The organism is Pyrococcus kukulkanii (assembly GCF_041647995.1).
Taxonomy (GTDB): Archaea; Methanobacteriota_B; Thermococci; order Thermococcales; family Thermococcaceae; genus Pyrococcus.
Genome location: NZ_JARRIB010000002.1, coordinates 1 through 55,702, shown reverse-complemented (window position 1 = coordinate 55,702; position 55,702 = coordinate 1). Strand labels below are relative to the sequence as shown.

Annotated in this window: 58 protein-coding genes and 5 pseudogenes (1 of these 63 cut by a window edge); 40 read left to right on the top strand and 23 right to left on the bottom strand. The window is 44.1% G+C overall.

Annotated elements, in window-relative coordinates:
* Both P8X24_RS04320 and P8X24_RS04315 read left to right on the top strand, forming a co-directional pair.
* Positions 1-465 carry the end of an NAD(P)-dependent malic enzyme gene (locus P8X24_RS04320; protein WP_372914250.1) on the top strand. The gene continues 840 nt to the left of window position 1, outside the view, so only the last 465 of its 1,305 coding nucleotides appear in the window; the start codon falls outside the window, past its left edge; its stop codon occupies positions 463-465.
* Between the two features lie 62 nt (positions 466-527).
* Positions 528-779: a hypothetical protein gene (locus tag P8X24_RS04315; protein ID WP_372914249.1), complete on the top strand. Its 252-nt coding sequence runs from the start codon at positions 528-530 to the stop codon at positions 777-779.
* Here P8X24_RS04315 and arcC read toward each other — a convergent pair.
* On the bottom strand, positions 776-1,720 hold the full coding sequence (arcC, locus tag P8X24_RS04310) for a carbamate kinase (protein WP_372914248.1): 945 nt from the start codon (positions 1,718-1,720) through the stop codon (positions 776-778). The two genes, P8X24_RS04315 and arcC, sit on opposite strands and share 4 nt — an antisense overlap.
* Positions 1,721-2,364: 644 nt before the next feature.
* Here arcC and P8X24_RS04305 point away from each other — a divergent pair.
* The 8 genes and pseudogenes from P8X24_RS04305 to P8X24_RS04270 form a co-directional block, all read left to right on the top strand.
* A complete protein-coding gene (locus tag P8X24_RS04305; RefSeq protein ID WP_372914247.1) occupies positions 2,365-2,742 on the top strand; it encodes a hypothetical protein in 378 nt (125 codons plus the stop codon).
* Between the two features lie 15 nt (positions 2,743-2,757).
* Positions 2,758-3,201 (top strand): hypothetical protein, encoded by a 444-nt coding sequence (locus P8X24_RS04300; RefSeq protein WP_372914246.1) that lies wholly within the window; start codon positions 2,758-2,760, stop codon positions 3,199-3,201.
* A gap of 12 nt (positions 3,202-3,213) precedes the next feature.
* On the top strand, positions 3,214-4,902 hold the full coding sequence (locus tag P8X24_RS04295) for a hypothetical protein (RefSeq protein WP_372914245.1): 1,689 nt from the start codon (positions 3,214-3,216) through the stop codon (positions 4,900-4,902).
* Positions 4,899-5,654, top strand: a complete 756-nt coding sequence (locus tag P8X24_RS04290) for a hypothetical protein (RefSeq protein WP_372914244.1) — start codon at positions 4,899-4,901, stop codon at positions 5,652-5,654. Before P8X24_RS04295 ends, P8X24_RS04290 begins: the two co-directional genes overlap by 4 nt.
* Positions 5,651-6,100: a hypothetical protein gene (locus tag P8X24_RS04285; protein ID WP_372914243.1), complete on the top strand. Its 450-nt coding sequence runs from the start codon at positions 5,651-5,653 to the stop codon at positions 6,098-6,100. Before P8X24_RS04290 ends, P8X24_RS04285 begins: the two co-directional genes overlap by 4 nt.
* Positions 6,084-6,776: an ATP-binding cassette domain-containing protein gene (locus P8X24_RS04280; protein WP_372914242.1), complete on the top strand. Its 693-nt coding sequence runs from the start codon at positions 6,084-6,086 to the stop codon at positions 6,774-6,776. The genes P8X24_RS04285 and P8X24_RS04280 overlap by 17 nt, the downstream gene beginning before the upstream one ends.
* A 205-nt stretch (positions 6,777-6,981) precedes the next feature.
* Positions 6,982-7,224: pseudogene (locus P8X24_RS04275) on the top strand (alpha-glycosidase); the annotation flags it as partial.
* A gap of 7 nt (positions 7,225-7,231) precedes the next feature.
* A pseudogene (locus tag P8X24_RS04270) lies at positions 7,232-7,327 on the top strand (universal stress protein); the annotation flags it as partial.
* A 9-nt stretch (positions 7,328-7,336) separates the two neighbouring features.
* Here the strand turns inward: P8X24_RS04270 and P8X24_RS04265 are convergent.
* From P8X24_RS04265 to trm10, 5 genes are all read right to left on the bottom strand, one after another.
* Positions 7,337-8,224 carry a dihydrodipicolinate synthase family protein gene (locus P8X24_RS04265; RefSeq protein ID WP_372842022.1) on the bottom strand — a complete coding sequence of 296 codons (888 nt, stop codon included), beginning with the start codon at positions 8,222-8,224 and terminating at the stop codon, positions 7,337-7,339.
* Between the two features lie 34 nt (positions 8,225-8,258).
* On the bottom strand, positions 8,259-10,424 hold the full coding sequence (locus tag P8X24_RS04260) for an ATP-dependent DNA helicase (protein ID WP_372914241.1): 2,166 nt from the start codon (positions 10,422-10,424) through the stop codon (positions 8,259-8,261).
* 36 nt (positions 10,425-10,460) lie between these two features.
* On the bottom strand, positions 10,461-11,531 hold the full coding sequence (locus tag P8X24_RS04255; RefSeq protein WP_372914240.1) for an AAA family ATPase: 1,071 nt from the start codon (positions 11,529-11,531) through the stop codon (positions 10,461-10,463).
* 107 nt (positions 11,532-11,638) lie between these two features.
* Positions 11,639-12,898, bottom strand: a complete 1,260-nt coding sequence (locus P8X24_RS04250; RefSeq protein ID WP_372914239.1) for an ATP-binding protein — start codon at positions 12,896-12,898, stop codon at positions 11,639-11,641.
* Positions 12,899-12,976: 78 nt separating this feature from the next.
* On the bottom strand, positions 12,977-14,086 hold the full coding sequence (gene trm10 / locus P8X24_RS04245) for a tRNA (guanine(9)-/adenine(9)-N1)-methyltransferase (RefSeq protein WP_372914238.1): 1,110 nt from the start codon (positions 14,084-14,086) through the stop codon (positions 12,977-12,979).
* Between the two features lie 86 nt (positions 14,087-14,172).
* Between trm10 and P8X24_RS04240 the strand changes: the two genes are divergently transcribed.
* The 3 genes from P8X24_RS04240 to P8X24_RS04230 are packed head-to-tail and all read left to right on the top strand — an operon-like array spanning position 14,173 to position 16,539.
* Positions 14,173-15,168 (top strand): AAA family ATPase, encoded by a 996-nt coding sequence (locus P8X24_RS04240; protein ID WP_372914237.1) that lies wholly within the window; start codon positions 14,173-14,175, stop codon positions 15,166-15,168.
* A gap of 3 nt (positions 15,169-15,171) precedes the next feature.
* A complete protein-coding gene (locus P8X24_RS04235) occupies positions 15,172-15,897 on the top strand; it encodes a DUF3226 domain-containing protein (RefSeq protein ID WP_068321395.1) in 726 nt (241 codons plus the stop codon).
* A 9-nt stretch (positions 15,898-15,906) separates the two neighbouring features.
* Positions 15,907-16,539 (top strand): M48 family metallopeptidase, encoded by a 633-nt coding sequence (locus tag P8X24_RS04230; RefSeq protein WP_372914236.1) that lies wholly within the window; start codon positions 15,907-15,909, stop codon positions 16,537-16,539.
* Here the strand turns inward: P8X24_RS04230 and P8X24_RS04225 are convergent.
* The 5 genes from P8X24_RS04225 to P8X24_RS04205 are packed head-to-tail and all read right to left on the bottom strand — an operon-like array spanning position 16,514 to position 20,669.
* Positions 16,514-16,927 carry a secondary thiamine-phosphate synthase enzyme YjbQ gene (locus tag P8X24_RS04225; protein ID WP_372914235.1) on the bottom strand — a complete coding sequence of 138 codons (414 nt, stop codon included), beginning with the start codon at positions 16,925-16,927 and terminating at the stop codon, positions 16,514-16,516. The two genes, P8X24_RS04230 and P8X24_RS04225, sit on opposite strands and share 26 nt — an antisense overlap.
* Positions 16,928-16,965: 38 nt before the next feature.
* A complete protein-coding gene (locus P8X24_RS04220) occupies positions 16,966-17,484 on the bottom strand; it encodes a flavin reductase family protein (RefSeq protein WP_372914234.1) in 519 nt (172 codons plus the stop codon).
* Positions 17,485-17,516: 32 nt separating this feature from the next.
* Positions 17,517-18,407, bottom strand: coding sequence for a thiamine-phosphate synthase family protein (locus P8X24_RS04215; RefSeq protein ID WP_372914233.1), 891 nt, complete (start codon positions 18,405-18,407; stop codon positions 17,517-17,519).
* Positions 18,404-19,543: a CGP-CTERM-anchored Cys-rich protein gene (locus tag P8X24_RS04210; protein WP_372914232.1), complete on the bottom strand. Its 1,140-nt coding sequence runs from the start codon at positions 19,541-19,543 to the stop codon at positions 18,404-18,406. Before P8X24_RS04210 ends, P8X24_RS04215 begins: the two co-directional genes overlap by 4 nt.
* A gap of 16 nt (positions 19,544-19,559) precedes the next feature.
* On the bottom strand, positions 19,560-20,669 hold the full coding sequence (locus tag P8X24_RS04205; RefSeq protein ID WP_372914231.1) for an AAA family ATPase: 1,110 nt from the start codon (positions 20,667-20,669) through the stop codon (positions 19,560-19,562).
* Between the two features lie 119 nt (positions 20,670-20,788).
* Between P8X24_RS04205 and pyrB the strand changes: the two genes are divergently transcribed.
* Both pyrB and pyrI read left to right on the top strand, forming a co-directional pair.
* Complete coding sequence (gene pyrB, locus P8X24_RS04200; RefSeq protein WP_372914230.1) at positions 20,789-21,715, top strand: aspartate carbamoyltransferase; 927 nt, start codon at positions 20,789-20,791, stop codon at positions 21,713-21,715.
* The gene (gene pyrI, locus P8X24_RS04195) at positions 21,716-22,174 is read left to right on the top strand and encodes an aspartate carbamoyltransferase regulatory subunit (protein ID WP_372914229.1); all 459 of its coding nucleotides are present in this window, start codon (positions 21,716-21,718) and stop codon (positions 22,172-22,174) included.
* Here the strand turns inward: pyrI and P8X24_RS04190 are convergent.
* On the bottom strand, positions 22,171-23,313 hold the full coding sequence (locus P8X24_RS04190; RefSeq protein WP_372914228.1) for a M20 metallopeptidase family protein: 1,143 nt from the start codon (positions 23,311-23,313) through the stop codon (positions 22,171-22,173). The two genes, pyrI and P8X24_RS04190, sit on opposite strands and share 4 nt — an antisense overlap.
* A 48-nt stretch (positions 23,314-23,361) precedes the next feature.
* On the opposite strand from P8X24_RS04190, the gene P8X24_RS04185 reads away from it, so the two are divergent.
* The 6 genes from P8X24_RS04185 to P8X24_RS04160 all read left to right on the top strand — a co-directional run bounded on the left by P8X24_RS04185 (position 23,362) and on the right by P8X24_RS04160 (position 30,238).
* Positions 23,362-24,195: an MBL fold metallo-hydrolase gene (locus P8X24_RS04185; protein ID WP_372914227.1), complete on the top strand. Its 834-nt coding sequence runs from the start codon at positions 23,362-23,364 to the stop codon at positions 24,193-24,195.
* The gene (locus tag P8X24_RS04180; protein ID WP_372914226.1) at positions 24,192-24,425 is read left to right on the top strand and encodes a hypothetical protein; all 234 of its coding nucleotides are present in this window, start codon (positions 24,192-24,194) and stop codon (positions 24,423-24,425) included. The genes P8X24_RS04185 and P8X24_RS04180 overlap by 4 nt, the downstream gene beginning before the upstream one ends.
* A 1-nt stretch (position 24,426) precedes the next feature.
* Positions 24,427-24,852 carry a putative toxin-antitoxin system toxin component, PIN family gene (locus P8X24_RS04175; RefSeq protein WP_372914225.1) on the top strand — a complete coding sequence of 142 codons (426 nt, stop codon included), beginning with the start codon at positions 24,427-24,429 and terminating at the stop codon, positions 24,850-24,852.
* Between the two features lie 4 nt (positions 24,853-24,856).
* Complete coding sequence (gene dph5 / locus P8X24_RS04170) at positions 24,857-25,654, top strand: diphthine synthase (RefSeq protein WP_372914224.1); 798 nt, start codon at positions 24,857-24,859, stop codon at positions 25,652-25,654.
* A gap of 115 nt (positions 25,655-25,769) precedes the next feature.
* Entirely contained in the window at positions 25,770-26,717 is a 948-nt protein-coding gene (gene argF / locus P8X24_RS04165; RefSeq protein ID WP_372914223.1) for an ornithine carbamoyltransferase, read from the top strand.
* Between the two features lie 116 nt (positions 26,718-26,833).
* Complete coding sequence (locus P8X24_RS04160) at positions 26,834-30,238, top strand: CARDB domain-containing protein (RefSeq protein ID WP_372914222.1); 3,405 nt, start codon at positions 26,834-26,836, stop codon at positions 30,236-30,238.
* A 62-nt stretch (positions 30,239-30,300) separates the two neighbouring features.
* Here P8X24_RS04160 and P8X24_RS04155 read toward each other — a convergent pair whose 3' ends face one another.
* Complete coding sequence (locus P8X24_RS04155; RefSeq protein WP_372914221.1) at positions 30,301-30,438, bottom strand: hypothetical protein; 138 nt, start codon at positions 30,436-30,438, stop codon at positions 30,301-30,303.
* A 285-nt stretch (positions 30,439-30,723) separates the two neighbouring features.
* Complete coding sequence (locus P8X24_RS04150) at positions 30,724-31,131, bottom strand: ACT domain-containing protein (protein ID WP_372914220.1); 408 nt, start codon at positions 31,129-31,131, stop codon at positions 30,724-30,726.
* Positions 31,132-31,637: 506 nt separating this feature from the next.
* On the opposite strand from P8X24_RS04150, the gene P8X24_RS04145 reads away from it, so the two are divergent.
* The 10 genes and pseudogenes from P8X24_RS04145 to P8X24_RS04100 all read left to right on the top strand — a co-directional run bounded on the left by P8X24_RS04145 (position 31,638) and on the right by P8X24_RS04100 (position 40,910).
* A complete protein-coding gene (locus tag P8X24_RS04145; protein WP_372914219.1) occupies positions 31,638-32,711 on the top strand; it encodes a M24 family metallopeptidase in 1,074 nt (357 codons plus the stop codon).
* Positions 32,712-32,863: 152 nt separating this feature from the next.
* A complete protein-coding gene (locus tag P8X24_RS04140; RefSeq protein WP_372914218.1) occupies positions 32,864-33,100 on the top strand; it encodes an amino acid kinase family protein in 237 nt (78 codons plus the stop codon).
* Positions 33,063-33,389, top strand: a complete 327-nt coding sequence (locus tag P8X24_RS04135; protein WP_372914217.1) for an amino acid kinase family protein — start codon at positions 33,063-33,065, stop codon at positions 33,387-33,389. Before P8X24_RS04140 ends, P8X24_RS04135 begins: the two co-directional genes overlap by 38 nt.
* Before the next feature lie 34 nt (positions 33,390-33,423).
* A pseudogene (thrC, locus tag P8X24_RS04130) lies at positions 33,424-34,205 on the top strand (threonine synthase); the annotation flags it as partial.
* A pseudogene (gene asd / locus P8X24_RS04125) lies at positions 34,202-35,207 on the top strand (aspartate-semialdehyde dehydrogenase). The pseudogenes thrC and asd, both read left to right, overlap by 4 nt.
* 48 nt (positions 35,208-35,255) lie before the next feature.
* A complete protein-coding gene (locus tag P8X24_RS04120; RefSeq protein WP_372914216.1) occupies positions 35,256-36,500 on the top strand; it encodes an ATPase in 1,245 nt (414 codons plus the stop codon).
* A 44-nt stretch (positions 36,501-36,544) separates the two neighbouring features.
* Positions 36,545-37,774 (top strand): phosphoglycerate kinase, encoded by a 1,230-nt coding sequence (locus P8X24_RS04115; RefSeq protein WP_372914215.1) that lies wholly within the window; start codon positions 36,545-36,547, stop codon positions 37,772-37,774.
* A 331-nt stretch (positions 37,775-38,105) separates the two neighbouring features.
* Positions 38,106-38,390, top strand: a complete 285-nt coding sequence (locus P8X24_RS04110) for a PIN domain-containing protein (RefSeq protein ID WP_372914214.1) — start codon at positions 38,106-38,108, stop codon at positions 38,388-38,390.
* 107 nt (positions 38,391-38,497) lie between these two features.
* Positions 38,498-39,766: a bifunctional L-myo-inositol-1-phosphate cytidylyltransferase/CDP-L-myo-inositol myo-inositolphosphotransferase gene (locus P8X24_RS04105; RefSeq protein ID WP_372914213.1), complete on the top strand. Its 1,269-nt coding sequence runs from the start codon at positions 38,498-38,500 to the stop codon at positions 39,764-39,766.
* Positions 39,756-40,910 (top strand): class I SAM-dependent methyltransferase, encoded by a 1,155-nt coding sequence (locus P8X24_RS04100; RefSeq protein WP_372914212.1) that lies wholly within the window; start codon positions 39,756-39,758, stop codon positions 40,908-40,910. The genes P8X24_RS04105 and P8X24_RS04100 overlap by 11 nt, the downstream gene beginning before the upstream one ends.
* Here the strand turns inward: P8X24_RS04100 and P8X24_RS04095 are convergent.
* Genes P8X24_RS04095 through P8X24_RS04065 form a run of 7 tightly spaced genes read right to left on the bottom strand, consistent with a single transcriptional unit; the run spans position 40,885 to position 47,881 of the window.
* Positions 40,885-41,505, bottom strand: a complete 621-nt coding sequence (locus P8X24_RS04095) for a ZPR1 zinc finger domain-containing protein (RefSeq protein ID WP_372914211.1) — start codon at positions 41,503-41,505, stop codon at positions 40,885-40,887. The genes P8X24_RS04100 and P8X24_RS04095 overlap by 26 nt on opposite strands.
* 34 nt (positions 41,506-41,539) lie before the next feature.
* Positions 41,540-42,439 (bottom strand): glycoside hydrolase family 130 protein, encoded by a 900-nt coding sequence (locus tag P8X24_RS04090; protein ID WP_372914210.1) that lies wholly within the window; start codon positions 42,437-42,439, stop codon positions 41,540-41,542.
* Between the two features lie 4 nt (positions 42,440-42,443).
* A complete protein-coding gene (locus P8X24_RS04085; RefSeq protein ID WP_372914209.1) occupies positions 42,444-43,430 on the bottom strand; it encodes an ABC transporter ATP-binding protein in 987 nt (328 codons plus the stop codon).
* On the bottom strand, positions 43,423-44,397 hold the full coding sequence (locus tag P8X24_RS04080) for an ABC transporter ATP-binding protein (protein ID WP_372914208.1): 975 nt from the start codon (positions 44,395-44,397) through the stop codon (positions 43,423-43,425). The genes P8X24_RS04085 and P8X24_RS04080 overlap by 8 nt, the downstream gene beginning before the upstream one ends.
* Positions 44,397-45,245 carry an ABC transporter permease gene (locus P8X24_RS04075; RefSeq protein ID WP_372914207.1) on the bottom strand — a complete coding sequence of 283 codons (849 nt, stop codon included), beginning with the start codon at positions 45,243-45,245 and terminating at the stop codon, positions 44,397-44,399. Before P8X24_RS04075 ends, P8X24_RS04080 begins: the two co-directional genes overlap by 1 nt.
* A gap of 9 nt (positions 45,246-45,254) precedes the next feature.
* Positions 45,255-46,274 carry an ABC transporter permease gene (locus tag P8X24_RS04070; protein ID WP_372914206.1) on the bottom strand — a complete coding sequence of 340 codons (1,020 nt, stop codon included), beginning with the start codon at positions 46,272-46,274 and terminating at the stop codon, positions 45,255-45,257.
* 47 nt (positions 46,275-46,321) lie between these two features.
* The gene (locus tag P8X24_RS04065) at positions 46,322-47,881 is read right to left on the bottom strand and encodes an ABC transporter substrate-binding protein (protein WP_372914205.1); all 1,560 of its coding nucleotides are present in this window, start codon (positions 47,879-47,881) and stop codon (positions 46,322-46,324) included.
* 163 nt (positions 47,882-48,044) lie between these two features.
* On the opposite strand from P8X24_RS04065, the gene P8X24_RS04060 reads away from it, so the two are divergent.
* The 4 genes from P8X24_RS04060 to P8X24_RS04045 all read left to right on the top strand — a co-directional run bounded on the left by P8X24_RS04060 (position 48,045) and on the right by P8X24_RS04045 (position 50,029).
* Positions 48,045-48,248, top strand: coding sequence for a MoaD/ThiS family protein (locus P8X24_RS04060; protein WP_372914204.1), 204 nt, complete (start codon positions 48,045-48,047; stop codon positions 48,246-48,248).
* Between the two features lie 112 nt (positions 48,249-48,360).
* Positions 48,361-48,600: a TRAM domain-containing protein gene (locus P8X24_RS04055; RefSeq protein WP_372914583.1), complete on the top strand. Its 240-nt coding sequence runs from the start codon at positions 48,361-48,363 to the stop codon at positions 48,598-48,600.
* Between the two features lie 30 nt (positions 48,601-48,630).
* Positions 48,631-49,665, top strand: coding sequence for a diphthamide biosynthesis enzyme Dph2 (gene dph2 / locus P8X24_RS04050; RefSeq protein WP_372914203.1), 1,035 nt, complete (start codon positions 48,631-48,633; stop codon positions 49,663-49,665).
* Positions 49,628-50,029, top strand: coding sequence for a hypothetical protein (locus P8X24_RS04045; protein WP_372914202.1), 402 nt, complete (start codon positions 49,628-49,630; stop codon positions 50,027-50,029). The genes dph2 and P8X24_RS04045 overlap by 38 nt, the downstream gene beginning before the upstream one ends.
* Here P8X24_RS04045 and P8X24_RS04040 read toward each other — a convergent pair.
* Entirely contained in the window at positions 50,024-50,776 is a 753-nt protein-coding gene (locus tag P8X24_RS04040) for a Nif3-like dinuclear metal center hexameric protein (protein WP_372914201.1), read from the bottom strand. The two genes, P8X24_RS04045 and P8X24_RS04040, sit on opposite strands and share 6 nt — an antisense overlap.
* Positions 50,777-50,847: 71 nt before the next feature.
* Here P8X24_RS04040 and P8X24_RS04035 point away from each other — a divergent pair, with 71 nt between their 5' ends.
* On the top strand, positions 50,848-52,020 hold the full coding sequence (locus P8X24_RS04035) for an aminotransferase class V-fold PLP-dependent enzyme (RefSeq protein ID WP_372914200.1): 1,173 nt from the start codon (positions 50,848-50,850) through the stop codon (positions 52,018-52,020).
* 15 nt (positions 52,021-52,035) lie between these two features.
* Here P8X24_RS04035 and P8X24_RS04030 read toward each other — a convergent pair whose 3' ends face one another.
* The gene (locus tag P8X24_RS04030; RefSeq protein ID WP_372914199.1) at positions 52,036-52,365 is read right to left on the bottom strand and encodes a helix-turn-helix domain-containing protein; all 330 of its coding nucleotides are present in this window, start codon (positions 52,363-52,365) and stop codon (positions 52,036-52,038) included.
* Positions 52,366-52,458: 93 nt separating this feature from the next.
* Between P8X24_RS04030 and P8X24_RS04025 the strand changes: the two genes are divergently transcribed.
* The 4 genes and pseudogenes from P8X24_RS04025 to P8X24_RS04010 form a co-directional block, all read left to right on the top strand.
* On the top strand, positions 52,459-53,268 hold the full coding sequence (locus P8X24_RS04025; RefSeq protein ID WP_372914582.1) for a UbiA prenyltransferase family protein: 810 nt from the start codon (positions 52,459-52,461) through the stop codon (positions 53,266-53,268).
* Positions 53,265-54,161 carry a lysylphosphatidylglycerol synthase transmembrane domain-containing protein gene (locus tag P8X24_RS04020; RefSeq protein WP_372914198.1) on the top strand — a complete coding sequence of 299 codons (897 nt, stop codon included), beginning with the start codon at positions 53,265-53,267 and terminating at the stop codon, positions 54,159-54,161. The genes P8X24_RS04025 and P8X24_RS04020 overlap by 4 nt, the downstream gene beginning before the upstream one ends.
* Positions 54,158-55,312: a glycosyltransferase family 4 protein gene (locus P8X24_RS04015; RefSeq protein ID WP_372914197.1), complete on the top strand. Its 1,155-nt coding sequence runs from the start codon at positions 54,158-54,160 to the stop codon at positions 55,310-55,312. Before P8X24_RS04020 ends, P8X24_RS04015 begins: the two co-directional genes overlap by 4 nt.
* Before the next feature lie 112 nt (positions 55,313-55,424).
* Positions 55,425-55,702, top strand: a pseudogene (locus tag P8X24_RS04010) (RNA-guided endonuclease InsQ/TnpB family protein); the annotation flags it as partial.

Genomic DNA, 55,702 nt, shown 5'->3' with positions numbered 1-55,702 from the left:
GTTAGGAGAATGGCAGATGACGCGATAGTATTTGCCATGGCAAACCCAATTCCGGAGATAATGCCCGATGAAGCTAAAAAGGCCGGAGCGGGGATAGTAGCAACGGGAAGGAGTGACTTTCCAAACCAGATAAACAACGTCCTAGGATTCCCAGGAATTTTCAGAGGAGCGTTAGATGTTAAGGCTATGGATATAACTCTAAACATGAACATTGCTGCTGCGAACGCAATAGCCTCGGTAATTCCTGAAGATGAGTTGGATGAGGAAAACATAATCCCCTCCCCCCTGCACCCCAATGTTTATCCAAAGGAAGCTAGGGCAGTTGCTGAGCAAGCAATCAAAGATGGCATTGCGAGGAGGAAAGTTAAAGGAGAGTGGGTTGAGGAGCACACAAGAAAGCTGAGGGAGTTCTACCAGAGGTTCATAGCCCCAATAAACGATGTTAGAAAAAGCTTTGAACCTTAATTTTACTTTTATCGAACAAAAATCTTATATAGTATGGAAGTAAAAACAGTTATGGTGTCAATATGGACTTTGATTTGTTCATGGAAAAATATGGGTACAAGTTGTTGGGTTTAGGAATAGTTATTTTAATTGCGGTCGTCCTAGGATTTCCCCTCTATGCTCTTTGGCGCTTTATAAAGGAATACCCAGAGACCATGCTGACGATTCTGATAATAATTATTATAACCTCCGTGTTCCTCCGGGGGTATTTCAAAGCGTATGGAGAGGCAATGGGAAAGTACTTCTACGATGATAAATTTGGGAAGAGGCCCTAGGGGATAACCTGGGTTCCCGTCTTGCCTTCCAATGCTTCTACAGCTTTCTCAAGGTGAGCTATTATTGCCCTCTTCCCACCCCATCTCACGAACCTTATCGCGGCGAGAACCTTGGGCCCCATACTTCCAGCCTTGAAGTGCCCCTCGTTATAGTACTTCTCCAGCTCCTCCACCTTTACTTCCCTAAGCCATGTCTCCTTCTCAGTTCCATAATACAGAGCTGCTCCGTTGACATCTGTTAAAATCATTAGTATATCTGCATTTACTTCTTCTGCAAGTCTTTCTCCGGCGAGATCCTTGTCTATTACAGCTTCGACTCCTCTTATCTCTCCATCCTCCTGGATTACCGGGACTCCACCGCCACCGCTTGCTATAACTATAACTCCAGCCTCAACTAATCTCTTTATTACCTCTGCTTCAACATGAGATTTGGGATCTGGACTTGGGACAACTCTCCTCCAGCCTCTTCCCGCGTCCTCTCTAACTACCCATCCTTTTTCTTTGGCAAGTCTTTTCGCAGTCTCTTCATCGTAAAATGGACCAACGGGCTTGGTTGGGTTCTCAAAAGCAGGATCATCCTTATCTACTATAGTCTGTGTGATTATTGTAACTACATCTTTCTTTATCCCCCTCTTTTCAAGTTCGTTCTTTAGAGCCTGTTGGATCATATATCCAATCCACCCTTGAGTCATTGCTCCAGCAACATCCATTGGCTGAGCGGGAATACCGTGCACGGCCTGTCCTGCATCCATGTGCAACAATAGGGTTCCTACCTGAGGACCATTACCGTGGGTAATCACTACCTCGTAACCTCTCGCTATTATTTCAGCTATCTGCTTGGCAGTATTCTTTACGTTCTCCATCATCTCCTCATAAGCCCCCTTTTGTCCTCTCTGCTGAAGGGCGTTACCGCCAAGAGCTATAACGACTCTTTTAGGCATGAAACACCACCAAAATTAGTTGGAAAAGCTTGAATAAAAGCCTTTGTTAGCCATAAAATATCAAATACCGAAAATTATGCAAAATTCCCTAGAGCTTGAGAGTACAATATTAAAGTTTTATATTGAACAATATCAAACTAAAATTCAATGAACTAGGTAGTTCATTCAGAGAGTTTCGAAAATTTTGCGGGTTTTTAGTGAATAAAAAAGCATGTCACTAGAACTTTCCATACCCTTCCATGGGAATTGGGCATAGAATTATTTTTCTCGCCCACCAACACTCTCCACAGCTTGGTACATTACCCCAGCAGTCCATTTTTGATCCTCTTGCATAATCACGCGCCTCAACAACTGGGCAGTCAGTACACGAAGGGTACAGAGAATTCTTGACGATGAATCTAAACCATTCCGAGACATACTTGAGGGTAAACTTTTGAGAGCACCTCGCTACTCTCAACAGACTTCATCATAGATTATCATCAAGATATCAAGGAGTATAAAAGAGATGCTAGCAATTAAAATTACAATTTGGATAAATTAACTTTGTTTTGCAATATAACTTATTAGTTCTTATCTATACAAGAGAAAATTTTATAAACTAAAATATGTATAGTAATTTGGCAAACACTTAGAGGGTGAGAAATATGAAACAAAAATGCTGGATTATTTTTGGAGTCATCTTTATAATACTAGGATCTATTATTCCAGTAGAAGCTACTACTACCATAGTAGGAACAGAGGTATATAGCAAGATTCATAAATCTTGGTCAGGGGTTGACAAGTGTACTCTAGTTAGAACAGTTCGTCCAACTGCAGGTGGCGATACTCCTTCCGTGACCGTGACAATTCCCTGGGATAATTTAGCTGTAGTAAGTTTAATAGTTACCCGACTATACAGTGGAGTTAAAACTAATACAGGAGATAAACTTAAATTTACAGAGGCTATGGGTTCTGTGTTTTTTGGAAAGGGAAGTTACCACTCGTTCTCAGGCCCTACTTGGAGCGGATATGAAGAATATTGAATAGTCCCCACAGAGATGTACGGGTACGGAGGAAAAACAGGAACCACTATCACAAAGACATATACTCTAACCGTATATGCCAAATCTGAAACTGAAGCTGAAACAGAAGTAAAAGCAGGTTTTGACCTTTTGGGGATTGGCGCTGAAGTTTCAGTAAGAGTAGTTGGAACTGCTGGTGTCGAAGGGAGATACACAGTAGAGGTGAAGATTACACAATATAAGCATTACTATACTACTATATTCCAAGGGACGATGCATAGACATTATCACGTGGAAGGGTCAGGTATCCTACCAATGAGTACAGGAAGTCAAAAGGTAAAAAGTGTAGATAACGATAACAAAAATTCACGTGACCTTTATGAATATAAAGACTTCGACTTTACAAGGCGCCACACATTCTATAGTTATGAGGACGTAGACCTAACGTCATTGGGGTCTCGTGGAACTTTAACTTCATAGGAGGGATAGACAGTGAGGATAACTTATAGGAACCTTTTCTTTGCTTTTATTTTTCTAAATGTTGTAGGGATGATTTCCCTTCCTGTCCCTCTTGTACTCTCTGAAGAAACTTCTGGAAATCAGGGGACTATAATAGATGCGTCGGAAATATCTGAGGAATGGAATATAAAGTTTATCTCAATACTTCCGCTTGATGAAAACTTTACAGTTTTACCACTTCACTTGAATTCTTGTACGCTCTATCCTTATCTTCGAAATCGTTTAATTGGTTGCTATATAAACTCCACTGAAGCTCTCATGATTTATACAAATGTGTATATAGGATGTCCTAATGTTTCAGGAATGAAAGTAGAAGTTCTTCCAGCCAATATTACCTACAGAGACGGCTTCTTTAAGGTTGTCATGGTTCCTGTTAATATATATACAGATTTCCCATTTCCATATGGGGTAGAGCTGAGATCAGAAAACGTTACAATATCCTATGTGTATCACAACTCGACTCACTTTTTCATTATAATTGAAATCCTTAATATTACTGTTTCCCCAGAAATTAGAGACACTTTTGGAATTTCCAACCCTGAATATTTTGGTTGGCCAAGAGAAATAATAATAAAATTCCTTGTAAATCGTAAGACTGGGGATGCGTACCTTATAGACGGAGACAATATGGTGTACGTAGGGACAACACCTTTTTACCTCCCAGAATTTAATCCTAAACAGTACCTTCTAACTGTTCGAGAAAATACTTATCGCTTCATCAATACTATAAAGGAAAACCCGTGGATTATTAAAGAGATAATTGAAAAGGCAAGCCTTGCTAATTCTTCCTGGGAGGCTCATCGGATAATAAGCGAGGCAACAATTAATTTTACTGAAAAAATAATGCTTATAGCAAACCATCAGTACCTTGGACTTCCCCTGAAATTTGATGGTAGTCATATTACTGCTCCTATTGATGACATAAATCTGTGGAGAGTTGCCCCCAAGGTCAAAGCCAATATTAGCGCGATATTGTCCCCCCAAATCAAAAATCTAACAAAAGATGCAGTCTTAAATTACCTCAAAAGTGGCGACGAGAAGGGTATACTCGAGATCGTAAATAAGACTCTCTATGTTAAGGAGGTTTATTATCCGTTCCTGTTTACAAACATCTTTGTTCATGTCAGTGTTCCAATTAATACTTCGGACTTTCTTCCACTACCTTTGCCGAAAAAATACGGGGAAAAACTTGGAGCAAAATATATCTTTGTTAATCTTCTTAGGAACGCTGAAAAATATCCCTACGTGTATTATGATCCACGACTCTTTACTCCTGAGAATCTTTCAGAGGGATTAAAAAATCTTGAAGCATTCCTGCCTCTTCTCTATTCGGAAATTGCTGGACAAATCTCTGGTATGCTTCATTCCAGCATGCTCAAAGGTGAAATAGATTATGAGAAGCTCGATACTCTGTATATGACTGTTTCAGATATGATAGATGATTATTTGGAAGAGGTGTATAAAGAAGAAACGACCTCACATAAGGAAGAAACCTCCAAAAAAGAGGATAGCAAGAAAGAATCCCCTAAAAAAGAGGATAGCCCTAGTTCTAAATCAGAAATAAGTAATTCAAATTTCAAAGGTTTGCTCCCTGCCTGTGGACCAGGAGTGATGTTATTATTTATATTACTTCCACTAGTGAGGAGGTGGCATAGAGAATGAAGTTGCTCTTTAGAACTTCTTTCTCTGATTATCTTCTTTTGGAAATTTTTGGCATTGTTATTGCAACATTCATAGCTAGCTTGACGACGGCCTATGTTGTTGGCACATCAATTTATAAAGCTTCAATAGTGGGAGGTGAAGTTATACCAATTCTCGGTGTACAGGGCCATCTAAGTGTCCAAAATTCTGAGAAATCACCTGAATATTATGCTAACAAATATTTTGAAATAAAAGAGAGGATAGCAAGCCTTTTTGGGAAGTTCGTTTGGTCTAATATAAATTTACTGTCAACCACGTACACAATAGGGGCGTTTGTATTCCTGTTTCCATTTGTCTATAGGATGAGAATATCCCTTGTCCCTCTACTCTTTAGGGAACCAACTAGTCTTGTTCATCTGGTTTTAGAGGGTCTCATTCTGTCTTTTCTCTTTTTATTACCGCTTTACATCTCGATCCTAGCCCCTATTATCATTGTCTCAAAGTTCTGGCTCTCTGGGGTGAGGTTCTCCTCTATTTTGTTGCTTTCTTCTATACTTATCAGCCTTCTAATACTTCTTACTGTCACAGTGTACTCTACTTATATTGTTTGGGGGAGGGGTGACTTAACAGTATTCTTCACCCTTTTGTTGGCTTTTGGATTTTCTAGCAATCTTGACTTTAATTGGAAAAGCGTGTTAATTTATTTAGGAGCTTCTATGGGAATTGTACTGGCCCTGATCATGATAGCACATAGGAGGGTAATGAAAATATGAACTGGAAAAGAACTTTTGCGATAGTATTCTCATTTTCCCTAGTTGTATCTATACTGTCATCTTTCTTTGGTGTATTCTATTGGAGTGCCTTAGGATCGTCCTATTACGGTAAGATACCGCTCCAGTCAGCTGATAAATTGCTTAAGTTTGCAAAGGTCGTGAACAAGAGTGTGGTTTATAGTTTTGACATCTTTTGGGCCATGGAGCCAGGAAAAACAAGAGTACAAGCGTATGTTGAGGGAATAAAATGCAAAAACTCAAATTATACCCTCGAGGTTATTGTAATGGATGGAAGAATCTTTAAAAATTCTGGAAAATTCTCCTTCCTTATTAAAAGAAAAGATACTTTTTTGTATCTTCATGTGAAAGTCACAATACCAAACACATGTGTCGTTAATCAAAGTTTGAGGGGCCCTGGGGTGATAATATATGCCAAGAACGAATGACCCTGTAATTATCGTGAAGAACCTCACTGTGAAGTTTCGCTATATTGTTGCACTTGAAGATGTAACCCTCTGCATTCAAGGAGGCAAAGTTTTACTTCTTGGATCAAATGGCTCTGGAAAGACTACCCTCTTGCGTGTTTTATCAGGTCTTCTTAGACCTACCAAAGGAGTTGTTAAAGTTCTTGGCTATGACCCTTTTACTGAAAGCAAGGAGCTTTACTCTAAGATGCTTTACATTAGGGATAGTGAGGATTACCCTTACATGTTAACTGTTTCAACAGTTGTGGAGATGCTTTCGGAAATTTACGGAGATTCTAAGGTAGAAAAAGCTGTAAAACTACTTAGACTTGAAGGTCACCTTTTCAAGAGAATAGGAGAGCTGTCAAAAGGGTTAAGAAGGAGAGTTGCCATGATAGAACCGATATCTAGTGATAGGGAGTTAATTCTTATGGATGAACCCTTTAGTGGTTTAGATGCCGAAAGTAGAAGGATTATAACTCAAGCACTCTCAGAACTTCCAGAAAAGGTCACACTAGTAGTCGCTAGCCATGTTCCCTTGAATATAGGAGTTGACCAAGTAATTGTCTTAGAAGGTGGTAAACTAAGTTATAACGGCCCATACAAAACCGAAGTCGTCCAGAAATACGTGGGTATAGATGGTTTTGTTTGTGACTAAAAGGCTTTAAGAAGTCCTCTATGGGCAGTATTGTTGAATAGCACAAAACTCTAACCACTATCAGTGAGACTGTTCTCAAGGTGGAACTTATGTATAAAATTCTCGAATTTGAAGACGACGAAGATCTTGGTAAGTTGCTCAAGTAGAGTTTAGCACACCTAAAAGAGGTAGCTATGCTTACCTCTTAGGAAACTTCAACACCTTTAATGGAGGAAGCTTTCGAATGAAAGAAAAGGGAGATAGGTGGACTATAAAAGTTGAACTCCCCGAGGGAATTTGGTACTACCTCTTTTCTATCGACGGGAATTTAACACTTGATTTTGGGAACAATGAGAAGGCTGTATATGGGAGGCTCTCCTATAAATTTGAACAAATAACTAATGTCGCTAAAATATTCTCAGGAGAGGAGTTCCATCGTTTCCAAGATGTCGTCGAGAAGGGAGAGTAATTGGTAAAAAGGCAAGAGCGTTATAAAGGATCTTTTGCTTGGAACGGATGAGAAGGTTGTGAGGGAGTCAAAGCTCCCAGTGCTTTTAGTGCCATGGGAATGAATACCTCCTCTAAGGGACAAGCCCCAGGGATTCTAGCAACTCCCTTATTTTCTCCCTTACATCTTCTCCATCCATCTTGTACGGTGGTCTCAGTATTGGCTTTATAGAAAACCCTCTTATGCTCATGGCTATCTTTATTGCAGAGCCAAAGGACAATGCAATGTTGTAAATCCTTGAAAGCTTTGCGAGCTTTTTGGCGTACTCAACAGCTTCCTCAAACTTCTTCTCCCTGAAGGCTTTGTATAGGGCAAGATGTAGCTCTGGGGCGAAGTTTGCACAGGCCATTATCCCTCCATCTCCACCGAGGATAAGTGTGTTGAGAAAGTGTTGATCTAAACCAGTGAATACCTTAAAGTCTTTTCTTTCTCCTTTGACCTCCAAGATGACATCTCTAATGTGGTTTATGCTGTCTATCGTTTCTTTTATGCCCGCTATGTTTGAATACTCCATGGCGAGCTTTTTGATAAGTGGAACGCTCAGGGGATTTGCACAGCTCGGAATGTTATAGAGGATTATTGGAATATCAGTTTTTTCTGCAACTAGTGAATAGTGGTGGAAAAGTGCTTCATCGTTAAGGGGGCAGTAGTATGGTGGAGCTATCACCACATAGTCGGCTCCAATGTCTTGGGCATGTTTGGTTAGCTCAACAACCTCAAAAGTGTTTGTTGAAGCCGTTCCTACTAGATAAGCTGTAGAAGTTACAAGCTCTCTACCTTTCTCTGCGAGAAACTTCTTTTCTTCAAAGCTGAGGCTAGTGAATTCTCCAGTTGTCGCGTTAATAAAAATCCCATGAACCCCTGCCTTTTGGAGGAAATTTATGTGCTCTTCTAGCGCTTGTAGGTCTATAGAATAATCTTCGTTAAAGGGTGTCACCAAAGGTACGATAACTCCCTTCATGAAAATCACCAAAAATAAATTGGAGTTGGGATATTTATCGTTTGTTTAGGAAGTAGTCTAGGGTGTTCTTTTTCGGTTTTTCCACTATCTTAACTTCCCTGCCAAGGTGCTTAAATATTGCTTCAACTGTTTTTGCTCCAATTCCCTCTATCTTCAGTAACTCCCTGGGGGTGGCCCTGGCTATGCTTTCAAAATCTTTAAATCCTGCATTGTAGAGTGCCCTCGCCCTCTTTCTACCCACCATTGGGAGCTCCATCAGCGGAATCAATTCTTCCCTCACTCCGTGTTTGACTCTTACCCTTAGCTTTTCAAGATAGTCAAGAAGCTCTTGCGACGCTCCCAGGATTTTCGCTATCTCTTTCAGGGAATAGACAAGCCATTCGGCAGTTTCAACAAGCCTGTAAATATCGCCCGGCTCCACGGAGAATTTCTCGACTATATCAGCTTCCGAAACTTCATTTATCCAAGCGTGAAGGATAAGTGACGTTTTGAATGCTCTAAAGAACTTCCTCTCATAATAGGGATCATAAGCGAGATAGGGATCGTCAGCATAAACTCTGTCCTTTAAGGAATAATACTCCTCTTCGAGTTTTGATAACTCCCTCTTAGAATAAGAGACGGGGACCATGTCAGGAGTTAGGGCAATAACATGGAATATTCCTACGGGGTTCGGATCCTTCTCTATATACTTAAAGAAGTCTTTGAAGACCTTTGCCGTCATCGGATCTATGTAAAGCTTTGCTGTCCTTGTTCCCAATGGGAGTGGAATTATCTCGTCCTCAAGGGTTAACTCTACGAATTCGTTTTCCATGAGGAAGTACAGAATTTCCTTTATCTTTGCCTCTATTGAATACGTGTCCTTTCTCTGGTATGCATAGAAAGTCCTATCTATGAAGTTTAGGATCTCTCTCACGGTTCTATAATTAAAAGTTGCTATTAGGGCGAGAATCTGGCTCCGTAAGTTGCTCTCATTCGACAGCTGGGAAAATAACTTCTCAGGCTTCCCCCTTATGTAGTAGCTTATAACGTCCCCAGGATTCTCCGTGGTAGAAACTATTATGGCCTCACCCCTCTCATCATACTTCGGTCTCCCCGCCCTACCCATCATCTGCTGTACCTCAAGGACGGGAATCCTCTCCATTCCAAAGTCGGAATACCTCCAGGTGTCTCTAATTATCACCCTAAATGCTGGCGTGTTTATCCCCGCAGCCAGGGTTGGAGTTGCAACTACGACCTTTATTAGCCCGGCCCTAAAGTTGTTCTCCACGAGAACCCTCTCCTCCCTTCCTAAGCCAGCATGATGGAAGGCAACCCCACCTTGAAGGGCTTTAGCGAGCTTTTCATTAGTTGGATTTTCCTCCAAAGAATTCGCTAACTCTTTAAGCTTCCTAAGTTCTCCTCTCGTTAACATTGACCTTACTTTCTTAGAAAGTTCAAGAGCAGTCCTTTCAGCTTTTCTCCTCATGTTCACGAACACTAGGGCACCTTTACCTCTCTTTACCGCATCGTACACTAAATCCTCCCAGGAACTGAACCTGTCAACCTCTCCATCCTCCCAGACTACGAGACCCTGATGAAAGACTCCCCTCCTCAGTTGAACGGGCCTCCACTCGCTCATGACGAGTTTTGCATTGAGCCACTCGGCAAGCTCCTCGGGATTTCCTATCGTGGCGGAGAGGCCGATTATTTGAGCTTTTCCAAGCATATGAGTTAAGATTACCTCCAAAGTTGCCCCCCTATCTCTCGAGCCTAAGAGGTGGATCTCATCTACAACGAGAACTTTCACATCTTTAATCCAGCTCGAGCCGTGCCTTAAGAGAGAATCAAACTTCTCTGCTGTAGCAACTATTATATCATATTTCCCAAGCCACTCGTCCTTTGAGTCGTAATCTCCAGTGGCCATCGCTACCCTCAGTCCAATCTCCTCCCAATCCTTGAACTCCTGAAACTTTTCCTCAGCTAGGGCCTTGAGGGGGACTATGTAGACTGCTTTGCCTCCCTCCCTAAGGAGGGTGTTAACCATGGCTATCTCAGCTATGAGCGTTTTACCGCTCGCCGTCGGGATAGCAACGAGTAAGTTCTCTCCCTCGAGAACTCCACTCTTTAATGCCTCTTCCTGGGGTGGATAAAGCTCCTCTATTCCCCTTTTCCTGAGGATGAGCTTCACCTTCTCGCTGACCTTGAGCTCTTCGACCCTCATTTCAACCAAATCATGTTAGGGAGAGAGTTTATAAATTCACAACAATGCAAGCTTCAACACTGGATCCTCTATCCAGTACCTCTTTCCACTCGACTTTACGAAGCCTGCCTTCTCTAAATTCTTTAAGTACTTGTAGACATGCTGTATCCTCTTAGGCTTCTCCTCGAGCAATTTGTAAATCTCCGAGCCCCTAAGTGGAACTTCAGATCTAGCGAGGATTTTAAGGATAGAGGTGTAGATAGGGCTGTTGTACAGGGCTAAGAAGGCCCCAATATCTCTCCTCCACTCTTCCTTAGCGTACTCGAGTGTTTTCATTAGAGCCAAATCAAGGGTATCCTGACTAGGATATCCCATGTTTAATGCTGTTAGGCCAAAGTAAGCCAAAAACCCAGGAATGCCTCCCAGGGATTCAACTATCCGTGGAAACCTCGGATCATCTCTACCAAAGCCACTCTTAAGGTACTCCACACCCTCCTCGGTGCTCCATCTTCCAAGTGTTATTGTCCTCGCTCCCCTCATGAAATTAGGTCTGTCTGGGCTTGGATTTAGGTAGTTAACTAGTAGCCCTGGCATTGACCCCGTAAAGATTAAGGAGATGTTCGTGTACGTGTCAATAATTTCCTGAATAAGGCCTCTAAAGTCGAGATTCTTCAGTCTTGCCAAGACCTGAGCTTCATCGAAAACTATAACACCTCTCTTCGTGTTCTCGGAGAAAACTCTCACAAGAGTCGAGAAATCGCTAACGAATTCATTTATGCTAGTTTTTCTGACTTCAACTTCTACCCCCTTTAGGGAAAATTTATAGGCTTTGCTAGTTGTTATGAACTTCAGTGAGGTCTTTTGAGGAGTTATATCAGCTATTGAGATGGCTTTGGCCCCTAGGAATCTTGAGAAGTTGAAGTAAATGTAGTGTCCCTTACTTTTGAACAGCTCGAGCATTGTCAAAACGACACTCGTCTTCCCAATCCTTCTCGGCCCAAGGAGTACCGATGTTTCGCCCTCCATGGAATTTTCTAAGAGTTCCTCAACGGCCTCTCTATGAGCTCTCCCCCAAAGGCACTCAAGCTTCGTGATTGGCCTTTGAGTGAAGATGTTTTTACATACCATATAAATTACACCCCATGTAAATTACATAGTGTGTAATTTAAGTCTATCCGAGGCCATCAGAGTTGGTATCACTTCACCTAACTTAAAGGGAAGGAAAAGTTCCTGGTTTAACCTTTTATAAGGAACTTCCAGATTGGTATGAACTTCAACTTAACATTTTCCACCACCATTTCATCTTCAAGATCCCACGTGATGATAATTCCCTCCCTTAGCCCAAACTCTTTTGAGAGGGCAATTAGATTGTTAATTTCCCTCTTGGGTATCTCATCTACGTCGGAGGCATAAGTTACCTGAATTGCCTCTTTCTCTCTCCCGCTAACAATTAGGAAGTCAACTTCCCGACCTCTCGTGTCTTTATAGTAGTAGATCTCGATGTCCTTTTCCCTGTAGTGCTTCCTCCTCATCAGCTCTAAGAAGACTAAATTCTCCATTATCCTTCCAATATTTTCGGAGATCCTAGGGACTATAGCATTTATTAACCCAACGTCAACTGTATACACTTTCCTCTCTCCCGTTAGCTGATCTTTAAGTTTAAAGGAGAATTTTGGAACCTCAAATATCAAATATGCACTCGTTAGATACTCAATGTAGTTTTTTACAGTCTGCAGGTTACCAATTTTGAATAAGTTCTTCAGTTTGTTGTACGTTATCCTAGCCGAAAAATTTGAAAGCACGTAAAACGCTAACTCCTTAAGCTCCCTGAAATTCCTCACGTTGTACCTAACTGCGACATCCCTAGTTATTATGTCATCATACAGGTTGATAAGAAACTCTCTGCCAAGTTTCAACGCCTCTGGAAATCCTCCAATCTTAATGTACTCGTTCAGAAGTTTTTTCACACTCGCGATGTCCCTAGTGCTATACACGTTTAAAGAGACCCCCTTGTACGTTAAAAACTCCCTGAAAGAGAATGGAAAGAGGGTGAATTTGAGGTACCTCCCGGTTAGGTAAGTAGAAAACTCATGGGAAAGTAGCCTTGCATTGCTTCCAGTGACTATTACTTTGTACTTCTCCATGAGAAAGGACACCATCTTTTCCCATCTCTTGACTTCCTGAACTTCGTCAAACACTATTGTATCAAAATAACCAAACACCTCATATCCAGCCTGGATAAGCTTCATGTAATCTTTAATATCAAAACCCAAGAGGTTTGGATCTTCAAAGTTCACGTACAGGGGATTTTGAGATGAAATAAACGCAAGTGTGGACTTTCCCGCCCTCCTGACACCCGTAATTATATAAGCATGGGGAAATTTTGGGACAATTTTAAGTTCCCTTTCAATGATCTTACCCTGTTTTAGCTTTTCCTTCATTATTTCCCTCTGATCCACCAATATCCTTTTCAAGGCTTCAACGTTCATGGCCATAGTCTAACCTTGGAGCGGGAGATATATAAAGTTTGTCACTATAGTGAATAATAACAGCGTGATGATTATCCACTATACTTAACAATTGTAGCACAGCAGAGCGGCCCTCTTAAGTAGAATAACCCTTTTACCCCCACTCCTATCGAGCCTGTAAACCGAGATCTTGTTTAAGTGGTGAATCCTCCTCCTCTCTAGGGCCACCATGCCGGTTTCCCTAAGAACCTTGACGAAGTCCTCCCACCTTATGTTAAGCCACTGCTTTAACTCGTCATAAAGCTCTTTCTCGACGACAAGGTACAATTTCCCGTCTATTAGATAGCGGATCTTCCTCTTTGGGATCTCCTTCCTGAGCCTCCACCTTGCGTGTGTTGGAGCTTGAACGGCTAAGATTGCCTTTTCCATATTCTCTCCATATAGCATTCTAAGTAAAATTTCTGCTATGTGGTTTATCCTATCCGGGACTCCTACGATGTCTCCCCTTAAGACTATCTTCCTCCTAAGCACTTCAATGCCTTTAGACTCCAGCTCCTCTCCGATCTTGGCGGTAGTTCCCTTCTTGTCACCCTTCATATCCACTATGCCACCGATTATGAACGCCTTCTCTTTTAGATCATCCTGGGATAGAACTTCCTGGGCGTTTGGATCTAGAAGAACTACCCTCTCTATTTCCTTCAATTTGAGGAACTCCGCGGTGGATCCTTCAAAGGCCCCAATCTTGTTAAGTGGTAGCTTGCTCATCCTCTTGAACTCCTCGTTGACCCAAGTTATTGCCAACCTCCTCGGCCAGAACATCCTCCTCATAACGGCGTAGGTTTCCCTGAGCTGAAGGCTAACCTTTCCCTTTTCCTTTGGTATGTGCTTATCCCAGAACATGAGGTCAACAATTATCCAGGGATAGTCGGGCAACTTGTGCAGTAGGTCTTCCCTACTCACCACTACCTCAAACTTATCCACCATGCAGGGCCTAACGTAAGCGTAAAGAGAAGGCCCTTTCTTCCTCCCTTCTAAATCCCAGGATTCCTTAACGGGCTCACCAAGCTTAACTATCGCCCCATCCCCCTCCAGAAGAAGTAAGGCCAATTCTTGATAGATATCCTCACCACTCGGCCATTTTCGTGAGAGTGTTCCAATGCTCTCAACTCCTTTCTCCTTCAGGATTTCCCTGAGAATTTCTCCCGGCCTCTTCATCGTTGGCCGAATTGAGGGTTTGTTTTTAAATCTTATGAGCAAAAATGTGATATAAGACCACACTTCAAAAATGTCGGGAGATAAAGATGATCAAGAAATTAGAAATTAAGAACTTTAGAGGGATAAGCGAGGGGAAAATTGAGGGATTCGCACAACTCAACATATTTATCGGAAGGAATAATAGCGGAAAATCAACAATTCTGGAGGCACTTGCGATAAATCTAGATCACAATTTAATTCCCCAAATAGTCAAGCGTAGAGGATGGCATGGTTTTGACAGCATTTTCTCGCTTTTCAGATTTAAAAATGTAGAGGAGCCTATTGTAATATCGTCAGATATATCTCACGTGACGCTTGAACCTGCTATGCCTACAACGGATGAGATCCAGTTTCTCGTGGAGACGTATGGTTTTATGAGAGATATCATTGCATTGAAGGTAACCTTTAAAGCTGATAATTCATCCACAAAATATCGTCTTTATTTTGACATTTCAGGTAAATTTGAGAAAATCTACGAACAACAAGACAAGAAACCGCCTGGCGATGTAGCGTTCATAGATAACCAATCGATATACGGGAAAACGCCCACTAATGCATATAATATGGTATTTGAGAGAGGATACGAGGCTCACGAAAGATTGATAGAGGTTCTGAGGACAGTATACCCCGATGTTAAGGATATTAGGATATTTTCAGAGGGGGTTGGCCCCGAAATTGTTTACAAAAAAGGCAAGGTACCCTTTTTTGTCATGGGAGATGGGTTCAGATCAGCGTATATATATCTAGCTTACCTTATGAGCGTTAAATATGGGTACATCCTGTGTGAGGAGCCTGAAAACTACCAACATCCCTCTTCACGCAAACTTATAGTTGAGGGGATTTGTAAGGCCGCAAAAGACAATCAGATATTCATAAGCACGCATAGCCTTGAGCTGATAGATGATATATTGCTGAAGTGTGAGAATATCGATATTAAATTCTTCGTTCCCACGATAAAGGACGGCGTTTTGGAGTACATCTCATTTGATAGGGAGGAAGCAGAATTCAGAAGAAGGGAATTGGAGGCCGATTTGAGGGGATGAGGAATGAAAGTGTTGCTCTGTGAAGGAACGAGGGATATGGAATTTCTATCAAATTTACTAACCAAACTGGGATTTCAAAGAGCAAGGGTTAAATATAACTACTTATGGGAAAAACTGGGGCTAAATTACAAGAAATTCACTGTTTTAAGAAATGAAAACGAGGAAATTTTCATATTTTACCCATTAGGAGGTGGGTCAAAGTCGGTAATTGGAACTATAAAGGCTGAAAGTCAAATCATAAATTGGTGCGAGAGAGGAGTTTCAAAAATAGGGCTTGCTATTGATCTCGACGATAAAACCGTTCAAGGATTGTTAAGTTCAATTGAGCACGTTCTAAAGTCTAAATATGAAGTTGTTAAAGAAGGGAACTTTTCATTTAAGTGTAGATGTAAAGGTTGTGAGCTTGATGTCATTGTTATTCCTCTTGGAGATACAAGGATAGAAGAAAAGCTTGGATTTAATGTTCTACAACATGAAATAGAAGACTTAATTCTTGACTTAGCACTTAGCAACGAAAATTTTAAACACATAATAGGCCAAGCAATAGACTTCTACAAGGAAAAGAAAGGAAAAGAACCAACTCAAAAAGCAATAGTCAAAATTCTAGAATCTTTATGCAAGGATCCCGACTATGGAACATTTGAGCTAATATCCGAGATTTTCAGCTGGAGTTCTATCAATGAATTGCCAGACTACGTTGTTGAAAGTATAAGAGAATTCATTCAATAAGGGGTTCCAATGAGGGCGATAAATCTCAATGGGAAAACGGTTAGATACAGGGTTAAAGTTAAACCTGTTAGATACGTCACAATAAGAATTCTCGAAGACGGAACCCTACTTGTCACGACGCCGGATGAGAGGATAGTGGAGAAAGTTCTCATGGAAAAGAGAAAATGGATTCTCTCGAAGCTTGAGATCGTTGAAGAAGCCCTAGCTCAGGGTAAAAAGGGCTTCCCCTTGTTTGGGGAGTTCATAGAATTGGGTGGTGATCCTGGGGAACTGAGGGAGGAGATAAGGGAACATCTCAGAACAAAGGTTAAGGAAATAGTTGACGAGGTATCCCCAAGGATAGGTGCAAGGCCCAAAAGGATCTACATAATCCCGATGAGGAACAAGTGGGGGACGGCAACGTGGAGGAAGTCGATAACGATAAACCTCGCTTCAGCGGCCCTTCCCCATAACTTGCTTCACTACCTCGTGACGCACGAATTAGCTCATCTGATAGAAATGAGGCACAGCAAAAAGTTCTGGTCCATAGTCTCCAAATTCCACCCAGACTATAAGGAGAAGAGGAGGGAGCTGAAGAAATGGTGGTTTATAGTCCATGCGAACGAGCTCTGGAGGACTATTCTCCGATGGCCTGAAGTATGACTCTCCTTCTTCTCGGTCTAGTATCTAGCTCAACGAAGAATATCTGCTGCCAGGTTCCCCTCATTAGTTCCCCATCAATTATCGGAAAGACCAAGCTCGGGCCGAGCAGGGTGGCCCTTAGGTGGGAGTGGGCATTGTCGTCGAACCTGTTGTGGAGGTAATGCCTTTCCTTTGGTATGACCTCCCTAAGCCACCTCTTAAAGTCCTCTAAAAGGCCTTCTTCATGCTCTATGGCAATTATAGCTCCCGTGGCCCCAGGAACGAAAATTAAGACCTGTCCATTGGCTATTCCACTCTCTTCGACAAACTTCTCGACTTCGCGTGTTATATCCACCAGATCTATTTCGCCCTTCGTTGAAAAGTGGAGCTCCTTCTTAACAACTCTCATAAAACCACCCAAATAAAATTGAGGAAAGTGTATAAAGTTTATTCGGTCTTGTAGATCTCCTCGCAGAACGTTACAAAGTCTGTCCATGCGGAGTGAGCCAAGAACTTTGCTTTGAGGTTAGGCTTCCCATCTTTGAAAGCTTCTTCCTTATAGGAGTATCCAACGACCTTCCCAACGAACCACGTGTGATCTCCATAGTCTCTAGCATCGACAACCTTGCACTCCAAGTTAGCTAAGGCCTCCTTTATACTTGGCACTTTAACGTTCTTTGAGGGGACTAGAGTTACGGACATCTCCTTGAGCTTTGAGGGGCCCTTTTTGGTTCCCGCTATCCACACATCCTTGAGCATTTCGAGGCTTGGAACGCTTATCACGAACTCCCCATACCTCTTCACGAGCCCATGGGTAGTCCTTTCTGGAGCTATTGCCACTCCAACCATGAATGGCTCGTAAGACACTATGGTAACCCAATCCGCTGCCATGATGTTCGCTTTTTCTCCATAACCAGAAACCACTAAGTAAGTCCTCATCGGATAGAGAAGCCTGTATGGGTGCATCTGCTACCACCAAAAAATTGGTGAAGAAAAGTTCATAAGTTTTGCTCAATCTTCTTTAACTTTCCTACGACCTCAAGGGGATCCCTTCCGAAGATGTAAACGCAGGGCTCGACGCCATAACCGCCGGGATCAACTACTACATCCCAAGATTCTTCCCTAAAAGCTCCCGCTATCTCATCTTCAGTTTCCTCTTCGCTCCTGTTTTCCTTGGAGAGATAATAGATCTTAAGACCAGATCTTTCAAGGGCATTCTTTACGTCTTCTCCAAACCTCACGTTTAAGACGGCCCTAATTGAAGGGTTGTACCTAGATATCTTAATCAGCAACCTCGCTGTATGTCTGCTAGCGCCAAATTCTGGAGGCATGGCGTAGGGTTTTCCTTTAACTAGTGTAATTCTTCCTGGAATTGCTGCAACATCATTAACACTCTTGGGGTTTGGAATAGAATGAGCAAAGTTGCTTCTTATCTCTGGAATCAGCTCGGGGAACTTCTCGTCCTTTAAAAGAATGTCAAGAGCCTTAGCCAGCTCATCGAGAATTTCTTTCCTGCTCGTTCCTGGGAGAATTTCTCGACAGACAATACCCCTGACTCCAGAGTACTTTTCATAAAGTCTACAGAACTTTTCGTCAAGGAGAAGGTCAAAAAATTTTCGCTCTAAAACTTTAATTATATCCTCCTTCCCTGCATTCTTCTCCATCATCTCAGCTATCGTTAACGCTATTGTATCTATCTCATCTTCTATCGGCTCAAGCAACTCTGGGAGAGTGTATTTGGAGAGGTACTTGCTGACCATTGCCTGAGTCACTCCAAGCTCCTTAGCTATCTTTATCTGAGAATAACCCTTCGAGTACAGTATCTTAGCTACCTTTGCTCTTATTGAAGGTAAAACTACCTCTGCCCAAAACGAGCTTGGAGTCCTCATTTCCTCCTCCCTCTTATCAGTATTGCAAGGAGCAGGATTAGGCCCGGCCCACAAATTCTCCCTGAGGATGGCAATACTGGAGTTGAGGCTGGGATTGGGTACTCTTCGTAAGCTAAGCCTCCACACTTTATGAGAACGGCATTAGAGGCGTTCAAGTATGGTATCCACTTACCGTCGTAAAATCCTATCCTGGCATTGTACCCTGCATATCCCCACTTTGCGACGCTTGTTATTTCCTCTATATCACTATCACTTATTTTTATCACACCTGCACTCTTGAGCCACTTTAGTTCAGTTTTCATTGCTTCACTTGCGTTTATTGTCCGAGGATCTACCGAAGGCATGACCCTCCATTCCCATCTTTCTGTGAAGTTTATGGGAACATTGTCTCCTAAAACATCTCTGATTTCCCTAATTTTTTCCTTGGTTAGGTTTCCCCTCACTTCTATTATTATGTTGACTTTTGCCACTTTTGCCTTTATTATCTGATCAATAGTGATGTTGTGCTCCTTTAAGCACCTTAGGAACTCTTCGTTAGGCAACCAAGTGCAAAAACCGTTATAGCAACCACACTTGGTAAGATTGAGACATACATACCACTTCCTATAAACGCAGATAGAGTATGGGCTCTCATTCTTGGAGACGCATAACTCCTTGGAACATCCAGCAACTTTACAATCGGAGTCATCTTTACACTCAAATCCCTTAAGCTTGGTGAGTATTATCGTTATATTGTCTTTCACTAGGGAGTACTCCCCAACCTCCCAACCCAGATTCTTGGCCCTCTCCTTCGTCTCTTCTACGGGAATTATGCCTTGAAATTCCTCAGAGTACCTAACTCTTTTAACCCTCTTCGTTGGTATCTGAATCCGGATGTGTAGGTAGCTTCCGTTTTCCTTAATACCAACACCCCATTCCCCAGACCAGAGAATAACTATCAGCCTTGGATCATAGTGAGACTTGTAAATGATCTTTCCCTCATACTCTACAACATTCTTCGCGTTCAAGAGGGGAGAAAGGTCATAACTACCCTTGTTCAGCTCTACTTCAACTGCATAAAAATCCTGAGGGAAGATGCAGGCCTCAGCTAAGGGCACAAAGAGCAAGAGAAGGATTAGTGGGATGACTTTTCTCATGATATCCACCAGTGAGTTAATACAATTTTCCTTCAATAAACCTTTCCCTTATCCAGTACTCTAAGAATACATCGGAGATTTTGTACGTGTCATTTTTCGAAACTATTTCCTTTTCAATTAGCTTTTTAAGGGCGGATTGGACGCTCGAGGGGGACCTAAGATTGTATTTCCTTATCGTTTCCCCGGAGAACAGATCCTTCTCTCCAGCTGCTATCATTATTAAAACCTTCCTCTGATTTGGTGTTAGAGTCTCCCACAGCACTATAAAGGAATTTTCTAGGTCAGATACTAGATCCTCAAGAACTTCGTCAACATCGTCCTTTCTCACTCTGCCTTTCGTTTTTCCCAGGTACCACAGCTCAAAACACAGCCTCTGGGTGTAGTAGGGATGACATTTAGTTAAGGAAAGGATGTAATCAACTACGTCCTCCTTAATTTCTATTCCACCCATTTCAAATGCTTTCATTATGTAAGCCTTGAAATCTTCCTTTGGGATTTCCTTTAGAACCATGTGAGCCGCAAAGTTGTAGAAGGGGCTTTCTTTGGATCGGAATATCCACTCCATTAAGTGTCTTTTGCTTCCAACAAAGACGTAGCTTACCTTGTCGTGGAGCTGAAGCTTCGACCTCAGCACTTTTAGTAACCCTTCGAACTTGGATAACTCCTGGAACTCATCAAAAACAACGACGACTCTCTTTTTCCTATCTTCAGCGAGTTTTTGTGGCAAATCAATGGCATCTTTCCAACTTTCTGGACTTTTCTTGAATTTCACTTCAAAATCGATTCCATATTCTGTCTTTATCATTACACTGGCCTGTATATTAGCAAGAAGCCTCTTCACGGCTTCACTAAAGCTGCTATAGCTTTTTAGTACTTTTCTAGTTATCTCCTCAGCGAGCTCCTCCCTTGAAGTTATGGCATAGCAATCGATAAATATCGGAATAACGTCATTTCTCAATTCTTCAATAGCCTTTAGAATAAGAGATGTTTTTCCAAACCTTCTAGGAGAATACAATATGACGTTTCTTCCACTCAGAATATAGGCCTTTAGTCTCTCCACTTCTCGTTTTCTGTTTATGAACTTATCTCCCCTAACCGGCTCTCCAAACACGAAAGGATTTTCCATTACTCACCACCAAGTTACTTAATCCTAAGTTACTTAACTTTAAGTAATTTGCCATTGTGACAGAAACATGTTAAAGCAAACCTTATATAACCATGAGGATCCAGTGAGGAAGGGCTTTGATGGACTGGACAGGTAGGGATGTTATAAGCATTAGAGACTTTTCTAAGGAGGACATAGAATTCGTTCTTTCAACTGCTGAGAGGCTTGAAAAGGAGCTGAAGGAGAAGGGCCACTTAGAATATGCTAAGGGCAAAATTCTGGCAACGCTATTCTTTGAACCCTCAACTAGAACCAGGTTAAGCTTCGAATCCGCGATGCACAGGTTAGGAGGAAGTGTGATAGGATTCGCTGAGGCCTCAACGAGTAGCGTCAAGAAGGGTGAAAGCCTCAGGGACACGATAAAGACGGTGGAGCAGTACAGTGATGTGATAGTAATAAGGCATCCAAAAGAGGGTGCAGCAAGGCTAGCTGCCGAGGTTGCTGAGATACCGGTAATAAATGCAGGTGATGGAAGCAATCAACATCCAACCCAAACACTTCTCGATTTGTACACAATAAAGAAGGAGTTTGGCAAGATCGATGGGTTAAAGATAGGCCTCCTCGGCGACTTAAAGTACGGGAGAACGGTTCATAGCTTGGCCGAAGCTTTAGCCTTCTACGACGTTGAGCTCTACTTGATCTCCCCAGAAATGCTCAGGATGCCGAAGCATATAGTCGAGGAGCTGAAAGAGAAGGGTGTCAAGGTTTACGAGACCTTAGATCTTGAGGCCGTCATAGGGGAGCTAGACGTTCTCTACGTGACCAGAATCCAGAGGGAAAGGTTCCCAGATGAGCAGGAGTACCTAAAGGTCAAGGGGAGCTATCAGGTCAATTGTAAGGTGCTTGAAAAGGCCAAGGAAGATCTAAGGATTATGCACCCACTCCCCAGGGTTGACGAGATACACCCGGAGGTTGATAAAACGAAGCATGCAATATACTTCAGGCAGGTCTTCAATGGAGTTCCCGTTAGAATGGCCCTCCTGGGCCTTGTCCTGGGGGTGTTGTGAATGACCGAGCTTAAAGTTTCTGCTATTAAGGAGGGAACCGTTATAGACCACATACCCGCGGGCAAGGGGCTTAAGGTCATTGAGATACTGAAGCTGGGAAGGCTAAGCAACGGTGGGGCCGTTCTCTTGGCAATGAATGTCCCAAGCAAGAAGCTTGGGAGAAAGGATATAGTCAAAGTCGAAGGCAAGTTCCTGAGCGAGGAGGAGGTAAACAAGATAGCCCTCGTCGCTCCTACTGCCACTGTGAACATAATAAGGGACTACAAGGTCGTTGAAAAGTTCAAGGTCGAGATTCAGGATGTCATTGAAGGGATATTAAGGTGTGCAAATCCCAACTGCATAACTCACTACGAGTATGTAACGACAAAATTCTACGTAATAAGCAGGGAACCGCTGAAGGTCAGATGCCACTACTGTGAAAGAACAATGGAAGAAGAGGAAATCCTAGCAAACCTCTAGAACCTAAACGCTAAGGCAACTTCAAGGGCAGTTCCCAAGTGAAGGACGTCTTCGTCGACGTCAAACTTTGGATGATGGTGGGGGTAGACTATCCCTTTCTCCTCGTTTCTTATCCCAAGGGCTATAAAGGCCCCAGGAACCTTTTGTAAATAGAATGCGAAGTCCTCTCCGCCGAGTGTTTTCCTAACCTCTCCAACGTTTAGGCCAATATCCTTAGCAACTCTCCTCACGAATTCCGCCATCTCTTTATCGTTTATCGTGGGCGGGCCTAGGATGTCAGCTTTGACATCAGCCTTACACCTATGGGCCTTTGCCGTGTTTTCAATTATCTCCACTATCCTCGACTTCAAGAACTCGCCAAGTTCGTTCGTGAAGAATCTAAACGTTCCCTCCAACTCCACGAATTCTGGGATTACGTTGAATGCCGTACCCCCCTGAACCCTTCCAACGGTAACTACCGCACTCTCCAGGGGATCGACTTCCCTGGCAACGATCCTCTGCAGTGCTAAGATAGTGTCAGCTACTGCAGGTATCGGGTCTATGGTGTACTGTGGGGCCGCTCCATGCCCGCCCTTTCCGACTATCCTTGCAAGGAACCTGCCAACGCCGGCAAGGAACGGCCCTTCCCTTATCCCGACTATGCCAGAATCAAGCTCCGCCCAAACGTGAAGGCCGAAGATGGCGTTTACTCCCTCTAGTGCACCACCTTCGATCATCTTTAGTGCTCCATTCCCACCTTCCTCTGCTGGCTGGAAGATCAAGCGGACTCTGTTCTTCAGCTCATCGGAGTGCTCAGCTATTATTTTCGCTGCACCTAAAAGCATTGCAGTGTGAGCATCGTGACCGCAGGCGTGCATCTTTCCTGGGATCTTCGATTTGTAAGGGACATCATTTTCCTCTTGTATGGGGAGAGCATCCATATCTGCTCTAAGGGCAATTGTTTTCTCTCCTTCCCCAATGTCAGCTATTATTCCGGTTCCGACTCTCTTTATCCTGTAGCCCCACTCTCTTAAGTGCTCCTCCACGATTCTTGAAGTTCTCTCCTCCTCAAAGCCAAGCTCGGGGTGCATGTGGAAGTCCCTTCTCCACTCGATTATCTGTTCCTTTATTTTCTCGGCTTCCTTTAGTGGATCAAACATGGCGGCCACCAATAGGAATATATTAGAGTTTGAGTTATCACCTTTTCGATGAACATCGTAACAATAGGGCTAGATGGAGAGGGAAAGGTGGCGTTTCAATCTCACGCCCATACTGATCACTTTGCCCAGGGTAGAATCATCTACGCAACACTGCCAACGATACACCTAAGTCACTTGAGGAATTCCCGCTTTTATTCTCCCGTTGAGTTTGGGAAAAGGTTCTACATTGATGATTACAGGGCCAAGTTGTATCCCTCTGGCCATATTCTTGGTTCTGCCGGGATAAAGATCTGGCTCGATGAAGGAACCCTTTATTACACGGGAGATATAAAGCTTGAAAGGCTTAGGACTCCAGAGAGGACTAAAATTCCAAGGGCGGACTTTCTAATAATAGAGGCAACCTTTGGAGTTCCAAAGTTTAGGTTTCCAAAACCAAAGATTGTGGAGAAGGAGATAATCGCCATAGTAGAGGAAAAGCTCGATAAAGGAGAAACTCCCATGTTCATGGCCAACCCATTTGGAAAGGCCCAGGAATTAATTAGAATCCTAAATATTCATGGTTACGAAGTTAGGGTTGACAGAATTATAGGAAAGGTCTCGAGGGTTTACAGAAAGTTCGGTGCCAGGCTTAAAATTAGCGAAGATGGTGAAGTTGTAGTTTCCTCCAGACGAGGAATTCAAGTTTCAGGATTTTCACGGATAAAGCTCAGCAATCATGCCGATTTCTGGGAGTTAATCGAGATAGTGGAAAGGGTTAAACCAGAGAAGGTGTTCACCGTTTATGGGCATGCAGAGCAGTTCGCGAAGATACTCAGAGGGCTAGGCTATGAAGCGGAGGTTTATAAAGGACCAATGTTAAGGTTAAATGGGGGAAGTCTTTGAGCAGTGAGATAATCGTCAGGGTGAAGATACCTGAAAGCCTCGAGAAATACCTAAGTGAGAGGATTGTGGAGGATATAAAGCTCGAGATAATAAAGGAGATACAGGAAAGGTTGCAGAGGGCGGAGGAGCTATTAAGAATACTAGAAAAAAGCGAACTCAAGGAAGAAGATGCAAAAGAATTAGAGAGGGAGCTAAAAGAGGCCCTTGCCAGAAGGTACGGGGTTCTGTAAGATGGAGGTCGTTTTGGACTATAACGTTGTATTCTCAGCATTTCAGAAGAAGGGAACTTCATATCTCCTTCTTGTTGCCCTGATTCTTGATCCCACAATAAGGATATTAGTCCCAGAGTACTTTTGGGAGGAGTTTGAAAAGCATGAAGAGAAGCTCCTCAGACACACAAAGCTAAGTCAGGAAGAGTTCGAAAAAATGCTATCGATACTAAAGCTATACTCAACGTCCGTCCCAAAAGAGCTCTTTGAAAATGAATTAAAAAAAGCAGTAAAGCTGTGTAGAGACAAAGGAGACGTCCCTTATGTTGCACTCGCACTCCATAGGCGTGCAATTTTGATAACTGGAGATCTAAATCTAAAAGCGGATGTTGAAGGTATAATCCCCGCATATACACCCCGAGAGTTTCTAGAGCTCCTTGGGAGGTGAAAATATGGCTCTCTACTTCATTGGTCTGGGCTTGTACGATGAGAAGGACATAACGCTCAAGGGGCTTGAAATAGCTAGAAAGTGTGATTACGTTTTTGCAGAGTTCTACACCTCTCTAATGGCCGGCACAACTCTTGAAAGAGTTCAAGAGCTAATAGGCAAGAAGATAAAAGTCCTGAGTAGAGAAGACGTGGAGATGAACTTTGAAAGGATAGTCCTTCCCCTGGCTAAGGATTACGACGTTGCATTCTTGATCCCTGGAGATCCCATGGTTGCAACGACTCATTCGGAGCTCAGGATAAGGGCGAAGAGGATGGGAGTAAAAAGCTACGTCATCCACGCCCCAAGCATTTATTCAGCAATCGCAGTTACCGGCCTGCACATCTACAAGTTCGGAAAGAGTGCCACCGTTGCTTACCCTGAAGGCAACTGGTTCCCCACAAGCTATTATGATGTAATAAAGGAGAATAAGGAGAGGGGGTTGCATACCCTCCTATTCTTGGATATAAAGGCAGACCGAGGGAAATATATGACGGCAAATGAGGCTATGGAGTTGCTCCTGAAGATAGAGGACATGAAGAAGCAGAATGTATTCACCGAGGACACCCTCGTGGTTGTTCTGGCTAGAGCTGGTTCCCTCGAGCCAACGCTCAAGGCAGGTTTCGTTAAGGATATGATCCGGAGGGACTTTGGAAAACAGCCTCACGTCCTTATAGTCCCTGGGAAGCTACACATAGTTGAGGCAGAGTATCTGGTTGAAATTGCGGGTGCCCCAGAGGAAGTGTTAAAATTAGCAAGGTAATTTTGATATACACAAAGTTATTTTTGCCCTTTTTCCAAAATATATTCACCTTACAGGAAGATTTTCCGACGAAAGGGTTATTAAAATCATCGAAAACATCTTAGCGGTGATGAACATGGTGGTTAGCTTAGCTGGAAGAGATCTTCTCTGTCTGCAGGATTACACGCCTGAGGAGATATGGACAATTCTTGAGACGGCTAAGATGCTTAAGATATGGCAGAAGATAGGGAAGCCACACAGACTTCTTGAGGGTAAAACTCTTGCAATGATCTTCCAGAAGCCTTCAACGAGGACGAGGGTAAGCTTTGAAGTTGCAATGGCCCACCTCGGAGGCCATGCCCTGTACTTGAATGCCCAGGATCTTCAGTTGAGGAGGGGAGAGACCATAGCTGATACTGCAAGGGTCTTGAGCAGGTACGTTGATGCAATAATGGCGAGAGTCTACGATCACAAGGATGTTGAGGATTTGGCAAAGTATGCTTCAGTTCCAGTAATAAACGGCCTCAGCGACTTCTCACATCCATGCCAGGCCCTAGCTGATTATATGACGATCTGGGAGAAGAAGGGAACGATAAAGGGAGTTAAGGTTGTGTACGTTGGCGATGGTAACAATGTTGCCCACTCATTGATGATAGCTGGAACCAAGCTTGGAGCAGACGTTGTGGTAGCAACCCCAGAGGGCTATGAGCCCGACGAGAAGGTAATCAAGTGGGCCGAGCAGAATGCAGCGGAGAGCGGTGGAAGCTTCGAGCTACTCCATGATCCAGTTAAAGCTGTCAAGGATGCGGACGTCATATACACCGATGTTTGGGCCTCAATGGGCCAAGAGGCTGAAGCTGAGCAGAGAAGGAAGATATTCAGGCCATTCCAGGTTAACAAGGATTTAGTTAAGCATGCAAAGCCCGACTACATGTTTATGCACTGCCTGCCAGCGCACAGGGGAGAGGAAGTTACCGATGACGTCATTGATTCACCGAACAGCGTCGTCTGGGATCAGGCAGAGAACAGGCTCCACGCGCAGAAGGCTGTCCTTGCCCTAGTAATGGGTGGAATTAAGTTCTGATGTTACTTTTCCCTCTTTTTAACCCATTAGACTGTGGTCTTTCTTTTCTTCACCCTTCACGGTGATAAAATATATAAAGTCATAAAACTCAATGTATCACTTGAGGTGAACATTTGATGGGTAGTCTGCATCCTAAGTTTGCAATATTAATTGTTTCTGCCATATTAGTGCTCTCAGCATTTCCAGTCAGCGCAATGTACGGCACTAAGATCATAGATGGACAACTTTTTGACTGGACCAGTTCTGATGTAGTTGCAATCGGCCTTGATAGCGGTAAAGATGGGGCAAACCTTGATAAACTATACGTCGCTTGGGATGAGAATTACCTCTACATTGCCTTAAAAACCAACAATACTGCAAGCTGGAATGTAGCGTATGGAATCGGAATTGACATAGACCCTGGAAAGGGGACAGGGTACACGGGAGACACAGATGCTTGGGGAAGGCAAATAAAGTTCGGAAATGGGTTTGGAATTGAGTATGAAATATACTTCTGGTGGAGTTGGGATAGTGGCATGGGGACTGACCACTTCATAGTTTGGAATGAGAGCTCATGGACAGGATACTCATCCCTTTCTAGCATAGGTGGGAGCTATTCCTACATTGGAGATACATCCACGGGACTCCAGTTTATAGAGATCAAAATACCATGGTCGGCTCTTGGAGGTAAGCCTGAAAAGATTGGAATAATTGCATGGGTAACTGGGGAAAGTGGAAGTGCCGTTGATTCCCTACCGTTTGATCCAGCCGTGAAAGATTCAGAAAATGAGTGGACCGATCAAGACACATTTACGAATCTTGCTGTTATATCTGTGGGCAGTAAAACAATAGACGGAGATCTGTCAGATTGGTCAGAAAATGAAGCTATTCTTTCACCTCCAAGTGGGCTTGAGGGTGCGGACATTGAGAAGATGTACGTTTCCTGGGACGATGAATACCTCTACATTGCCTTAAAAACCAACAATACTGCAAGCTGGAATGTAGCGTATGGTATCGGAATAGATGTTGATCCGGGAGAGGGAACTGGCTATACAGGAGATACAGACGCTTGGGGCAGAAAGATAAAATTTGCCAACGGTTTTGGCTTAGAGTTCGAGATATACTTCTGGTGGGGTTGGGACAGTGGAATGGGACCTCACAACTTCATAAAGTGGACAGGTAATGGATGGGAGTACAAGAGCATCAATGATATTGGGGGTAGTTACGCCTACACTGGAGATACCAATACGGGGTTGCAAACCCTTGAAATCAAAATACCATGGTCGGCTCTAGGTGGGAAGAAGTCAAAGTTTGCTATAATAGCATGGGTTGCAGGTGGGGAGGGGAGTAGCGCAGTAGATACTGCCCCAGCAGATCCTGCTGTAGGAGATTCGGAGAATGAGTGGACAGATGATGATACGTTCACTAGCCTATACTTAGAGGAATGGTTCTTGATGCCAGACTTAACGGTTAGTATAAGTGGCCCACAGGCAATTGGAATTAATAGGATAGCCGAATACACTGTTTACGTAAAGAACGAGGGGTCACTCGATGTTAGCGACGTTAACGTTAAGGTGTACATTAATGGAACGGAGTACAAGAACTGGACAATTGATGTTAAAGCTGGAAGTGAAGTCAAATTGACTTTTAACTGGACGCCAACCCAAGAGGGAATGTATGAAATTAAAGTGATAGTGGATGAAGAGAATAAGATCCATGAGGCCAATGAGAACAACAATGAATATACATTGGTAGTAAACGTCGTTTGGGTAGGAAAGATAGAGATCGATGGAAATCCAGATGACTGGCTCAGCGTTGAATTGACAAATAACTCGTACAAGGTTACGGGAGGATTCTTCATATGGAAGGATATGGTTGGAGACCAGAGGCACGATAAGGATCCCTATCTCCCAGGTAAAACATCATCCCACGCAGACCTTGTAGAATTTGAAGTTACTAAGGATGATAGATACTTGTACTTCCTCCTTAAGTTCGACAACATGAGCAACATAAAGATCGGGAACAATGGTGCAACGTTCGTTGCTATTCCAATAGACTACAAGGAGGGCGGGAGTTACTGGTTTGCTGGAGAAATGGATACAAAGACCGTTATCCCGTGGGACGTTCAAGTTGTAGTTAACCTGGCAAGTAGTGACTTCAAGGGGGAAACCAAGGTAGTCACGAGTGTTAGTACTTCAAAAGAGGGCCTCTTCTATATCGTCGATTCAGACGGCAACATTGTTCAGTGCCAAGACGCTTTGGTTGGAGTTGATCTTGCCAAGAACACAATTGAGATCAGGATTCCCCTTAGCTTAATAAGCGGTTCAGATGAAATGAACTTACAGTTAGCAACGGCCTTTAGCTATGGTCCTGCAGTTTGGAATTTCGGAGATCCATTTGCAAATGATGAGATAAGTGATGTCGTGGACACGATTTCAGAGGACAGCACAGAGGATGAGCTTGCTGATAACGTTCCAGATTATTACGTAAAGCTCAAGTTAAATGCTGGGGTCGAATGGGCGAGCGTCATAAATTACAAGATCGAAAGGTTGGAAATCAAGAGAAGGGAAGCAATACAGAAGTTCCTAGAGATAAACAGGTACTATGGAGTTGCGAGGTATAGAATCGAGTACGAGAAATACAACGAATTAATCAGGAACATTAGCTCAATGGAAATTCCTCCAGAGCTCAGGGAGAAAATCGAGAATTTAACCGCTGAAGTTCCAGAATTAGAGAAGGCCTTCCAAGAAGGGATATACGATATTAAGGCAGGAAGATACTCAATAATCTCTGCTGTAAAGATATACAGAGCGTACACTGGTCTCATAAGGGTAAATGATGCTCTTAAAAGAATAATTCAGCTTATAGTATCGAGGCAACTCGAATGGGAGAAAGAGATGGAGGAACTCAAAGGGAAATTAACAAAGACTATAGATGGCAACTTAAGCGACTGGAAGGTCAAGCCAATTGTGGAGGATACTGAGAACTTCGGTCAAGATGGTGCGGACTTAAAGGCCCTGTACGTTGATTACGATGATAACTTCCTGTACATAGCATTGACAACTAGGAATAAGGCATCATGGAGGATAGCCTATGGTATTGCTCTTGACTACAAGGAGGGTGGCTATACAACTGGAGGGGACGCCTGGGGCAGGAATATAGACTTCGAAAGGGGCATAGATACTCAAATCTACCTGTTCTGGAATGGTGAATTCTTCGGTAATCCGGGAACAAATAACGTAACCTCAGCTAACTTGGCTATATGGAAGAATGGAACCTGGGAGTACCTTAAGCTAGATGAGTACGCATTCTACGCCTATGCTGGTGGAGATAACGGATTGCAAACCCTAGAGATAGCAATACCGTGGAAAGTGCTTGGAGAGAAGCCAGAGAAACTCTACATAGTCGCGTACATAACTGGACAGGGCGTTGGAGATTCCGCAGTAGATGCTTTACCTGATCAGCCCACTGTACATGACAGTGACAACGAGTGGACGGACTTCGATGTCTTCACGAACTTTGCTGAGGTTGTACTCAAGTGATCTTTTCCATCTTATTTTCTTTTTGAAACGCTTTTCATGATCTTGAAGCGTCCCTTCAAGACCTAGCTAGTTAGTATCTCTTTGTATATTTCCTGAGTTCCTTCCTCTCCGATTATTTTTGTCCTGTTTTCTGTTGCCATTCTTACTATATCTTCTGGTTTGGATTCAAAGTATGGTAATGGAATCTTTTCTCTTATCATCTGGCTTATTTCCCAATTGTAGCAGAATGAGCACATAAAGTTACAAGAAGGGAACGCTATAGAATATGTGTAACTTCCAGGAAAAAATGAAATAATTGTTTTTTCTATCGGATCTGGACTTTCACAGCCAGAGATTTGCTAAAGTTGTGCTAGCTCATGTTCAACGAAAACTTGAGGAAATAAATGAATAATCTCCCACTGTGGACGGGAGTGCAAGGTTAACCCCATCAGTTGCAACAAATGTAACCGATAGTGGAAATGGTAGTTGCTGAAATGGCACCCATGTTAGTCCATGTCTAGTACTTTAACTTCTTTAACTTCCTTAATTTTCTCCAGTTCCCTTTTTAAGTCATCTAATGAGATGGTGCTCTGACTTATATCTACTATTGCAACTATTGCAGACAGACCTAGGGATTCTAACTCTTCCACCTCGTTAAACAGTATGTTTATGCCTAATCTTCCTAAGGTTTCGCTAACTTTGGCTAGGATTCTCGGCTTGTCCTCAACTATGACCTCAATTTCCACAAGCTTTTTTCCAGGTAGGGCAACCCTCTCTATATGCATTTCCTTTAAGTTCGTGTCTATTTCAACCAGGAAGTACGCCCCCTTAACGAGCCCTATCTCATAGGCAAGCTCAAGTGGAATCTCAAGCTTTCCATTCTCCTTAACCTTCACTATAAAGTACTTCCTCATGGGAATAGATTTTAACCCAGGAAATAAAAAGGTTCTAGGCGATGATGAGTAGCAAGCCCCCTGAATAGTGATGAAGTGAACACCCCCTGAGCCAATTATATTTTTCTTCCGAAATCCTCGTCCTTTGGCCGAAATACGTCACTATTGCCTTTGGAAGTAGAAGAGAAAAACATTGGTCAATAATTCAAGGATGCAGGAGGGAGAGTTCGGTTACTGCGAGGTGAAGCTCAAGGAGTGGGATCCTTGGTTGAAGCAGTTAGTTTATCTATATGCAGAGAAAAATCCTAAGCTTGTCCCAGGAAGAAATTAAGAAGTATATTATAGATTGCAACCAGATAGGGACGGAGATCTAACCTCGCATGAGTGGTTTTGCCCTCCTTTGCGAGGCCTTCTAAGGTGGAGTTATAACTTATATAATGAGTTTGTGTAAATTCTATAGCAGCAAGAAATTAATCTGGGAACCGTTAGAGGGAGAGAAGAGACTGTCAGATTGGAGGGGACTAGCGATGAATGAAGAAATATTTAGGAAGAGAGTAAAGAGGTTTCAGGAAGAGCTCAAGAAGAGGGACATAGATGGAGCGGTCATAAGAACGCTATCTTCCTTTATCTACTTCACTGGAACTAAGTGGCTTAGGCCCTCCCTTCTAATTCCAGCGGAGGGAGAGCCTGAGGTTCTCGTAGTAAGGAATGAGGCTGAGGAATTCAAGAGAAGGAGTTGGATAGAGGATGTTGAGGAATACCAAAGGGTTGAGGATCTTATGGCCCACATAGTTAGTTGGATACGCAACAACGGGATGGAGAGGGTTGGCCTTGAGTTCGGCTTTGAGAGGGATGCATACCTAGCATTTCTCAGGATATTCCAGAGGTTGAATCCAACGGTAGATGTTGTAGATATTCTGGACATAACAATGGGTCTAAGGATGATCAAGGATGAGTGGGAGCTTGAGCAGATAAGAAAGGCCGGAAAGATAGCGAAGGCAGGAATGAAGGTTGCTGAGGAGGTCATAAAACCAGGAAAGAGCGAGCTTGAGATAGCCGCTGAGATTACGAGGGAGCTTATGATTAAGGGTAGCGAAAATCCTAAGGTTTACGTCTCCACAACTCCAAGGGCTCATGCAGAGCCCTTCCGTGACCTGAAGGTTAAGGAAAATGGAGTTGTTACCGTGGTCATCGGTGCTGACTACAACCATTACCACGCTAACATGGCCAGAACCTTCGTCATTGGGGATCCTGGGGCTAGGGTTAGAGAGGCAATAAAGGCCAAAGAAGAAGCTTACAGGCTTGCACTGGATGAAACAAGGATTGGAGTTCCCTTAAACTCCGTTGAGAAGAAGCTAGCGGAATTTTTTAGGGCGAAAGGATTTGGAAATGGATACATTACGGGTTACACCCACGGCGTTGGCCTGCTGATTGAAGAGTTGCCCATGCCGACGATAATAGTTCAGACTAGGGCTCAAAAGGTTCAGGAGAATATGGTTCTCAGCATAATTCATGCTCCCTTAATGTTGCCCGAGGGAAGCATAAAGCATGAGGATACGTACATTGTGAAAAAGGATAAGCTTGAGAGCGTGACTAGCTAGACTCCCTTACTTTTTTTACCCAGGAATTTTCTGAGCTAATAGTTAACCCTCGAGCTACTATTCAAAGTTTTATTCTTTCTAGTTATTTTTAGGCATTAAAATTATGTCTAAAAATATATAAAATTTCCTGAGAAACATGGCTTGGCGGGGAAATGATAGTATTCAAGTTCGGCGGGAGCTCAATGAGACTCGACTTTCAGGATGCAGTTTCACTGGTAGCGAGTTTGTCTGAAGAGAACGAGGTAGCTGTAGTTGTTTCGGCCCTTAAAGGGATAACAGACGATCTAATAAGATACGCTGATAGCTTAAATCAGGACCTTGCCGTAAAGGTTGCGGGTGAATGTATTTACCATGCAATGCTCTTCGATTTTAAAGCCCTATATAGATAGACTCTTCACCCTTCCTGATCTTAAATATCCCGCCCTTAGGGACTACATCCTCAGCATGGGAGAGTTACTTTCAGCAGTTCTTTTCGCAAGTGCCGTAAGTGGAAAAGTAATCCCAGGGGAGGAAATATTCGTCGGAAGGGGCGAGTTCGGCGATGCATTCATTGATATTGAGAAGAGCAGAAGGAATGCCAAGCTAATATATGAAGCCCTCGAGGAGGCCCTTGTTCCTGTTATTTCAGGATTTATGGCCAATCTCAGCGATAAAGTTGCGACCCTGGGGAGGGAGTGATTACTCTGCGACAGCACTGGCGAGCCTTCTCGATGCAAAGGCCGGAATAAAAGCTTATGTTTTGGTTCTGAGCGGTAAGATTGCCCTAGGAAAGCTCGCCCAGGCCATAATCTACGGAGCCCAAGTAGTTCCCGTTAACGGTAACTTTGATGATGCACTTAGGGTTGTGGTTGAGGCAAGCAGGGAGCTTGGAGTTTACATGCTGAACTCAATAAATCCGTTCAGGCTTGAAGGGCAGAAGACTATAGCTTACGAGATCTACGATCAGCTCCAGAGGGTTCCGGATAATGTTGTAGTGCCTGTAGGAAACGCCGGCAACATCTCGGCAATCTGGAAGGGATTCAAGGGGCTCTATGAGGCTGGAGTAATAGACGAGCTCCCCAGGATGATCGGAATTCAGGCGGAAGGTGCCTCTCCTCTAGCAAAGGCCTGGAAAGAGGGCAAGGAGTTCAGGCCAGAGGAGAAGCCCGAAACTGTTGCAACAGCAATAAGGATAGGAAACCCCGCGAACTGGCCCAAGGCTTGGAACGTCGTGAAGGAATCGGGAGGACTCTTCGAGAGCGTTACCGACGAAGAGATACTTGAAGCCCAGAGGATTCTGGCCTCTAAAGAGGGGCTTTTTGTGGAGCCAGCTTCAGCAGCATCCTTGGCTGGTCTGATAAAGCTCCTGTGTGAGGGCGCCATAGATAGGAGCGAGAGCTACGTGCTGATAACCACGGGTCACGGACTGAAAGACCCGAACATAGTTGTAAACAACTTCAAGCTACCTGAGCCATAGAGCCAACGCTAGAAGCGTTCAGGAGGGTGATGGAATGAAGGTCGCAGTTTTAGGAGCAACGGGATTAGTTGGGAGAACGTTCGTTAATCTCCTCGAGGGTCATCCATGGTTCAAGGTTGAGAAGCTGGTTGCCTCAGAAAGATCCGCTGGAAAGAAGTACGGTGAATTTGTTGAAGACGCTCCCGAAGAATTCAGAGATTATGTCGTGGTGAGCCTAACAGAATTCCTTGAAGATCCTGGGGTTGACTTAGTGTTCAATGCTTTGCCTGCTTCAATATCGAAGGATGTTGAGGAAAAGCTCGCCAAGGAAATTCCCGTGTTTACCAACACAAGAGCCCATCGTTACGACGAAGATGTCCCAATTCTAGTACCAGAAGTCAACAAAGAGCACCTGGAACTCATAAAGGTTCAAAAGGAAAAGAGGGGCTGGAAAGGATTTATAGTCACTAATCCAAACTGCTCAACTGCTATTCTAACCCTATCACTGGCGGCGTTGAGGAATTTTGGCATAAAGAAGGTCAGGGTAGCCACGATGCAGGCAATCAGCGGCGCTGGTTTCTCTGGTCTTTCTGCCTATGCCATCCACGATAACGTAATTCCGTTCATAAGTGGGGAAGAGTGGAAGATAGAGAACGAAAGCAGGAAGATCCTAGGAGAGCTTAAGGGGGGATAAGATAAAGTTCGCAGACTTTGATATATCCGCGATAGCAACTAGAGTTCCCGTAATACACGGACACACTGAGGCAGTTTTTGTTGAGCTTGAGAACCCGGATGTTGAAGAAATTCGGAGAGCGTTTGAGGAGTTCGATCCTCTAAATGATTTAAACCTGCCCTCTTACGAGAAGCCCATAGTTTATACGGAGGTTCCTCAACCTAGACTTCACAGGGATCGCGGAGAGGGACTGACGGTGACCGTGGGAAGGCTTGAGGAGATAAGTGGGGGAGTTAAATACGTTGTCTTGGGGCACAACCTTGTCAGGGGTAAGAGGGGAGGCTTAGTTTTAAACGCTGAGCTCGCATATAGGCTTGGGTATCTTTGAATTTTTTGAGCATAACCTTTTTATATAATTCTGCTTAGAATGATTCCCATGAGAATCATTCCCAGGAGAATCGAGGTTAACAAATTAAAATCCCCTGGATGGAAGATGGTATACGGGCGGAGAAAGACTGGAAAAACGTTCTTGGTTGAGAAATTCACAAAATGGGACAAGTTCTATTTCGTAAAAAGGGATGGGAGTGTTTTTGACAAGCAAGATGCGATCTCTATGGGCTATAGAGAATTCATTAGTGGCCTGCTTCAAGATTTAAGAGAAAGCAAAAGGATCGTTATAGATGAGTTTCATAGACTGCCAGATGAGTTCCTTGACTTCCTCCATGCATATTCTGGCACTGGAGACCTTATACTCATAACGTCAACGCTCTGGCTCACAACTAGGCTCATTGCTCGGAGGGAAAGCCCTCTTCTTGGAATAGCAGAGCCAATTAAAGTTGGCTTAATTGATGAGAGGGAATTGCTTGTTGAACTCAAAAAGGAGGTTAACGGGAAAGAATTGATCGAGGCAGCGACGTACTTGAGGGAGCCTATTTTAGTCCCGATATACAGGCCGCCATTGAGGAGATTTCTTGCAGAATACTTGGCAAGTTCAGGGGCTGTAGTTGAAGAGATCGTCGGAGAAGCTTTCAGGGAAGAGGAAGTCACCATGTCCAGGGTATATTTAGCTATTTTATCTGCTGTAGCGGACGGAATGCAGAAGAGTGGAGAAATAGCTAGCATTTTAATAAATAAAGGGTTGATAGAGTCACCCTCTGCAGTTCAGAAGTACTTGAAAATCCTTACGGCCATGGGATTTCTTGAAAAAATCCCCATATATGGAAAGAAGAGGTTCAGATACAGGATATCTTCCCCCTTATTAGATCTTCACTTCTATCTCGAGGAAAAGTACTCCTACACGGAGCTTGAGACACCAGTAGAATTTATAGCCAAAGTTATTGAGATGAAGCTCCCCTTTCACGTTCAGTACTTCGTAGAGAATCTGCTAAGCAAAGTGTATGGGCTGAGAAAAACAAAAATCGAGGAGCCGAAACTTGAAGTTGACATAGCCCTTCTAAGGTTCAGTCATCTCGAAATTGTCGGTGAAGTAAAGTGGAAGTCAAGAGTTAGGGGAGAAGAAATTAGAAAAATCGAAGAAAAGCTCCAAAAATTCAAATGCAGAAAGATACTATTTGTTCCATCCCTGGATGTTCTTGAGAGGGAACCAAAGAACGTTGACGTGCTAACACCGGGAGATCTAGTGGAGCTTGCTAGAGAAAGCATTGCCACCTACGGTGAGTAAATAAACTTTCTTAAACCTCCTTCCAATAATTTTACGGTGGTGAAATGTTCAGATTGAGCGATTTTAATTTCCATAATAAGGCGGTTTTCCTTCGTGCTGACCTCAATTCACCAATGAAAGATGGCAAGATAATCAGTGACGCGAGATTTAGGGCCGTGCTTCCAACGATAAAGTACCTGCTCGAAAGTGGAGCGAGGCTTGTTATAGGCACTCATCAGGGAAAGCCATATAGTGAAGACTACGCCACAACAGAAGAGCACGCGAGGATTCTCTCTGAACTGTTAGACCAGCACGTTGAGTACGTTGAGGATATATTTGGAAAGTACGCTAGGGAGAAGATTAGGGAGCTCAAACCTGGGGAGGTTTTAATGCTCGAAAACCTGAGGTTTTCAGCTGAGGAAGTTAAAAATAAGTCCATAGAGGAGTGCGAAAAAACGTTCTTCGTTAAAAAGCTCTCCCAAGTTATAGATCTTGTTGTGAATGATGCCTTTGCCGCCGCACATAGAAGTCAGCCCTCCCTTGTTGGTTTTGCAAGGGTAAAGCCCATGATAATGGGACTCTTAATGGAGAGGGAGGTTGAGGCTCTAAGCAAAGCTTATTACAGTAAAGAGAGGCCCAGAGTATACGTCCTTGGGGGGGCAAAGGTCGATGACTCGTTGAGGGTTGCCGAGAACGTGTTAAGGAAAGGTAAAGCTGACCTCATTTTAACCGGAGGATTGGTTGCAAACGTCTTTACCTTGGCTAAGGGCTTTAATTTGGGAAGGAGGAACATAGAGTTCATGGAACGTAAAGGGATTTTAAAGTTCGTGGACTGGGCCGAGAAGATACTGGATGAGTTTTATCCCTTCGTTAAAACCCCCGTAGACTTTGCAATAGACTATAAAGGGGAGAGGCTGGAGATAGACCTGCTAAGTGAAGAAAAGAGGCTATTTGATGAGTACCAGATACTGGATATAGGCTCGAGAACGGTGGAGAAGTACAGGCAGGTCCTCATGCAGGCAAAGATAATAGTGGCCAACGGCCCTATGGGTGTTTTTGAGAGGGAGGAGTTTGCTGTGGGAACAGTAGGAGTGTTTAGGGCCATAGCTGAAAGTCCAGCGTTCAGCGTTGTCGGTGGGGGTCACTCAATAGCTAGCATACATAAGTACGGAATAGAGGGTATAAGCCACGTCTCAACCGGTGGAGGGGCGATGCTAACGTTCTTTGCCGGAGAGAAACTGCCTGTGCTCGAGGCTCTAAGCTTAAGCTACGAGAAGTTCAAGGGGCATCTTTAATTTGCAATTTATTAAGGACAAAATTCATAACAAGCTTTGCTATCTCAATAGCCTCTCTTGCAATCTCTTGGGGGAATTTCGTAGATAGTTGGATATCTCGCTTCTACAGCAAAGTCGGTAAGTGTGTGGGCTCCAATTTCATATAGCTTATCAAATTCAGCATCAATTTCTTTACCTGGAAGAGAGGTTTGAAAATGAAGATATTTATTGACACTTCCGTTTTTGTTTAGGCATTATTATGGAGTTAAAGATGCAATAGAACTTTTAGACTATGCGATAAATGAAAACATGCCTTACGTTTCTCCAAATGTTGTTCTTTAAACTGCTCTATATGGAAACAGAAAGGTTATTTGGCTGTACCGGAAAATTCAGGGTTAAGAAAATGTTCATGCAGGAACGGGAGAGATTTGACCCTGTTTTTAAGTATCTCTCGGAGTTTATACTGGAGAACATTGAGCTTGGGATTATAGAGTTGCTCCCACCTAATAAGGAAATCCTAAACGAAGCAGATACTCTCTCCAAGGAATTTGGTTTATTGCCAAATGATGCTCTCATAGCAGCCACCTGCAAGTTTTATAAGATTTCGAAAATTGCCACCTTTGATAAGGATTTTTGAGAATGTACCTTTCCTCGAAGTTCTCCATCAGGCCCAATGAGATTTTCTAACCTTTTGACACTAAAACTTTTAACTTCTCCCTTCTAACTCCGTTAAGGGGTGAGGGAGTGAAAGCGGTAATACTGGCCGCGGGATACGGGACGAGGATGGGTGAGAAGCCGAAGGGTCTAATCAGGGTTGCAGGCAGGGAACTTATCTACAGGACGATCAAAAACCTCCAGAAGTTTGGAGTGAGCGAGTTCGTGATAGTGACGAACGAAAAGTACAGAGAGCCCTACGAGGAGTTCGTGAGGAAGCATAACCTTAACGCCGAGATTGTAGTTAATCCAAGGCCCGAGAGGGGCAACGGCTTTTCCCTTCACGTAGCTAAAGGGCACGTAACAGGCAGGTTCGTGCTCGTCATGAGCGATCACATCTACGAGGAGAGGTTTTACGAGCTTGCCGTTAAGGGTCGAGGACTAATAGCGGATAGAAAGCCTATGTTCGTTGATGTTGATGAGGCAACAAAGGTTAAGGTGAAGAATGGAAGGGTTGAAGATATAGGGAAGCAGCTTGAGGAGTGGGATGCCCTAGACACTGGCTTTTTCGTGCTTGACGACTCGATATTTGAAGTTACCGAGAGATTAGCTAAGGAAAGGGAAGTTGTCGAGCTTAGGGACGTTGTGAGGGAGGCAAGGCTTGAGGTTACCTTTGTGGATGGCCTCTTCTGGATGGACGTTGACACGCCGGAGGAGCTCAAGAAGGCGAGGAAGCTCATAGTTTACACCTCCGTTAAGGGGGTTGGAGATGGATTCATAAGCAGGCACTTAAACAGGAAGATCTCTACAAGGATCTCCGTTTTATTGGTTGAGCACTTCACGCCCAATCAGCTCACCGTTATAACATTCCTTTTTGGCATATTCTCGGGTCTAATGAACCTCATCAGTGTCCCATTGGCTGGAATCCTGTATCAGATAAGCTCAATTCTCGATGGCGTCGATGGAGAGATAGCGAGGGCCAGGATGCAGACGAGTAAGTTCGGCGGCTACTTCGACTCAATACTTGACAGGTACGTTGACTTTACGTTCCTCCTGACCTTAGCTTATGTTTCAATAAGGGAACCCATATGGTGGGTTATAGCTGGAATTGCAATGTTCTCCTCGGCTATGGTTAGCTACTCAACCGAGAGGTTTAGGGGGGCCTACTGTGTCGATGCCTATAAGGTAATCCCACCACTAAGGAGGATCCCAGGAAAGAGAGACGAGAGGATATTCACAACAATGCTCTTTACACTGCTTGGATGGATAAAGCCTCTGTTTGCTCTACTTGCAGTGTGGAGTACGTTGAGGGTTGCAATCACTATCTACCTCGTCAGGAGGTGGGATCATGCTCACTGAGGAGCACGTTAGAACGGCGGAGGAGATGATAAGAAAGGGGTACGATGAGAAGAAGATAAGGAGAGCTTTAGGCCTTCCTGAGGAAGAATTTAAATTAGCGTTGGAGGTGGCTAGGGCTAGAATAAAGGCGAAGGATAAGTTCTCAAGAACCGACCTCTGGTTTGATCTCGAGGGGCTTAGATATGCGACCCATGAAATTGTGGCTGACTACAGGGGAAGGAGGTTGAAGGAGCAGGGAGTGGAGAGCATAGCTGACGTTTCCTGTGGCGTTGGAATTCAGCTGATATTCTTCGCCAAGCATGGGATAAGGGCAGTGGGCGTTGATATAGATCCCCTAAAGATAGAGTTCGCAAGAAGAAACGCGGAGAAGTATGGGGTTAACATCGAGTTCCTTGTTGGTGATTCTTTGAACCCAGATATTATTGAGAAGATTGATGCGAAAGTTATATTCTCCGACCCTGCAAGGCCCCCAGAGGTTCCGGAGAGAAACCTTGAGGATCTCCTTCCGAGTCCTTTAAAGGTGTACGAGGCCTATAAGGAAAAAGCTGAAGCTTTCATCTTCGATCTACCCCCCCAGATAAGGCGCGAAAAGGTTCCGTGGAAGGGCGAGTTCGAGTACATAGACCTCTACGGCCACGTTAATAGGCTAACCTTCTACACCGAACCCTTGGCTAAGGCCGAGAGAAGTGCCGTCATATTGCCCCAGGGAGCAAGGCTCGAGAGTAACCCTGAGCTGGAGAACATAGTTGATGAAACCAAAACTCCCGAGAGGTATCTTTATGAAATTCCTCAGGCTATAGACTACGCAGACCTAATAAACGAGCTCTTCCACAAGGTTAAAGGCGAACTTAAGCTTTTGTTGAGGGAGAAGAGGAGGATCCTTGCCACAGGAGATGAAGAAATAAAGAGCGAGTACTTCAAGAGATCCTATGTTGTCGTTGCAACAATGCCATTCCATCCGGTGAGGATAAACGACTTTCTAAGGAAGGAGGGCTACGGAAGGGCCACCCTGAGGATGAGCGTTCCTGAGGAGGAGTACTGGAGAATAAGGAGGAAGATTGAGCAGGGGCTTAAGGGAGAGAAGAGGGCCTTCGTCTTCAAGGTTAGGGATTTAGCTGTTATTGCCGAGCCTCTGGATCAATGACTACGTAAGGTCCGGTGCTAAGCTTCTTTATTTCCTCCTTTGTCAATCTCCTGCTCTTGACTTTCTCCCCTATCAGGGCGCTGTTGCCAAAGGGATCCATAATCCTGATGGTCAGGGGTTTTTTGCCTTCCTTAACATCTTCGATGTACTTCAACAACTTATCTATCTTCTTTACGGCCTCTTCATCGTTCTCCTCCTTCTTGAAGTCTCTTGCCATGAGGAGAACTTCCTTTGCCCTCTCCAGAACTCCCTCTATGTTGCTTACAAACCCTTGGGCTGCTGGTCCGGGCTCTATCTTTATTCCGAGCTCCTCAAGCTCTATAGTTCCACTCTTGCTTCTAACTACCCTCGTGAAGAGGTCTTTCTCGTTCTCTACCTTGATCTCGTACAGCCTCGGCTCCTTTTCCTCAAGAATCATGACATCTGCACTCCTGTAGCCGCACCTCTCGCAGATTACTGTTGACTCCATGACCTCGCCGAAGTAGGGGATCTTGTGAATGAACTGGATTGCCTTTAACGTTCCCTTACCTCCACAAATCGGGCAGTCTCCTAGCTTAATCTCTTGAATTTTCTCCGGTTTGAGTTCCTCTTCCACCTTACTCTCCCCTTCCTTGGCATAATGCCTTGCCTTATATAGGTTTTGAAAATCCCAATGCTTGTAGTAACATCTCAACGCTCCCTTTCCATACTGCTAAACCAATATACCTATCGGCTGCCCCATAGTAGAAGAGCGTCCTCTCGTTATCCCCCACTAGTCCTTCCAAAAATACAACGTTATTAACGTGGCCAAACTTTTCCCAGGGATATTCGGGCTCTAAAATTGGAGTCCCTGAGTTCCATATTACCTTCCCTGGATTCTTTTTATCAAAGACGGCAACCCTAACTCTGTAGACTAAACTCTTATCCGCCGAGTTGTAGAAGAGTACGATGCCTTTATCGGTTAATAAGGGTGGAGGCCCCGGTTCTATCAACAACAGCTCTCCTGGGCTTAGAATTGGCTTTTCTGAGTACTCCCAATTTTTACCGTCCTTTGAGTATGCAATCCAAATGTTTGAATCTCCGAAGTACATGATGTATTTTCCATTGACCTTAACTGGGAGTATTGCACCGCTTTTCGTCCATCCCCTTGGCCTCAGGTAATTCTCTGGAAAGTCATCAAATATAGGCCCATGCTTTTTCCATGAGAGTAAGTTCTTTGAAGTTGCTATGCAGAGCCTCGCGATCTTCCCATCGTAACCTGTGTACGTCATCACGTACTTCTTTCCTAACTTTACCACCCTTGGATCCTCAACACCTTTTGCTTCCCAGGGATATTCAGGCTCAAGTACAGGTTCTGGAAATTTAGTGAAGTTAATGCCATCTTCACTTATCGCTAGGCCTATTCTTCCAGTTTTTCTGTCTTTGCATTCACCCCTGTACAGCATGATAAACTTCCCTTTTCTATAAATCACTGAGGGGTTGTATGCGTTTTTGCAGTCAAAGCCATCTGCTGACGGCAATAAAATTGGGAAGGGAAGCTTTCTAAGCATCTTCTCACCTTAACGGGTGGTGGCAAGCCACAAAGTGTTCATGGGAGACCTCAATTAACTCTGGTTCCTTACTCTTGCACTCTTCAGTTGCTAGGGGGCATCTTGGGTGGAATCTGCAACCGCTTGGAGGATTAGCGGCGTTTGGAACCTCTCCGGTGATCTCAATTTTCCTCTCCTTTTTTCTCGCTATTGAGGGAACAGCCTGAATTAGGGCCATCGTATAGGGATGGGCCGGGTTCTTAAGGACTTCATCCGTGGGCCCTATCTCGACTATCTTGCCTAGGTACATTACCGCTATCCTGTCGGCTATTAGCTTCCCCACTGCAATATCGTGCGTAATGAAGAGTTGGCTCATATTGTATTCTTTCCTGAAGCTCTCTAGCAAGTCGAGAATTGCGGCCCTCATTGATACGTCAATCATTGAAACTGCTTCATCTGCAACTACGAATTCCGGTTTGAGGATCATTGCCCTAGCTATTACAACTCTCTGCCTCTGTCCTCCGCTTAAGTGGTGTGGGTACCTCTCGTAAAACTCATCTTCAGGAGTTAACCCTACCCTCCTGAGCATTTTCAGGGCTAGCTCTTTTGCCCCTTCCTTATCTGCAAGTCCATGAACCAGAAGTGGGTGTGCTATCGCATCTCCTATTTTCATCCTGGGGCTTAAGCTCGCGTATGGGTCTTGGAATATTATCTGCATCCTCCTCCTGAATGGTCTAAGCTCTTCCCTGCTTAACTTAGTTATATCAACCCCATCAAAGATTATCCTTCCGTCGGTCGGTTCTATTAGCCTCAGTATAGTTCTTCCCGCTGTGGTCTTTCCGCATCCACTTTCACCTATGAGTGCAAGAACTTCTCCTCTCTTTATTTCAAAACTTATGCCATCTACGGCTTTAACGTACCTTACTGGTGCCCTCCTAAGTGTTTCAATTATTCCTCTTTTTATAGGGAAGTACTTCTTCAGGTTCTCAACTTTCAGGAGGGGCTCACTCATTTCTGCTCCCTCCATAGAGATGACAGGCAACGAAGTGCCCCTTCTCGTATTCGATCATCATCGGCTCTTCTGCATCGCACAGTCCCTTCAGCTCTCCTTTCTCTGCGAAAATATGGCATCTTGGATGAAATCTGCACCCCCTTGGCGGATTTCTTAAGTCCGGTGGGTAACCTGGAATGGCCTTGACGGGCTTCTCGGTCCATAAGTCGGGAACGCTATTGAGAAGGGCCTGGGTGTAGGGATGGAGGGGATTTTCCACAATCTGTTCAACGGTTCCAAACTCTACGAGCTTTCCGGCGTACATTACCGCTATCTTATCGCTCCTCTCAGCCGCGAGTGAAATGTCGTGGGTCACGAAGAATATGCTTGTTCCCTCTTCCTTCAGGCTTTGAATTAGATCCATAATGGAATCCTGAACTATAACATCTAGGGCGGTAGTAGGCTCGTCGGCGATGAGTAATTTTGGATTAAAAGCCATTGCAATTGCAATGCTGACCCTCTGTCTCTGACCTCCAGAGAGCTGGTGTGGATAGTAATCGAACCTGTCCGGAGGAATGTTTACCTTTTCGAGTAGTTCTTTTGCCCTTTCTTTGGCTTCATCTTCATCGACTCCGTGAACGGTCATTGCTTCAACGAGCTGATCTCCTATCTTTCTTAAGGGATCTAGGCTCGTCATGGGATCTTGGAACACCATACTGATATCTTTTCCTCTAATTTGCCTCATCTCCTCCTCACTTAGCTTTAGCAGATCCTTTCCTTCGAACATTATTTGACCACTAACTATTTTTCCTGGGGGTGGAACCAGCCTGATTATGGCACTAGCAACGGTTGACTTTCCGCTGCCACTCTCCCCAACGAACGTTACCCACTCTTTCTCGTCTATGGAGAATGTTACTCCTTCAACTGCCTTGACGACTCCCGAGAGCGTGTAATAATAAATGGAGAGGTCTTTAACTTCCAGTAGCATTACCTCACCCCCAGGGAAATTCTCTCGTTTAGAGCTTCACCTATCAGTGCGAATGCCATCGCTAGGAGCATGATCATCACTCCAGGGAAGAAGACCAGCCACCAATAGCCGTCAAGCAAGAACGGCTGACCTACCCTCAGATCGTAGCCCCAGTCTGGCGTTGGCGGCGTCACGGAAAGACCAAGAAAACTTAAACCTGCCTCCGTTAGTATAGCATCGGCAACGCTCAGCGTGAATACTACAAGAACCGTCGGGCCCAGATTTGGGAGTATGTACTTCACCATAACTTCCCTGTCCTTCGCTCCTATGGCATGCGCGGCCTCAACGAACAGCTGGTTCTTTAGGCTTAATGTCTGCCCTCTAACCATCCTGAAATAAGTAGGTACGTAAACGAAACTTATCGCTATTGCAGTGTTCACGGGGCTTGGCCCCAAAACTACCGCAATGACAATTGCCAATATCAAGGCTGGGAATGCATAAATGCTGTCCATTATTATGCTCAGTAACCTGTCGATTTTCCCTCCATAGTAGCCTGAGATCAGACCCAGGGGAATTCCAATGATCATAGATAGGAGGGTGGCCATGAAAACTACCGAGAGAACCACCCTCGATCCCCAGACTATCCTTGAGAACACATCTTGTCCTAACCTGTTAGTTCCCATGGGATGCTTAAGGCTTGGAGGAGCAAAAACGTCCTTAGTGCTCTTGGTTGGATCGTATGGGGCAATTATTGGAGCGAAAATTGCCATTATAACTACCATGAGAACTACAGCTATTCCAAAGAGTAGCATTCCTCTTCCGGGCTTTTTCTCTAGGAGAAACTTTGTCATTGGACTTATTATCTCCATTTTATCACCTCAGTACTTAACCCTTGGATCGAGGATTGCATAGATCACGTCAACTATCAGGCTAATTAAGCCCACGAAGAACGCGAAGAATATTACCGCACCTTGAATTGCATTGTAGTCCCTATAATCTATCCTGTCGACTATAAAGGTTCCCATCCCGGGCCAGCTGAAAGTAGTTTCCGTTAAAACTGCACCACCGAGGAGTATTGCAAACTGGAGTCCCATTAAGGTAACCACAGGAATAAAAGCATTCTTTAGAGCGTACCATGTAACCTTTCTCGGGGGAACGCCCCTCGCATGGTAGGCCCTTATGAAGTCTTGACTTAATACATCCACCATGTTATTCCTAACCAACCTTGTATATGCACCGCTGAGAACAATTCCAAGGGTAAATGCGGGTAGTATTAAGTGCCTTACGGCACTAACTAGGGCATCCCAGTTTCCGGTTAGTATGCTGTCGAGTACGTATAGGCCTGTTATTGTTTGTAGATGAACTCCTGGGTCAAGTCTTCCAGAGGTCGGGAGGAGGTGAAGTTTTACTCCAAATATGTACTGAAGCATCATGCCGAACCATGGTATGAAGAGCGTGTACGCTATTATACTATAGAGTCTCATTGAAGTGTCCACTTTTGTCCCTTTTTTCGTTGCCCCTAAGACTCCTGTAAGCAAGCCTAAGAGGACACTAATTGTAAATGCCCAAATCGTTAATTCGAGGGTTGCCGGGAACCTCTGCTTTAAATAATCCCACACCGGTTTACCCATTGGAAACGCTAAGGTTACTCCGAAATCTCCATGAAGAATGTTCCAAAGGTACTCAAAATATTGAACGTGATATGGCTTGTCCAGACCGGCCATCTTCATTAAATGCTCCAATTGCTCTGGTGAGATACTCTTAGTTCCCACTACCGCCAATATTGGGTTTCCTGGAAGAATTCTCAAGAATATGAACACCACCGTATATAAAATTAGGATCGTTGGGATGATCATAGAGGCTCTAATAAGGATATACCTTCCTAGTCCCCTACTCATTTAAACACCTCCCTAAATTTAATTAATAAAGAAGAAGGAAAAAGAGATTACTCTTTATAGAGTGTAGAGTAGCGGAATATCATGTCTGGGCCAATTACAACTCCCTTAACGTTCTTTTGGGTGACCAGGTACAGCTTACCTTGCACGAGCGGTATGTATGGAACGTCCTCTGCAAGTATCCTCTGCACTTCCTCGTATAACTTAGTCCTTTCGTTCTGATCTGTGAGCCTCTGAGCCTTGGTTAGGAGTTCATCTACCGTTGGATTGGCATAGCCAGTTCCAGCCCAACTGTTGGCTGTGCTCTTAAGGAACGGCGTTGTGTAGTCATCTGGATCAAGGTAATCTGGATACCAGCCCAGGAGATAGACTTGCATCTGTCCTTTCCTTGCGTAGTCAACGTAGGTTCCCCACTCCGCACTCTTTATGTCAACCTTGATCATTCCAGTCCTTTCCCACTGTTCCTTAAGGATCTGTGCCAGATCAGCCTCGGTATCTCCATAGTGGGTTGGCGTGTACCAGAGGGTTATCTGGAGTGGATTGCTCTCGCTGTAGCCTGCTTCTTGCAGTAGCTTCTTTGCGAGCTCTACGTTTGCATCTCCGTACTTCTCCTTGAATGCATCTATGTGGCTCCACATTCCGTTTGGAATTAAGCTGTACAGGGGTTCGACAGTTCCCATGAAAACCTTCTCCGCAATCTCCTTTCTGTCAATTGCTGCAGCCAAGGCCTGCCTTACTTTTACATTCTTAGTTGGGTCAGTCTTTGTGTTCAGACATATGTACCTTATGAAACCACCTGGGATTTCGATAACGTTAAAGTTGCCACCTTGCTGAAGGCTCTTTATGTCGCTTGGCCTTAGCGTTCTCCAGGCTATATCAATTTCACCGTTCTGTAGGGCCAGCCTCATTGTTGAGGCATCCCTGTAAAACTTGATAACTATCCTCTTCGTCTTCGGCTTCTCTCCGTAATAGTAGGGGTTAACTTCAAGGACTAATTCTTCATCTCTGACCCACTTGACGATCCTATAGGGGCCGGCTCCTCCATATGTTGCATCGCTCTCTATTTGAGTATCAGAGTAGTTAGGGTGAACTGGGAAGTATGGGGGTGTAGTCAGTAGTGCAAGGAAATAGCTCGTAGGTTGTTTAAGGTAGAATACTACCGTATAGTCATCTTTAGCGACGACATCTTTGACGAAGTCAGTTACAAGCCAGGCTGGATCCCCATTAATCTTCATTACTCTCTTTATGCTCCTAACCACATCTTTAGCGGTTAAAGGTGTTCCGTCAGCAAACTTTACGTCCTTTCTTAGGTAGAAAGTCCAGACAGTCGAATCCTCGTTTACTTCCCACCTTTCTGCAATTGCAGGTTCAATTTCCAGGGTCCCTGGTTTGTACTTGACTAGGCCCTCCATTATGTTGTTCAAGACTTCCCAAGTATAGAAATCATAAGCATTTGAAGGATCGAGGTCGGTGACCTTATCGGTAACACCAATTACTATTTGCGTAACCTCCTCTTTTGTCTGGGTTTGTTGCCCTCCTATACATCCACTTGCCACAACTCCGAGGGCTAAAAGCAACACCAATGCAAAAACTTGCGCTTTCAACATCATATAATTTCACCGATATTAAAGTTCATTCAGTAGTGGATTTAAATTTTTTGGATTTTCAGCCGTGTTAAACTTATAATATGTTCGGAGATGGTTTTTATTTAGCTCGAAAAATCCTCAAGGCAAGATTTAAGGATCCTCGTAGAATTGGTAAGGGGGTTGGGCAATGATAAAGGTAAAAGTCATTGGCAGGGGGATTGAGAGGGAGGTTGAGTGGAGAAAAGGAATGAGAGTAAGGGACGTTCTTAGGGAAGTAGGGTTCAATACGGAAAGTGCCATAGCTAAGGTCAATGGCAAAGTTGCCCTTGAGGACAAGGAAGTGGAAGATGGGGATTTCGTTGAAGTGATCCCTGTAGTTTCTGGCGGTTGATTATTCTTACTTTTATGCCACCAAAATATTTATTAACGAACTTTTTAACGCTTAAGTGGGGCAAGACACTCCTCTGAGTGCCTTGCTCCAATATTGGATGGATGTGTTGGAGATGTATGGTGGAAAAGGTGGAAAGAAAAAGTTTAATGGAGGGCCCAGGAGATTTGAAGCCCCAGTTAAAGTTGGAGAAAGGTACAAAGTTAAGATCGAGGGCATGGGCAAAGGTGGAGATGGAATAGCCAGAATTAAGGGTTTTGTGATATTCGTTCCCCACACCCACGTTGGGGACGAGGTCGAGATAGTGATAAACTCGGTTAAGAAGAGGTTTGCATTTGCGGAAGTTGTTGAGTGAACTTTTTTAATTCTCCCTCCTTTTTATTACATGCTTCACGAAATCCCTAAAAATGATATCTTAAGGGAACTTCAGAAGTTAAATGCCAAGAAAGTTCTCATTCAGTCCCCCGAAGGCCTCAGAAGGGAAGCCTACGAGCTTGCGGCGTTCTTAGAGGAGAATGGGATAAATGCGATAATCCATGGTGAAATAAATTACGGTGCCTGCGATCCGGCAGATAAAGAGGCTAAGCTGTTAGGTTGCGACGCGTTGATACATCTGGGCCACTCCTACATGAAGCTCCACCTAGAAGTCCCAACGATATTCGTTCCCGCCTTTGCGAAAGTTGATGTGATTGAGGCCTTAAGGAAAAACATTGAAGAGATTAGGAAACTAGGGAAAAAGATAATTCTCGTAACAACGGCACAGCATATACATCAGCTCGAAGAAGCGAAGAAATTCTTAGAGAAAAATGGATTTCAGGTTATAATAGGCAAGGGAGACTCAAGGGTTTCCTGGGCTGGTCAAGTGCTTGGATGCAACTACTCAGCTGCAAAGGCTGAGGGAGATGGAATTTTGTTCATAGGCTCAGGAATCTTTCATCCACTTGGTCTCGCCTTGTCAACGAAAAAGAGTGTTCTGGCAATAAATCCCTACAGCGGTGACTTCATGTGGATGGAGGAGCTCAAAGAGAAGTTCATAAGAAAGAGATGGGCCCAAATAGCTAAGGCTATTGACGCTAAAAGATTTGGCGTTATAGTAAGCACCAAGAAAGGCCAGCTAAGGCTCAAGGAGGCTGAGAGAATTGTGCAGCTCTTGAGGGAGCATGGGAGAGAGGCAAGGCTTATAATCATGAACGAAATAAGTTACATGAAGCTTGAGGGATTTCCCTTTGACGCCTATGTAGTGGTTGCATGCCCAAGGGTTCCAATAGATGACTACGAAAACTGGAGGAAGCCAGTTTTAACGCCCAGGGAAATTGAGTTGTTGCTTGGACTAAAAGAGGAATATGAGTTCGATGAAATTCCAGGGGGAAGGAGGGAAAAGGATGAGCCTCTCGGCATATCCCTTCATAAAGCCGGCTGATTTTCTCGTCTTAGTCGTTGGAATCTTTGCATATTATGAGTTCCTAAAGACGGGATTTGAGATATTCACGTACAAGAGGCCTAGGAAGTTGGCGCTCCTTGTTGTATCTGGAGTTTCTGTCTTTCTATTACTCTTCGTTCACCTATTAGCAGCATTTGCCTTTACGTTGCTCTTTGTAATAATAGAGGGAGTCAATGTAAAGGATTCACTTATAGTGGCCTTAACTGCAGAGTTTGGCTTTTTCATGAGCTTCATAGCTCTCTACTTCATCTTCACGACTGTAGGGACGATGTTCGGCATTGAAGGGTTACAACTGAACTTAGACTGGGATGAGCTACTCCACTATGCCATGGGACGCTCATAATCCAGTTGGGCTGTCTATGAAGACTGTTTTCACCCCAAACTTCTCCCTTATTATGGGCATTAGGGCCTTAACCCCTAAAGTTTCAGTGGCGTAGTGACCGGCAGCTATAACACTAAGCCTTAAGTCTTCCGCGGTTCTGTAGTCTGCGTGCGTGAACTCTCCCGTAATCAAGAGGTCAGCCTTTTCGCTGGCCTCCTCTATCGCGAACCCTCCCGCCCCGCTCATAACTGCAACCCTTTTAACCTCCTGAAGGCCAAACTCGTAGCTCTTAACGTAGTCCACGGGGAGCTTCTCAGCCAAAATTTGAGCTATCATTGGGAGTGGTTTTGGCTCCTCAAACTCCCCTATGAAACCTATCCTCACACCCCTGTACTCTCCAAAGGGCTCCTTCGGTTCTAGGCCCAGAAGCTTCAGCAACTGAGCATTGTTCCCAACTTCCGGATGGGCGTCGAGGGGTACGTGGGCAACGTACAAGTTCATCTCGGCCTTCATAAGTTCCTTTAGTCTCTTAGCGAACAGTCCTTTAACGTAGTTCACACCACCCCATATTATCCCGTGGTGAACTATAAGCATGTCAGCGTTGAAAGCCCTCGCTTTAACTATCGTATCTAAGCACGCATCAACCGCAAATGCTACCGTGTTCACCTCTTCTCTTCCTTCTACTTGGAGTCCGTTGCTTGACTTGTCGGGGTAAGCTGAGATACTAAGGAATTCATCGAGGAACTTGACTATCTCATCTCTCTCCATGGAACCACCACAAGGTAGAGGAACTGGTTGGCTTTAAGGTTAATTTATTAAACCTCCATTCAAACATTAAGATGGTGGTCGAAGTGAATGTGAGGCATTTGTTCCCTGGGCTTGAGAAGTTTAAGGCCTACCTGAATACGGCCGGCCTCGGATTGATGCCCGTAACGGTTCTTAAAGCTGTAAACGAGTTCCTCCTTGACGTTATAAACTATAAAGAGGGGATAAATGCGGTTGAAGAGCTGGATCCAATGTACCTTGAACCCGTTCAAAGGGAAGCGGCGAAGCTTCTTGGGACGAAAAGAGATAACGTAACCTTCAGCGTTCAGACTACGGACGGTTTAAAGAGGGCCCTACAGGCCCTTAAACCCAGGAAGGGCATGAAGATAGTATCCTTTGACCTCGAGTTTCCAACGATATCCGCGATAGTCAAGAGCTACGCCAAGCTTCATGGCTTGGAGGTTGAAGTCGTGGAAAATAAGAACGGCCTCTACACTCCGGAAATGGTCGAGAAGGTTATAGATGATGAAACTTTCGCCGTGGTTTACAGCGACGTCCAGTGGATAACAGGCCAAAGGATGCCCAAGGAAATAGCCGAGGTAGCGAAAGAGCACGGAGCTTGGGTTATAGTTGATGCCGTTCAATCTTTGGGAGCCCTCGAGGTTGACCTGAGGAACGTTGATGTACTTGTTGCGGGAGGAGAGAAGTGGTTGCTCAATCCCAACACCGGAAGCGGGATCATGTACCTATCTAACGAGTTCTTGGATGAGTGTGAACCCGTTATAGGGTTGCTAAACACTGAGCCTCCCATGCCGTGGTCCGATTGGTGGGGTGATAAGGATAAGGATCTTTGGGAGCTCCTTCCGCTGAGGAAGGATGCTAGAGTTCTGGATCATGGAACTCCTCCCTACCTAGGTATAGTTGCCCTTGGGGCCTCGCTTGAGTTGATAAACTCGTTAGGCGTGGAGAGGATAGAGAAGCACGACCTAAAGCTTGCCGAAAAGGTTAGGAAGTGGGCCCAGGAGAGAGGATTTGAAGTCCTGGGGAACTCCCAGATAGTCCTGATTAGGACTGGATTGGGATTTGAAAAGGAAAAGGAAGCGGTGGCAAGGCTTAAGGAAGAGGGAATAGTTGTGTCTCTCAGAGGAGCCAAAGGGATTTATGGGGTAAGGGTCTCACCTCACCTCTACAATACCGAGGAAGATGTTGAAGCACTCATTGAGGCTTTTTCTAACCTTCTTGCCTAATTTCCTAAATAGTGTTCAATTCTTTAGCTTCATCTTGCTCTCTTTCTCTAGGATCTTGAGTGTGGATTCAATGCGCTTGAATATTTCCTGGAGGGCTTCCCTAGGTGCTTTGGCACGATAAACGTAACCTAACCATCCTCGGTTCACGAGGGTTCTTTCAACAAGTCCTAGCTCAAGTAGGTGCTTCAGCTTCTCTCTGACGATCCTCTCAGAGAGACCAAGAGCCTTTGCTATCTGTCTGGGAGTTAATGATTCACGCTGGAGAAGAGAGTAAATTTTTATCTCCGACTCTCCAAGCTCAAATGTTTTGAGAACCTCTGAAAGGGCGCGGAGTATATCCTCCATTTTTAGGACCCCTGAAGATATTTTTTCATACCTATTCACAAGTTCGTGAAAAGGCTTATAATCATTTCTTCAATAGGGTGCGTGGTGGGAGTTATGACATCGATTTCAGCGATAATCAGAAATATTAGGCCGATAGAGGGGAGGGCGTACATGGCGATTATTGGGTTTTCCCTGTTGATGAACATTAAAGGTGTGAAGCTACTCGAGTTCGTCATGGCACTTTTGGCAGGAGTTTTATTTGTATGGTATGCGTTTTCGATAAATAATTGCTTTGATGTTGATACTGATTCAAGGAACCCTATGAAAGTAAGGAAAAATCCCATAGCCTCGGGAGAACTGTCATTAAAGGAGGGACTACTCTTGTCGGCTCTGCTTGCGTTAACTGGGGCTGGACTTACACTCAAAATAAATTTCGAGATGTTTATAGTCTATCTGGCCATGATACTTCTCGCAACGATGTACTCAGCACCTCCAAGGTTGAAGGGTAAGCCCATTGTAGATGTACTCTCCCATGGCCTCTTCTTTGGAGGATTGTCCTTCATATATGGCTCAATAGTCGATGGAAACCTTTCGAATGTAGAGATGCTTATGGCAGTGGCGATAACCTTCTACTCCTTCGCCCTTGAGTTGAGAAACCACTTGGAGGATTATGAGAGCGATTTAATGGCTGGATTAAGAACGACTCCAATAGTTATAGGCAGAGCTAGAAGCGAACTCCTTGTGGAGATCTTCTCCCTCCTTGCCATTACAGTAGTGCTCTATGCCTTTAGACCTCATCTGATAGTTGCTCCATCCCTAATGGTGGTTGGAAGAGGACTGGGCATAAGACCTCAGACGGTTTATCGAATGTTTGATGTTGCAATGATTGTAGCACTCCTTATAACAGGAGGAACGAACCTATGAGAAAGAGAAAGATATTTTCAGTTCTTTTACTCTTGTTATCTCTCGGGTACATGGCACGCACTGTTAAAATAGAAGAGCTAAAAGAAGCCTTCTCTATAGCAGATCTAAAACTCCTGAGTCTTTCCTTTGGGATGGCATTTTCATCGATACTTATCTCAACTCTAAGATGGTATATCGCCCTTAGGGAGGTTCAAGATGCAAGCTTCAGAAAAACCTTCACTGCAATTTTAAGTGGGTTTTATATGATGGTCTTCCTTCCCCCAAGTGTTGGACACTTAGCAAAAGTAAAGCTTGTTGGGGGAGATTACTTTAAGGCGCTTTCAGCTCTAATTTTTGGCATTTCTCTTGAGGGCTTAATCCTCGTTATAATATCAATAGTGGCCTTTGGGACTAGCATGTGGAAATTCCTTTTACTTGGACTTCTTCTCGTGCCCATTTTCTATGATAATGCTACTTATAACGTTCTTCAGGTGGGATTGCATCTCGTTCGAAGAATTAGCCCTCGGCTCGCTAGGAGGTTGGAGGACTACGTGGAGAGAATACATTTTGGGTGGAGAAACTCTAAGAAAAACCCAAGCACTTTCGCTGTGCTACTTTTCCTCTCAGCGCTTGCGGTGCTCCTTCAAGTGGGCGGAATAATAACAGTTGGAAAAGCTTTTGGGCTCTCAGTTGGGCTACTTGATGCCATCAAAGCATTTATACTCAGCACACTTTTTGCTGTTGTAAGTGGTATCCCCTCGGGTATAGGTGCGAACGAGCTTGGCATAACGCTCGCCCTAGGTTCTTCGACGAAGAGCACCTTAGTTGCCTTTACGTACAAGTTCATCTACCAGTACGCGTGGTCTTTTGTGGGAGCTGTGGAGTTTTATAAAACGGTGGGGGGTAAATCATGAGGGTAGCCCTTGTAAGTGATTGGTATTACCCAAAAGTTGGTGGTGTGGCTAGCCACATGCACCATCTAGCGAAGTATCTGAAGGAAAGGGGTCACGATGTCGCAATCGTGACTAATGATCTTAAGACTGGAAAGGAGAAAGAGCTTGAGGAGTTGGGCATTGAGCTGAGAAAAGTCCCTGGGGCTGTAAGCCCAATTGTGGGAATAAACCTCACTTATAGCTTGAAATCAAATAAGGAACTCGGGGGATACTTGAATGACTTCGAGGTTATTCACTCTCATCATGCCTTTACCCCCCTTGCCCTTAAGGCAATGAAAGCAGGTAGAAAACTTGGAAAGGCAACGTTGCTCACAACGCATAGTATATCATTTTATCATGAATCCTCTCTCTGGAAAGCTTTGGGATTGACGTTTCCCCTATTTAGTCATTATCTGAGCTTTCTCCATAAGATAATAGCGGTTAGCAACTCTGCTAAAGCTTTTATAGAACACTTCACGGATGTTCCGGTGGAAGTAATCCCTAATGGTGTAGATGATGAACTTTTTAAACCCTTAAGTGAAGATGAGAAAGCGGATGTAAAGGAGAAACTTGGGCTAGAAGGTCGTGTTGTTCTCTATGTTAGCCGAATGTCTCCAAGGAAAGGGCCTCACGTTCTTCTCAATGCGTTTCAAAGAATTGTTGAAGAGATCGATGATGTCACCCTTGTGATGGTGGGGACAGGAGAGATGCTTCCCTTCTTAAAAGCACAAGCAAAGTTCCTGGGGATTGAGAGGAGAGTTAGGTTCCTGGGGTACGTTCCAGGCGAAATCCTTCCGAAGTTGTACGCATCGGCAGATGTTTTCGTTCTTCCCTCCATAACCTCGGAAGCATTTGGGATTGTTATCTTAGAAGCTATGGCTTCTGGGGTGCCCGTCGTGGCAACAACTGTTGGTGGGATCCCAGAAGTTGTTCGAGAAAGTGAGAGTGGTATCCTTGTTCCCCCCGGGGATGAAGTTGCACTTAAGCGGGCTATCATAAAGATACTTTCAGATAAGAACCTTGCTAACAAGCTCGGAAAGGCAGGAAGGAAGGCGGTTGAGAAGGAATATTCTTGGAAAGTCGTCGTTGAGAAGATCGAAAAGGTGTATGAGGAGGTTTTGAATTCACTTTAGTTTTTCACAAAGTGCTAAAGAGGCTGTTCTTTTGTTTGTGTGTTTTGTTGTTTTCGTGTACTTTCGTTTCAGGGGTTAAGTGTTTAAATAATTCTCCTGGATACTCTTGTTGATGCGTGTAAAACTAACGAGAACAGTAGTCCTCGAAAGCTACCCACCCACAAAGAAGAAGTTTGAGGCTGTAAAGGAGGTTTACACGGATTATTCTGGATTATTACTAATCCTGACCGAGTCTGCTTTTGAAAATAAGATTAGGAACCCAGTCAAGCTTAGGAGTTCCATACCACCAGAACTGAAGGTAAAGTACGAATTGCCAAGCCACTATTACTACACTGCCTGCCAGGATGTAGTTGCTAGAGTCAAGGGTTTTCTTGAAAAGAAGAGGAAGGG

Excerpts from the sequence above, each read along its gene's own strand:
- P8X24_RS04190 (WP_372914228.1), bottom strand. The coding sequence starts at position 23,313 with ATGTTTGATCCACTAAAGGAAGCCGAGAAAATAAAGGAACAGATAATC.
- P8X24_RS04145 (WP_372914219.1), top strand. The coding sequence starts at position 31,638 with ATGAATGAAGAAATATTTAGGAAGAGAGTAAAGAGGTTTCAGGAAGAG.
- P8X24_RS04215 (WP_372914233.1), bottom strand. The coding sequence starts at position 18,407 with ATGAGGACTCCAAGCTCGTTTTGGGCAGAGGTAGTTTTACCTTCAATA.
- P8X24_RS04235 (WP_068321395.1), top strand. The coding sequence starts at position 15,172 with ATGAAAGTGTTGCTCTGTGAAGGAACGAGGGATATGGAATTTCTATCA.
- P8X24_RS04100 (WP_372914212.1), top strand. The coding sequence starts at position 39,756 with ATGCTCACTGAGGAGCACGTTAGAACGGCGGAGGAGATGATAAGAAAG.
- P8X24_RS04300 (WP_372914246.1), top strand. The coding sequence starts at position 2,758 with ATGTACGGGTACGGAGGAAAAACAGGAACCACTATCACAAAGACATAT.
- P8X24_RS04315 (WP_372914249.1), top strand. The coding sequence starts at position 528 with ATGGACTTTGATTTGTTCATGGAAAAATATGGGTACAAGTTGTTGGGT.
- P8X24_RS04075 (WP_372914207.1), bottom strand. The coding sequence starts at position 45,245 with ATGGAGATAATAAGTCCAATGACAAAGTTTCTCCTAGAGAAAAAGCCC.
- dph5 (WP_372914224.1), top strand. The coding sequence starts at position 24,857 with ATGGCTCTCTACTTCATTGGTCTGGGCTTGTACGATGAGAAGGACATA.
- P8X24_RS04090 (WP_372914210.1), bottom strand. The coding sequence starts at position 42,439 with ATGCTTAGAAAGCTTCCCTTCCCAATTTTATTGCCGTCAGCAGATGGC.
- P8X24_RS04030 (WP_372914199.1), bottom strand. The coding sequence starts at position 52,365 with ATGGAGGATATACTCCGCGCCCTTTCAGAGGTTCTCAAAACATTTGAG.
- P8X24_RS04225 (WP_372914235.1), bottom strand. The coding sequence starts at position 16,927 with ATGAGAGTTGTTAAGAAGGAGCTCCACTTTTCAACGAAGGGCGAAATA.
- P8X24_RS04065 (WP_372914205.1), bottom strand. The coding sequence starts at position 47,881 with ATGATGTTGAAAGCGCAAGTTTTTGCATTGGTGTTGCTTTTAGCCCTC.
- P8X24_RS04150 (WP_372914220.1), bottom strand. The coding sequence starts at position 31,131 with ATGAGGAAGTACTTTATAGTGAAGGTTAAGGAGAATGGAAAGCTTGAG.
- P8X24_RS04175 (WP_372914225.1), top strand. The coding sequence starts at position 24,427 with ATGGAGGTCGTTTTGGACTATAACGTTGTATTCTCAGCATTTCAGAAG.
- P8X24_RS04280 (WP_372914242.1), top strand. The coding sequence starts at position 6,084 with ATGCCAAGAACGAATGACCCTGTAATTATCGTGAAGAACCTCACTGTG.
- P8X24_RS04035 (WP_372914200.1), top strand. The coding sequence starts at position 50,848 with ATGGTGGTCGAAGTGAATGTGAGGCATTTGTTCCCTGGGCTTGAGAAG.
- arcC (WP_372914248.1), bottom strand. The coding sequence starts at position 1,720 with ATGCCTAAAAGAGTCGTTATAGCTCTTGGCGGTAACGCCCTTCAGCAG.
- P8X24_RS04015 (WP_372914197.1), top strand. The coding sequence starts at position 54,158 with ATGAGGGTAGCCCTTGTAAGTGATTGGTATTACCCAAAAGTTGGTGGT.
- P8X24_RS04115 (WP_372914215.1), top strand. The coding sequence starts at position 36,545 with ATGTTCAGATTGAGCGATTTTAATTTCCATAATAAGGCGGTTTTCCTT.
- P8X24_RS04305 (WP_372914247.1), top strand. The coding sequence starts at position 2,365 with ATGAAACAAAAATGCTGGATTATTTTTGGAGTCATCTTTATAATACTA.
- P8X24_RS04025 (WP_372914582.1), top strand. The coding sequence starts at position 52,459 with ATGACATCGATTTCAGCGATAATCAGAAATATTAGGCCGATAGAGGGG.
- P8X24_RS04140 (WP_372914218.1), top strand. The coding sequence starts at position 32,864 with ATGATAGTATTCAAGTTCGGCGGGAGCTCAATGAGACTCGACTTTCAG.
- P8X24_RS04285 (WP_372914243.1), top strand. The coding sequence starts at position 5,651 with ATGAACTGGAAAAGAACTTTTGCGATAGTATTCTCATTTTCCCTAGTT.
- P8X24_RS04020 (WP_372914198.1), top strand. The coding sequence starts at position 53,265 with ATGAGAAAGAGAAAGATATTTTCAGTTCTTTTACTCTTGTTATCTCTC.
- P8X24_RS04205 (WP_372914231.1), bottom strand. The coding sequence starts at position 20,669 with ATGGAAAATCCTTTCGTGTTTGGAGAGCCGGTTAGGGGAGATAAGTTC.
- P8X24_RS04160 (WP_372914222.1), top strand. The coding sequence starts at position 26,834 with ATGGGTAGTCTGCATCCTAAGTTTGCAATATTAATTGTTTCTGCCATA.
- P8X24_RS04060 (WP_372914204.1), top strand. The coding sequence starts at position 48,045 with ATGATAAAGGTAAAAGTCATTGGCAGGGGGATTGAGAGGGAGGTTGAG.
- argF (WP_372914223.1), top strand. The coding sequence starts at position 25,770 with ATGGTGGTTAGCTTAGCTGGAAGAGATCTTCTCTGTCTGCAGGATTAC.
- P8X24_RS04120 (WP_372914216.1), top strand. The coding sequence starts at position 35,256 with ATGAGAATCATTCCCAGGAGAATCGAGGTTAACAAATTAAAATCCCCT.
- P8X24_RS04135 (WP_372914217.1), top strand. The coding sequence starts at position 33,063 with ATGCAATGCTCTTCGATTTTAAAGCCCTATATAGATAGACTCTTCACC.
- pyrB (WP_372914230.1), top strand. The coding sequence starts at position 20,789 with ATGGACTGGACAGGTAGGGATGTTATAAGCATTAGAGACTTTTCTAAG.
- P8X24_RS04040 (WP_372914201.1), bottom strand. The coding sequence starts at position 50,776 with ATGGAGAGAGATGAGATAGTCAAGTTCCTCGATGAATTCCTTAGTATC.
- P8X24_RS04070 (WP_372914206.1), bottom strand. The coding sequence starts at position 46,274 with ATGAGTAGGGGACTAGGAAGGTATATCCTTATTAGAGCCTCTATGATC.
- P8X24_RS04250 (WP_372914239.1), bottom strand. The coding sequence starts at position 12,898 with ATGGCCATGAACGTTGAAGCCTTGAAAAGGATATTGGTGGATCAGAGG.
- dph2 (WP_372914203.1), top strand. The coding sequence starts at position 48,631 with ATGCTTCACGAAATCCCTAAAAATGATATCTTAAGGGAACTTCAGAAG.
- P8X24_RS04220 (WP_372914234.1), bottom strand. The coding sequence starts at position 17,484 with ATGCACCCATACAGGCTTCTCTATCCGATGAGGACTTACTTAGTGGTT.
- P8X24_RS04255 (WP_372914240.1), bottom strand. The coding sequence starts at position 11,531 with ATGGTATGTAAAAACATCTTCACTCAAAGGCCAATCACGAAGCTTGAG.
- P8X24_RS04260 (WP_372914241.1), bottom strand. The coding sequence starts at position 10,424 with ATGAGGGTCGAAGAGCTCAAGGTCAGCGAGAAGGTGAAGCTCATCCTC.
- P8X24_RS04055 (WP_372914583.1), top strand. The coding sequence starts at position 48,361 with ATGTATGGTGGAAAAGGTGGAAAGAAAAAGTTTAATGGAGGGCCCAGG.
- pyrI (WP_372914229.1), top strand. The coding sequence starts at position 21,716 with ATGACCGAGCTTAAAGTTTCTGCTATTAAGGAGGGAACCGTTATAGAC.
- P8X24_RS04080 (WP_372914208.1), bottom strand. The coding sequence starts at position 44,397 with ATGCTACTGGAAGTTAAAGACCTCTCCATTTATTATTACACGCTCTCG.
- P8X24_RS04045 (WP_372914202.1), top strand. The coding sequence starts at position 49,628 with ATGAGCCTCTCGGCATATCCCTTCATAAAGCCGGCTGATTTTCTCGTC.
- P8X24_RS04185 (WP_372914227.1), top strand. The coding sequence starts at position 23,362 with ATGAACATCGTAACAATAGGGCTAGATGGAGAGGGAAAGGTGGCGTTT.
- P8X24_RS04210 (WP_372914232.1), bottom strand. The coding sequence starts at position 19,543 with ATGAGAAAAGTCATCCCACTAATCCTTCTCTTGCTCTTTGTGCCCTTA.
- P8X24_RS04290 (WP_372914244.1), top strand. The coding sequence starts at position 4,899 with ATGAAGTTGCTCTTTAGAACTTCTTTCTCTGATTATCTTCTTTTGGAA.
- P8X24_RS04085 (WP_372914209.1), bottom strand. The coding sequence starts at position 43,430 with ATGAGTGAGCCCCTCCTGAAAGTTGAGAACCTGAAGAAGTACTTCCCT.
- P8X24_RS04265 (WP_372842022.1), bottom strand. The coding sequence starts at position 8,224 with ATGAAGGGAGTTATCGTACCTTTGGTGACACCCTTTAACGAAGATTAT.
- P8X24_RS04230 (WP_372914236.1), top strand. The coding sequence starts at position 15,907 with ATGAGGGCGATAAATCTCAATGGGAAAACGGTTAGATACAGGGTTAAA.
- trm10 (WP_372914238.1), bottom strand. The coding sequence starts at position 14,086 with ATGAAGAGGCCGGGAGAAATTCTCAGGGAAATCCTGAAGGAGAAAGGA.
- P8X24_RS04110 (WP_372914214.1), top strand. The coding sequence starts at position 38,106 with ATGGAAACAGAAAGGTTATTTGGCTGTACCGGAAAATTCAGGGTTAAG.
- P8X24_RS04240 (WP_372914237.1), top strand. The coding sequence starts at position 14,173 with ATGATCAAGAAATTAGAAATTAAGAACTTTAGAGGGATAAGCGAGGGG.
- P8X24_RS04155 (WP_372914221.1), bottom strand. The coding sequence starts at position 30,438 with ATGATAAGAGAAAAGATTCCATTACCATACTTTGAATCCAAACCAGAA.